General features: G+C 48.4%; 58 protein-coding genes (2 of these 58 only partly in view). 35 read left to right on the plus strand and 23 right to left on the minus strand.

Going from position 1 to position 57190, the window contains the following annotated elements:
- Together ACO0LN_RS20930 and ACO0LN_RS20935 are read right to left on the minus strand one after the other, a co-directional pair.
- Positions 1-289: the start of a DUF4214 domain-containing protein gene (locus ACO0LN_RS20930; protein WP_422977095.1), read on the minus strand. The gene continues 491 nt to the left of window position 1, outside the view; the window shows 289 of its 780 coding nt (coding positions 1-289); the start codon lies at positions 287-289; the stop codon falls past the left edge of the window.
- 291 nt (positions 290-580) lie between these two features.
- Entirely contained in the window at positions 581-1441 is an 861-nt protein-coding gene (locus ACO0LN_RS20935) for an MBL fold metallo-hydrolase (RefSeq protein WP_422977222.1), read from the minus strand.
- 358 nt (positions 1442-1799) lie between these two features.
- On the opposite strand from ACO0LN_RS20935, the gene ACO0LN_RS20940 reads away from it, so the two are divergent.
- Positions 1800-2612 (plus strand): sulfite exporter TauE/SafE family protein, encoded by an 813-nt coding sequence (locus ACO0LN_RS20940; RefSeq protein ID WP_422977097.1) that lies wholly within the window; start codon positions 1800-1802, stop codon positions 2610-2612.
- On the opposite strand, the gene ACO0LN_RS20945 is transcribed toward ACO0LN_RS20940, so the two are convergent.
- Positions 2609-2965, minus strand: a complete 357-nt coding sequence (locus ACO0LN_RS20945) for an ArsR/SmtB family transcription factor (RefSeq protein WP_162039498.1) — start codon at positions 2963-2965, stop codon at positions 2609-2611. The two genes, ACO0LN_RS20940 and ACO0LN_RS20945, sit on opposite strands and share 4 nt — an antisense overlap.
- Positions 2966-3132: 167 nt before the next feature.
- Here ACO0LN_RS20945 and ACO0LN_RS20950 point away from each other — a divergent pair, with 167 nt between their 5' ends.
- Genes ACO0LN_RS20950 through ACO0LN_RS20960 form a run of 3 tightly spaced genes read left to right on the plus strand, consistent with a single transcriptional unit; the run spans position 3133 to position 7622 of the window.
- Positions 3133-4200: an efflux RND transporter periplasmic adaptor subunit gene (locus ACO0LN_RS20950; protein ID WP_422977099.1), complete on the plus strand. Its 1068-nt coding sequence runs from the start codon at positions 3133-3135 to the stop codon at positions 4198-4200.
- 9 nt (positions 4201-4209) lie between these two features.
- The gene (locus ACO0LN_RS20955; protein WP_422977101.1) at positions 4210-7416 is read left to right on the plus strand and encodes an efflux RND transporter permease subunit; all 3207 of its coding nucleotides are present in this window, start codon (positions 4210-4212) and stop codon (positions 7414-7416) included.
- The gene (locus tag ACO0LN_RS20960) at positions 7413-7622 is read left to right on the plus strand and encodes a YgaP family membrane protein (protein ID WP_422977103.1); all 210 of its coding nucleotides are present in this window, start codon (positions 7413-7415) and stop codon (positions 7620-7622) included. The genes ACO0LN_RS20955 and ACO0LN_RS20960 overlap by 4 nt, the downstream gene beginning before the upstream one ends.
- A gap of 12 nt (positions 7623-7634) precedes the next feature.
- On the opposite strand, the gene ACO0LN_RS20965 is transcribed toward ACO0LN_RS20960, so the two are convergent.
- Complete coding sequence (locus ACO0LN_RS20965; protein WP_422977105.1) at positions 7635-7943, minus strand: hypothetical protein; 309 nt, start codon at positions 7941-7943, stop codon at positions 7635-7637.
- Positions 7944-8092: 149 nt separating this feature from the next.
- On the minus strand, positions 8093-8803 hold the full coding sequence (locus tag ACO0LN_RS20970) for a queuosine precursor transporter (RefSeq protein WP_422977107.1): 711 nt from the start codon (positions 8801-8803) through the stop codon (positions 8093-8095).
- A gap of 236 nt (positions 8804-9039) precedes the next feature.
- On the opposite strand from ACO0LN_RS20970, the gene ACO0LN_RS20975 reads away from it, so the two are divergent.
- Complete coding sequence (locus ACO0LN_RS20975) at positions 9040-10332, plus strand: HD-GYP domain-containing protein (RefSeq protein WP_422977109.1); 1293 nt, start codon at positions 9040-9042, stop codon at positions 10330-10332.
- A gap of 11 nt (positions 10333-10343) precedes the next feature.
- Here the strand turns inward: ACO0LN_RS20975 and ACO0LN_RS20980 are convergent, their stop codons facing one another.
- Positions 10344-10997 carry a GntR family transcriptional regulator gene (locus tag ACO0LN_RS20980; RefSeq protein ID WP_370529069.1) on the minus strand — a complete coding sequence of 218 codons (654 nt, stop codon included), beginning with the start codon at positions 10995-10997 and terminating at the stop codon, positions 10344-10346.
- A 196-nt stretch (positions 10998-11193) separates the two neighbouring features.
- Here ACO0LN_RS20980 and dctP point away from each other — a divergent pair, with 196 nt between their 5' ends.
- From dctP to ACO0LN_RS21035, 11 genes are read left to right on the plus strand one after another with little or no spacing between them, the layout of a single operon-like run.
- Complete coding sequence (gene dctP / locus ACO0LN_RS20985; RefSeq protein WP_422977111.1) at positions 11194-12222, plus strand: TRAP transporter substrate-binding protein DctP; 1029 nt, start codon at positions 11194-11196, stop codon at positions 12220-12222.
- On the plus strand, positions 12219-12782 hold the full coding sequence (locus ACO0LN_RS20990) for a TRAP transporter small permease (protein WP_422977113.1): 564 nt from the start codon (positions 12219-12221) through the stop codon (positions 12780-12782). The genes dctP and ACO0LN_RS20990 overlap by 4 nt, the downstream gene beginning before the upstream one ends.
- On the plus strand, positions 12779-14128 hold the full coding sequence (locus ACO0LN_RS20995; protein WP_422977115.1) for a TRAP transporter large permease: 1350 nt from the start codon (positions 12779-12781) through the stop codon (positions 14126-14128). The genes ACO0LN_RS20990 and ACO0LN_RS20995 overlap by 4 nt, the downstream gene beginning before the upstream one ends.
- Positions 14128-15792, plus strand: coding sequence for a malonate decarboxylase subunit alpha (gene mdcA / locus ACO0LN_RS21000; protein ID WP_422977117.1), 1665 nt, complete (start codon positions 14128-14130; stop codon positions 15790-15792). The genes ACO0LN_RS20995 and mdcA overlap by 1 nt, the downstream gene beginning before the upstream one ends.
- A gap of 11 nt (positions 15793-15803) precedes the next feature.
- Positions 15804-16118 carry a malonate decarboxylase acyl carrier protein gene (gene mdcC, locus ACO0LN_RS21005; RefSeq protein WP_422977119.1) on the plus strand — a complete coding sequence of 105 codons (315 nt, stop codon included), beginning with the start codon at positions 15804-15806 and terminating at the stop codon, positions 16116-16118.
- Positions 16115-17014, plus strand: a complete 900-nt coding sequence (locus ACO0LN_RS21010; protein WP_422977121.1) for a biotin-independent malonate decarboxylase subunit beta — start codon at positions 16115-16117, stop codon at positions 17012-17014. Before mdcC ends, ACO0LN_RS21010 begins: the two co-directional genes overlap by 4 nt.
- Positions 17007-17720, plus strand: coding sequence for a biotin-independent malonate decarboxylase subunit gamma (mdcE, locus tag ACO0LN_RS21015; RefSeq protein ID WP_422977123.1), 714 nt, complete (start codon positions 17007-17009; stop codon positions 17718-17720). Before ACO0LN_RS21010 ends, mdcE begins: the two co-directional genes overlap by 8 nt.
- A 3-nt stretch (positions 17721-17723) precedes the next feature.
- On the plus strand, positions 17724-18416 hold the full coding sequence (gene mdcG / locus ACO0LN_RS21020) for a malonate decarboxylase holo-[acyl-carrier-protein] synthase (protein WP_422977125.1): 693 nt from the start codon (positions 17724-17726) through the stop codon (positions 18414-18416).
- Positions 18410-19333: a triphosphoribosyl-dephospho-CoA synthase MdcB gene (gene mdcB / locus ACO0LN_RS21025; RefSeq protein WP_422977127.1), complete on the plus strand. Its 924-nt coding sequence runs from the start codon at positions 18410-18412 to the stop codon at positions 19331-19333. Before mdcG ends, mdcB begins: the two co-directional genes overlap by 7 nt.
- On the plus strand, positions 19326-20261 hold the full coding sequence (locus ACO0LN_RS21030) for an ACP S-malonyltransferase (RefSeq protein ID WP_422977129.1): 936 nt from the start codon (positions 19326-19328) through the stop codon (positions 20259-20261). Before mdcB ends, ACO0LN_RS21030 begins: the two co-directional genes overlap by 8 nt.
- Positions 20262-20303: 42 nt before the next feature.
- Positions 20304-20936, plus strand: coding sequence for a carboxymuconolactone decarboxylase family protein (locus ACO0LN_RS21035; protein ID WP_422977131.1), 633 nt, complete (start codon positions 20304-20306; stop codon positions 20934-20936).
- 292 nt (positions 20937-21228) lie between these two features.
- On the opposite strand, the gene infA is transcribed toward ACO0LN_RS21035, so the two are convergent.
- Complete coding sequence (infA, locus tag ACO0LN_RS21040; RefSeq protein WP_162039515.1) at positions 21229-21492, minus strand: translation initiation factor IF-1; 264 nt, start codon at positions 21490-21492, stop codon at positions 21229-21231.
- A gap of 570 nt (positions 21493-22062) precedes the next feature.
- Between infA and ACO0LN_RS21045 the strand changes: the two genes are divergently transcribed.
- On the plus strand, positions 22063-22704 hold the full coding sequence (locus ACO0LN_RS21045; RefSeq protein ID WP_422977133.1) for a c-type cytochrome: 642 nt from the start codon (positions 22063-22065) through the stop codon (positions 22702-22704).
- A gap of 10 nt (positions 22705-22714) precedes the next feature.
- On the opposite strand, the gene ACO0LN_RS21050 is transcribed toward ACO0LN_RS21045, so the two are convergent.
- Positions 22715-23515, minus strand: coding sequence for an alpha/beta hydrolase (locus tag ACO0LN_RS21050; RefSeq protein ID WP_422977135.1), 801 nt, complete (start codon positions 23513-23515; stop codon positions 22715-22717).
- Between the two features lie 248 nt (positions 23516-23763).
- Here ACO0LN_RS21050 and ACO0LN_RS21055 point away from each other — a divergent pair, with 248 nt between their 5' ends.
- Positions 23764-25380 (plus strand): hypothetical protein, encoded by a 1617-nt coding sequence (locus ACO0LN_RS21055; protein WP_422977137.1) that lies wholly within the window; start codon positions 23764-23766, stop codon positions 25378-25380.
- A gap of 275 nt (positions 25381-25655) precedes the next feature.
- On the plus strand, positions 25656-26630 hold the full coding sequence (locus tag ACO0LN_RS21060) for an MBL fold metallo-hydrolase (RefSeq protein ID WP_422977139.1): 975 nt from the start codon (positions 25656-25658) through the stop codon (positions 26628-26630).
- Between the two features lie 382 nt (positions 26631-27012).
- Here the strand turns inward: ACO0LN_RS21060 and ACO0LN_RS21065 are convergent, their stop codons facing one another.
- On the minus strand, positions 27013-27141 hold the full coding sequence (locus tag ACO0LN_RS21065) for a hypothetical protein (protein WP_422977141.1): 129 nt from the start codon (positions 27139-27141) through the stop codon (positions 27013-27015).
- A 370-nt stretch (positions 27142-27511) separates the two neighbouring features.
- Between ACO0LN_RS21065 and ACO0LN_RS21070 the strand changes: the two genes are divergently transcribed.
- The 10 genes from ACO0LN_RS21070 (at position 27512) to ACO0LN_RS21115 (ending at position 38439) form a co-directional block, all read left to right on the plus strand.
- Entirely contained in the window at positions 27512-27964 is a 453-nt protein-coding gene (locus ACO0LN_RS21070) for a hypothetical protein (RefSeq protein WP_422977143.1), read from the plus strand.
- A gap of 76 nt (positions 27965-28040) precedes the next feature.
- The gene (locus ACO0LN_RS21075; RefSeq protein WP_422977145.1) at positions 28041-29519 is read left to right on the plus strand and encodes a serine hydrolase; all 1479 of its coding nucleotides are present in this window, start codon (positions 28041-28043) and stop codon (positions 29517-29519) included.
- A gap of 420 nt (positions 29520-29939) precedes the next feature.
- Entirely contained in the window at positions 29940-30362 is a 423-nt protein-coding gene (locus ACO0LN_RS21080) for a hypothetical protein (protein WP_422977147.1), read from the plus strand.
- Between the two features lie 125 nt (positions 30363-30487).
- Positions 30488-32059 carry a recombinase family protein gene (locus tag ACO0LN_RS21085; RefSeq protein ID WP_422977149.1) on the plus strand — a complete coding sequence of 524 codons (1572 nt, stop codon included), beginning with the start codon at positions 30488-30490 and terminating at the stop codon, positions 32057-32059.
- Positions 32056-32943: a ParB/RepB/Spo0J family partition protein gene (locus ACO0LN_RS21090; RefSeq protein WP_422977151.1), complete on the plus strand. Its 888-nt coding sequence runs from the start codon at positions 32056-32058 to the stop codon at positions 32941-32943. Before ACO0LN_RS21085 ends, ACO0LN_RS21090 begins: the two co-directional genes overlap by 4 nt.
- Positions 32940-33824, plus strand: coding sequence for a plasmid partitioning protein RepB C-terminal domain-containing protein (locus ACO0LN_RS21095; RefSeq protein ID WP_162057398.1), 885 nt, complete (start codon positions 32940-32942; stop codon positions 33822-33824). The genes ACO0LN_RS21090 and ACO0LN_RS21095 overlap by 4 nt, the downstream gene beginning before the upstream one ends.
- 130 nt (positions 33825-33954) lie before the next feature.
- Positions 33955-34611: a TnsA endonuclease N-terminal domain-containing protein gene (locus ACO0LN_RS21100; protein ID WP_422977153.1), complete on the plus strand. Its 657-nt coding sequence runs from the start codon at positions 33955-33957 to the stop codon at positions 34609-34611.
- Complete coding sequence (locus ACO0LN_RS21105; protein ID WP_422977155.1) at positions 34611-36518, plus strand: Mu transposase C-terminal domain-containing protein; 1908 nt, start codon at positions 34611-34613, stop codon at positions 36516-36518. Before ACO0LN_RS21100 ends, ACO0LN_RS21105 begins: the two co-directional genes overlap by 1 nt.
- Complete coding sequence (locus tag ACO0LN_RS21110) at positions 36518-37426, plus strand: TniB family NTP-binding protein (RefSeq protein WP_422977157.1); 909 nt, start codon at positions 36518-36520, stop codon at positions 37424-37426. Before ACO0LN_RS21105 ends, ACO0LN_RS21110 begins: the two co-directional genes overlap by 1 nt.
- Positions 37423-38439, plus strand: a complete 1017-nt coding sequence (locus ACO0LN_RS21115) for a TniQ family protein (RefSeq protein ID WP_422977159.1) — start codon at positions 37423-37425, stop codon at positions 38437-38439. The genes ACO0LN_RS21110 and ACO0LN_RS21115 overlap by 4 nt, the downstream gene beginning before the upstream one ends.
- Before the next feature lie 72 nt (positions 38440-38511).
- On the opposite strand, the gene ACO0LN_RS21120 is transcribed toward ACO0LN_RS21115, so the two are convergent.
- The 3 genes from ACO0LN_RS21120 to ACO0LN_RS21130 all read right to left on the minus strand — a co-directional run bounded on the left by ACO0LN_RS21120 (position 38512) and on the right by ACO0LN_RS21130 (position 41626).
- A complete protein-coding gene (locus ACO0LN_RS21120) occupies positions 38512-39576 on the minus strand; it encodes a DNA cytosine methyltransferase (protein WP_422977161.1) in 1065 nt (354 codons plus the stop codon).
- Between the two features lie 140 nt (positions 39577-39716).
- Positions 39717-40445, minus strand: a complete 729-nt coding sequence (locus tag ACO0LN_RS21125) for an MAE_28990/MAE_18760 family HEPN-like nuclease (RefSeq protein WP_422977163.1) — start codon at positions 40443-40445, stop codon at positions 39717-39719.
- 2 nt (positions 40446-40447) lie between these two features.
- Complete coding sequence (locus tag ACO0LN_RS21130) at positions 40448-41626, minus strand: DUF262 domain-containing protein (RefSeq protein WP_422977165.1); 1179 nt, start codon at positions 41624-41626, stop codon at positions 40448-40450.
- A 307-nt stretch (positions 41627-41933) separates the two neighbouring features.
- On the opposite strand from ACO0LN_RS21130, the gene ACO0LN_RS21135 reads away from it, so the two are divergent.
- From ACO0LN_RS21135 to ACO0LN_RS21145, 3 genes are read left to right on the plus strand one after another with little or no spacing between them, the layout of a single operon-like run.
- The gene (locus ACO0LN_RS21135) at positions 41934-44177 is read left to right on the plus strand and encodes an ATP-binding protein (RefSeq protein ID WP_422977167.1); all 2244 of its coding nucleotides are present in this window, start codon (positions 41934-41936) and stop codon (positions 44175-44177) included.
- The gene (locus ACO0LN_RS21140) at positions 44164-45396 is read left to right on the plus strand and encodes a hypothetical protein (RefSeq protein WP_422977169.1); all 1233 of its coding nucleotides are present in this window, start codon (positions 44164-44166) and stop codon (positions 45394-45396) included. Before ACO0LN_RS21135 ends, ACO0LN_RS21140 begins: the two co-directional genes overlap by 14 nt.
- Positions 45397-45400: 4 nt before the next feature.
- On the plus strand, positions 45401-46069 hold the full coding sequence (locus ACO0LN_RS21145; RefSeq protein WP_422977171.1) for a hypothetical protein: 669 nt from the start codon (positions 45401-45403) through the stop codon (positions 46067-46069).
- Positions 46070-46337: 268 nt separating this feature from the next.
- On the opposite strand, the gene ACO0LN_RS21150 is transcribed toward ACO0LN_RS21145, so the two are convergent.
- The 4 genes from ACO0LN_RS21150 to ACO0LN_RS21165 all read right to left on the minus strand — a co-directional run bounded on the left by ACO0LN_RS21150 (position 46338) and on the right by ACO0LN_RS21165 (position 48843).
- Entirely contained in the window at positions 46338-46655 is a 318-nt protein-coding gene (locus ACO0LN_RS21150; RefSeq protein ID WP_422977173.1) for a hypothetical protein, read from the minus strand.
- Between the two features lie 198 nt (positions 46656-46853).
- Positions 46854-47072 (minus strand): hypothetical protein, encoded by a 219-nt coding sequence (locus ACO0LN_RS21155; RefSeq protein ID WP_422977175.1) that lies wholly within the window; start codon positions 47070-47072, stop codon positions 46854-46856.
- Positions 47073-47216: 144 nt separating this feature from the next.
- On the minus strand, positions 47217-47846 hold the full coding sequence (locus ACO0LN_RS21160) for an HAD family hydrolase (RefSeq protein ID WP_422977177.1): 630 nt from the start codon (positions 47844-47846) through the stop codon (positions 47217-47219).
- A 382-nt stretch (positions 47847-48228) separates the two neighbouring features.
- Positions 48229-48843 carry a hypothetical protein gene (locus ACO0LN_RS21165; RefSeq protein WP_422977179.1) on the minus strand — a complete coding sequence of 205 codons (615 nt, stop codon included), beginning with the start codon at positions 48841-48843 and terminating at the stop codon, positions 48229-48231.
- 186 nt (positions 48844-49029) lie between these two features.
- Between ACO0LN_RS21165 and ACO0LN_RS21170 the strand changes: the two genes are divergently transcribed.
- Both ACO0LN_RS21170 and ACO0LN_RS21175 read left to right on the plus strand, forming a co-directional pair.
- A complete protein-coding gene (locus tag ACO0LN_RS21170; protein ID WP_162057409.1) occupies positions 49030-49383 on the plus strand; it encodes a helix-turn-helix domain-containing protein in 354 nt (117 codons plus the stop codon).
- A gap of 228 nt (positions 49384-49611) precedes the next feature.
- A complete protein-coding gene (locus ACO0LN_RS21175) occupies positions 49612-50304 on the plus strand; it encodes a hypothetical protein (RefSeq protein WP_422977181.1) in 693 nt (230 codons plus the stop codon).
- Between the two features lie 107 nt (positions 50305-50411).
- Here ACO0LN_RS21175 and ACO0LN_RS21180 read toward each other — a convergent pair whose 3' ends face one another.
- From ACO0LN_RS21180 to ACO0LN_RS21205, 6 genes are all read right to left on the minus strand, one after another.
- Entirely contained in the window at positions 50412-51824 is a 1413-nt protein-coding gene (locus tag ACO0LN_RS21180; protein WP_422977183.1) for a hypothetical protein, read from the minus strand.
- 325 nt (positions 51825-52149) lie between these two features.
- Complete coding sequence (gene lipA, locus ACO0LN_RS21185) at positions 52150-53133, minus strand: lipoyl synthase (protein ID WP_422977185.1); 984 nt, start codon at positions 53131-53133, stop codon at positions 52150-52152.
- A 22-nt stretch (positions 53134-53155) separates the two neighbouring features.
- Positions 53156-53821, minus strand: a complete 666-nt coding sequence (gene lipB, locus ACO0LN_RS21190) for a lipoyl(octanoyl) transferase LipB (RefSeq protein ID WP_422977187.1) — start codon at positions 53819-53821, stop codon at positions 53156-53158.
- A 237-nt stretch (positions 53822-54058) separates the two neighbouring features.
- Positions 54059-54958: a PhzF family phenazine biosynthesis protein gene (locus ACO0LN_RS21195; protein ID WP_422977189.1), complete on the minus strand. Its 900-nt coding sequence runs from the start codon at positions 54956-54958 to the stop codon at positions 54059-54061.
- A gap of 76 nt (positions 54959-55034) precedes the next feature.
- A complete protein-coding gene (locus ACO0LN_RS21200; RefSeq protein WP_422977191.1) occupies positions 55035-55589 on the minus strand; it encodes a cysteine hydrolase family protein in 555 nt (184 codons plus the stop codon).
- Between the two features lie 26 nt (positions 55590-55615).
- Positions 55616-55933, minus strand: coding sequence for a DUF2917 domain-containing protein (locus ACO0LN_RS21205; RefSeq protein WP_422977193.1), 318 nt, complete (start codon positions 55931-55933; stop codon positions 55616-55618).
- Between the two features lie 213 nt (positions 55934-56146).
- Between ACO0LN_RS21205 and gcvA the strand changes: the two genes are divergently transcribed.
- Positions 56147-57064, plus strand: coding sequence for a transcriptional regulator GcvA (gene gcvA / locus ACO0LN_RS21210; RefSeq protein ID WP_422977195.1), 918 nt, complete (start codon positions 56147-56149; stop codon positions 57062-57064).
- 41 nt (positions 57065-57105) lie between these two features.
- Here gcvA and ACO0LN_RS21215 read toward each other — a convergent pair whose 3' ends face one another.
- Positions 57106-57190: the 3' end of a DUF493 family protein gene (locus tag ACO0LN_RS21215; protein ID WP_422977197.1), read on the minus strand. Its footprint extends 197 nt past the window's final position; the window shows 85 of its 282 coding nt (coding positions 198-282); the start codon falls outside the window, past its right edge — the gene reads right to left on this strand; its stop codon occupies positions 57106-57108.

A 57190-nucleotide genomic window follows, 5' to 3' on the forward strand; every position in this document is an offset into this window, starting at 1 on the left:
CGGTTTTTGTCAGATTGACGCTGAAGTAGCCGGACGCAATATTCATCAATACCGTATCTGTCCCCGCACCTCCGTCATAAGTATCTGAACCAGAACCAAGAGCAAACAGATCATTGATAGCCGAACCTGTCCAGTTATCGTTGCCTGATACCATGTTGATGAGTACCTGATCCAGTTTGTTCCAGTCATCGGACGATGACAACAAATAGTTCAGATTGCTGATGCTGAATTGTTCCTGACCAAGCCCATTCTTTACGGTGACGGAAGTAATGGTGCCTGCCGTTGGCATGCTCACTCGTGTTGTGTAACTCAGTCCTGTACCCGTCCAGCTGGCTTGCACCAGATGGGTAATGAAAAAGCCCGATGTCAGAGTTTGTGCACTGGAGGTAACAGCCGCATTCTAGCCACTAAAGAACAGACTCTTGCCGTTGATTCTGATGTTCGCCAAGAATTTCCTTGAAAGTGCAGGTAAAGTTCAAATTGAAATGCCGGAATAAAAAAATGTCCTCAAGTGCAAAATTTTTAGCATTTTATTATTGTGTGTTTGATAATTATTTACTCATCTGGGCTGGCTGCTGTTTTAAAGACTGTTCAATGGTATTTTCAAATAGCGTATGCCGTTGTTTTCAGCATTCGGCAAGGCTCCTGCGCGGATGTTGATCTGTATTGCCGGTATCAGCAGATACGGCATTTCCAGCCCGCTGTCACGCTTCTGGCGCAAGGCGACAAAGTCAGCCTCACTGACCCCATCACGCACATGGATATTGTCTGCCTTTTGTCTGGCTACACTGGTATGTGTGCAGACTTCGCGCCCGGCAGGTGGATAATCGTGGCACAGAAATAGCCGCGTTTCAGGCGGGTAGGACAAGAGTTTTTGTATCGAGTGATATAACTGAGCAGCATCCCCACCAGGAAAATCACAACGTGCAGTACCAACATCTGGCATGAACAAGGTGTCACCGACAAAAATACTGTCACCAATGACATACGCCATGTCTGCCGGGGTATGCCCAGGCACGTTGATCGCCCTGGCTTGCAATTGACCAATGGAGAATTCTTCCTGATCTACGAACAGCACATCAAACTGCTCACCATTCACCGGGAAGTCTGACCCCAGATTAAACATGACCTTGAATACTTTTTGCACCGCGCTGATATTCTTGCCTATGGCAATTTTGCCGCCGGCTTTTTTCTTGAGGTACTGCGCTCCTGACAAATGATCGGCGTGGGCATGGGTTTCCAGCAGCCATTGCAGGGTCAGCTTGTTTGCCGCAAGAAATTCCAGCACCTGGTCGGCAGATTTGTTCGTGGTATGCCCCGATTTGGGTTCGTAATTCAGTACCGGATCTATCACCGCTGCATGACCACCAGGCGCATCGAATACCACATGGGTGGCGGTACAGGTCTGTGTATCGAAGAAACTGTGTACATGTGGCTTGATGTCTGGATTCATGATGAACTCGCGCATGGCGATGAAATGAGTTCTCGAATAATAACAAAAATGTTGCAGATTTTGACATTTAGCATGCTTGTGCGGGATCAAACCAGGTTCAAGACTCGACGCATGAACATGACAGGAATACTATAGTGAACATTTTGTAATGTGGGGTTTTGTAGTTGAGACAGAGTGCCTTTCGCTTGCGCGACGATGATGGCTGCGTTGCAATGCCCGCAATAGCACCACTATCGCGCCACTATTGCTGTGCTTTGCATCTTGCCCTGGTCGCCGGGTAAGCGTCTTTCACTTCTGTTTTAACTACAATAGTCCATTAGCATATTTTTTAATCCAGACTCTCGATATGTTCATCTCTGCAGCAGAACTTGTGGTGGCGTTCATTGGTGCCATGGTTGGTCTCGTCATGGGCCTGACCGGGGCTGGTGGCGGCATACTGGCAGTACCAGCGCTGGTGTATACCCAGGGCTTCAGCATGCAGCAAGCCATGCCGGTGGCCTTGCTGGCCGTCAGTAGCGCAGCCCTGATAGGTGCAATAGAAGGCCTTATGCGCAAGCTGGTGCGTTATCGTGCTGCCATCCTGATGGCAGTTGCTAGCAGCCTGCCTACCCTGCTCGGCGTGCAGGTCGCTCACCGCATGTCGCAGCAATGGCTGATGCTGGTGTTCGCCCTGATACTGGGTGTGGTGGCGGTGAGGTTGATAGTGCAATTGCGTTCGCCTGAATGTGATGATGCGCAGCGTGCCGCCATGGCGCGTATCAATGCCAGTACTGGCCGCTTTGAATGGTCATTCAAGACCGGTGCCGTGATCGCTGGCATAGGCGCAGTATCCGGTTTCATGACAGGCTTGCTGGGTGTGGGTGGTGGCTTTGTCATCGTCCCCATGCTCAGGCATTACACCAATGCCAGCATGCATGTGGCGGTGGCGACTTCACTGCTGGTCGTCAGCATAGTCGGTACCATGGGAGTAGGGTCTGCCTTGCTGAGTGGTACCCACTTGCCAGCTTTGCTGTCAGCCATGTTTGTTGCGACTACGGTAGGTGGCATGTTGCTGGCAAGACGCATCGCCTTGCAGTTGCCAGCAAAAAAAGTACAGATGATTTTCGTTGCTTTGCTTTTGTGTGTTGCAGCGAGCCTGGTTTATCGTGCTGTGGCCTAGTTGAGGTTGCGGCTGGCATTCGTCATGTTCGCACCATTCAGTATCGCTGCCTGTGATTCCAGTTGCCGTGCAACATTGCCGCAGACCAGGTCGCACAGTGCATAGATAGACTCATCAGCGATATGGTAATACACCGAAGTGCCACGGCCTTCGCGAGCTACCAGGCCATGCTTGGCCAAGGTGGACAGATGGCGTGAGACATTGGCCTGCGAGCAGGAGCAACGCTCGGCCAGTTCACCCACATTGTGTTCTTTTTCGCGCAGGCAATTCAAGATGCGCAAGCGGGTGGGCTCAGCCAGCGCCGAAAAATAATGGGCAATCTGTATCAAAGCCTGATCAGATAATCCGTCCATGACAGTCAATGTGGTAGTGGGAATATTTCTATCATACCCCGAGTTTGCAAGATTGCCCACGCTTAATTTACTATTTGCGTAATTGCGCAAATAAGCATATTATATTTCTGCTGCACATGCGAAAGACATCTGCAAAAAACCTGCTAAGGCGCTACATCTACTGAACCATGGCCACCCAAATCCTTCATTTTCATCATCTCAAGCAAGCACTTGCTGTTTTTCTTGCACTATTTTTTCTGGCTGACGTCATGGCGGCTGAACTGGTGGTGGCAGAGGTCAGGGCTGGCAACACTGGCGGCATGATCACCACCGATGGTGTAGTAGAAGCGGTCAGGCAGACGGTGATCGCCGCCCAGATATCAGGTGCCATTACAGAATTGCCTGCAAAAGCTGCCGACAGCATGAAGGCCGGGCAAGTGCTGGCCCGTATCGATGGCCGCGCTGCCAGCCAGCAGGCCAATGCCAGCCAGGCCCAGGTCGAAGCGGCGCGGGCAGAACTGCAACTGGCCAGCAAAGACTTCGAGCGCCAAAAGCAGCTGTTTGCCCGGCAATACATCAGCCAGGCGCAACTCGACAGGGCAGAGGCGCAGTTCAAATCTTCCAGCGCTGCTGCCCATGCGCAAATTGCCGGGGCTGGCGCGGTACAGACGCAGGCGGGCTTCTATGCATTGACGGCCCCTTATGCTGGACGCATCGCTGATGTCTATGTCAGTCAGGGAGATATGGTCACACCGGGCAAAGCCCTGATGACAGTGTTTGACCCAGCCGCGTTGCGTGTGACGGCAAGCTTGCCGGAGGCCAGCATCGCTCGCCTGCGACAGGGCCAAACGGTCACGATAGAGATACCTGCTTTGCCAGCTACGCAACGCATAGTCAGGCTCGATAAATTCACTGTCTTGCCAGTGACTGACGCCAGCACCCATACCGTGCAATTGCGCTTTGAGCTTCCCGCCATCAATAATATAAGTGGGCTTGCACCCGGCATGTTTGCGCGTTTGCAATTGCCTGTTTATACACAGGACAAGGGCGATGCTGCCCGCCTGTATGTACCAGCCAGTGCCATCATCCGGCGTGCAGAATTGTGGGCTGTTTATGTCGTCGGTCCGCAGGGCAAGCCCCTGCTCAGGCAAATCAAGCCCGGCCCGGTTATGGGTAATGAGCAGGAGGTGCTCGCAGGTGTCACGGCGGGTGAGAAAGTACTGCTCCACCCTTTGACGACAATGGCGGCACGCTGAGGACCGGCCATGAACACATTGGGACATTCTGGCCGCATCGCCCGGTTTTTTCAGACTGCACAAATCACGCCCTTGCTGGCACTGGTCGCCTTTTTGCTTGGCATCTTTGCCATCTTCTTCACTCCCCGTGAAGAGGAGCCGCAAATCAATGTGACCATGGCGAATGTGCTGATCCCTTTTCCAGGTGCCTCGGTCAGGCAGGTAGAACAGCAAGTGGCGATACCGGCAGAACAACTGCTGAGTCAGATCGCCAACGTAGAACATGTGATCTCGGTATCGCGCCCCGGCATGGCCATCATGACAGTGCAATTTCAGGTGGGAGTTCCACGTACGGAGGCACTGGTGCGCCTGTATGACCTGGTGCACAGCAAGCGCGACTGGTTGCCTGCCAGCCTGGGCGTGCAGGAAGCCATTGTCAAACCCAAGGGCATAGAGGATGTGCCCATCATCGCACTTACCTTATGGAGCAAGAATCCGCAAAGCGCAGCCTATGATCTGGAAAGGGTTGCCCATGGCATGGAGGCTGAACTCAAACGTGTCAAAGGCACGCGTGACATCAGCACTATCGGAGGCCCCGGACGCGCCATCAATATTGAGCTCGATCCTGCCAGGCTGGCAGCGAATGGCCTGACCGTGGCAGATCTGCAAAGCAGCCTGCAAGCGGTAAACCTGGGTTTGCCTGCCGGCGAGTTGACACGGGCTAACCAGAGCATTGCCATCGATGCCGGGCCCTTCCTGCAGGATGCACGCGCGGTATCAGAGGTGGTGGTCGGTGTCAGGGCTGGCAAGCCTGTCTTCATGGAGGATGTGGCAAAAGTAAGCGATGGCGCCTTGCCAGCCAGCGCATATGTCTGGCATGGTCAGACGGGCAAAGGCGCGGCTGAATATCCGGCTGTCACCATCGCCATCAGCAAGCAGAATGGCCAGAATGCAGTCGCCGTTGCCGATGCAGTGAAACAGCGGGTAGCAGAATTGCGCAATACCCTGATACCCGCCGATGTGGAAGTCAGCATGACGCGCAATTATGGCCAGACTGCAGATGACAAGGCCAAAAAACTCATACAGAAATTATTGTTTGCTACCGCCTCGGTTGTGGCCCTGGTCTTCATTGCACTGGGGCGGCGCGAAGCAGCCATCGTTGGTACGGCTGTGATACTGACCCTGACAGTGACACTGTTTGCTTCCTGGGCGTGGGGGTTTACGCTGAACCGGGTATCGCTGTTCGCCCTGATTTTTTCCATAGGCATACTCGTCGATGATGCCATCGTCGTCGTTGAAAACATACACAGGCACCAGACACTGTTCCCGGATCAATCCCTGACAGACATCATACCTGCTGCCGTCGATGAGGTCGGTGGCCCCACCATACTCGCGACCCTGACGGTGATTGCAGCGCTCTTGCCCATGGCTTTTGTCAGCGGCCTGATGGGGCCTTATATGAGCCCGATACCCATCAATGCCAGCATGGGCATGCTGTTGTCGCTGGCGATTGCCTTCATCGTCACACCCTGGCTGGCACGCATCTGGATGAAACCGGGCCATGGCAAGCACGAGAGCAAAGTGCAGAAAAAAATAGCTAACATTTTTGCCCGGATATTTCGTCCCTTCCTTGACGAACGTAAAGGCCGGGTGAATGGCTGGAAGCTGACGCTGGCTATCTTTGCATTGATCGCCATGTCCATTGTTTTGCCAGTGCTCGGTTGGGTGCAGTTGAAGATGCTGCCGTTTGATAACAAGTCAGAATTCCAGGTTGTTGTCGATATGCCTGCAGGTAGCCCGGTAGAAAAAACAGCAGCAGTCTTGCGCGAACTCGGTGCTTATTTGTCGCAAGTGCCGGAGGTGGCTGACTACCAGGCCTACGCAGGAACTGCCGCGCCCATCAATTTCAATGGCCTGGTGCGTCAATACTATTTACGTACTGGTGGTGAGGTCGGTGACTTGCAGGTCAACCTGGTTGACAAGCATCACCGCAGCGACCAAAGCCATGCCATCGCCAGCCGCTTGCGTCCGGCACTCCAGCAAATCGGCCAGCGGTTTTCAGCCAATGTCAAAATAGTGGAAGTGCCACCCGGCCCGCCGGTGCAGGCAGCCATCGTCGCAGAAATTTATGGCCCAACAGAAGAAGGCAGGCAGCAGGTGGCGAAAGAAGTACGTGCCATTTTCAACAAGACCGGCAGCGTAGTCGATGTCGATGACAGCAGTATCGTCAATGCGCCACGCAAGGTCTTGCTGGTCGATCAGCGCAAGGCTGCAAATCTGGGCATCAGCCAGGCCGCTATCGTCACTACCCTGCGTGCCGGCTTGCACGGTGACGCTGCGAGCTATCTGCATGATGAGAGCAGGTATGCGACTGCGATACAGCTACAATTGCCAGTCAGCGAACAAGGCAGTCTCGACAGTTTGCTGAACCTGAATGTCAGGTCGGCACAGGGCAAGCTGGTGCCCCTGCGTGAACTGGTGACTATCTCGGACACTGTGCGTGAACAGCCGGTGTTTCATAAGGACGGTCTGGCTGTTAATTATGTGACTGCCGACATGGCCGGTGCGACCGACAGCCCGCTGTACGGCATGTTTGCCATGCGAGGCGAACTGGCAAAAATCATTGCCCCTGATGGCGGCAAGCTCCAGGAATTTTTTATCCAGGCCCCATCTGATCCCTACCGCGGATACAGCCTGAAATGGGATGGCGAATGGCAGATCACGTATGAAACTTTTCGTGACATGGGCGCAGCTTATGCCGTGGGTCTGGTGCTTATTTATCTGCTGGTTGTGGCGCAGTTTGGCTCTTACCTGACGCCGTTGATCATCATGGCACCGATACCGCTGACCATCATAGGCGTCATGCCTGGTCACGCTTTGCTGGGGGCGCAATACACCGCGACGAGCATGATAGGCATGATCGCCCTGGCTGGCATCATCGTCAGGAATTCTATCTTGCTGGTAGATTTTATCCGGGTGCAATTGTCGGCAGGCATGACATTCAAGGACGCGGTAGTCAGTTCTGCCATCACCAGGGCGCAACCGATAGTCCTGACAGGTTTTGCTGCCATGCTCGGTGCCTTCTTTATTCTCGACGATCCCATCTTCAACGGCCTGGCGATCTCGCTGATTTTTGGCATCCTGGTATCAAGCTTACTGACTCTGGTAGTGATACCGCTGTTGTATTACCGCGCTTATAAAAATCACCCTGATTTTCAACAAGGAGCTTCATCATGACTAGCTGGCAAATTGTCCGTATCCTTGCAGGATGCTTTATTCTACTTAGCCTGGCGTTGGGCATGCCCGGTAGCCCTTTGTTTGTTGATCAATGGTGGCTGGCTTTCACCGCTTTTGTCGGCGCAAACCTGTTGCAAAGCGGCATCACTAAATGGTGCTTGATGGAAAGTATATTGCGCAAACTGGGTGTGCGGGCGGGCAACTAAAAGATATTCTGCCTAACCCTTGATGAAAAAATTAATGCGTGAATGGGGCGACGTCAACAAGTCGCTCTGACGCCGCCCGGCGTTCTTGCGCCTGCCCTGCAATTTGCGGGTATTCAACAAGATGGCCTGCTGCTTTTCACGACGGTCTGCACTGCGCCGGTCGTCGGTCTGGCGACGATCAATTTCTGGCCAGGCGGCTTCTTCACCGGCACCTTTGCCATCTTGTAGTTGCCCCTGTGTAACAGGGCGGCGCTGCTGGCTGCTGGCGTGCGGCATTTCTGCGGCTTGTTCAAAGATGCGGAATACTTTTAAGGGGAACATGACATAAGTGCGAAAAATAAGGCTGTTCGCACTTAGAACGGTAAAATTGCCTAAAACTTTAGCAAGCCCGTTTTTGCAGGCTCGCCGAATTGGAAGATAATTTCAGGTGGGAAATGTTTATTGCTGCTCGCACTTAATTCAATCTTAGCTCACACCTTTAACTGGAATGGCGTGAAATTAGTATCCTTGTCATAGTAATCTTCATTTTCCTTGCGCTTGAGGAAAGCAACTACCTTATAAGTCACCGGCGTCATGACAACTTCCCAGCTGGTTTTCAGCACATATTGCGCGACCATAACGGTGATCAACTGACTGTCTGACCAGATGCCATAAAAGGCAATCACATAAAACAGGCTGGAATCAACAAACTCGCCACATATCGTCGAGCCTATGGTGCGCATCCACAAATGCCGGCCTTCCATCGCGACTTTCATCTTGGCCAGCACATAGCTGTTCACAAAGCTGCCACACCAGAATGCTGTGACCGAACCCAGGATAATTCTTGGAGTATTACCAAATACTGCCGCCAGATGGGTCTGGTATTCGGTATTGAATGGGTCCGCTGCCGGTGTCAGCGCCAGCACAACCACCGACATGATGGCTGCAAACAGTACTGCACCAAAGCCTGCCCAGATCACGCGGCGGTCGCGTCCATAACCATAAACTTCGGTGAGCACATCGCCAAAAATATACGAGATAGGGAAAAACAAGACGCCAGCGCCAAACGTCACCGTTCCCAGGACAGGCAAAGTCACCTGTGCAGCCTTGGCCGCGCCTATCAGGTTAGAGCACAGTAAGACCGTGACAAAGGCTGCCATCACAAAATCGTAATATTTATAACTGCCAAGTGGTCGTGTCATGTGATTGATCCTGGAATATTGCTAGAGTTTTTCTATCCGCAAGTATGTCATGGGCATCAGGCATATTCGACATCCGGGGCAAGCTTGTCAACCTTGAATCAGATTTTTGTTGAAAAAAACTTTGATTTGCACAGACTCGTGCATGAAAAGATCTGCAACAAAGTTCAGCGCCTTTTGCTGCGTTTTGCAAATCGGCATTTGCTACAATGAATCTATCTCAGTTTTAAAGTGTTTCCATGTGCGCAGCCCCGATCACCGTTGATGTACCCGTAGAACAGTTATGCATAGGCTTGTATGTACATCTTGATATCTCCTGGCTGGAGCACTCGTTTGCGCTCAACAGTTTCAAGATCAAGAGTCAGGACGAGATCACGGCAATCAGGCACCTGGGTTTGAAAACCATCCGGGTCAGCCCGGCCAAATCAGATAATCGCCCCTTACCACCGCCAGTAAAAACAGCGGAGCCTGTCGAGCCTGAGCCAGTCATGACACTGAGTCCTGAAGAACTGGCCCTGATAGCAGAAAAAAAATCACGCATAGAAAGACTGATCAGGGAACGAAATGCCATCGCTCAGTGCGAAAAGCAATTGCTCAAAGCTGCCAATACGCTCAAGAATATTACCCGTAACCTGTTTTCACGCCCGCAGGAATCGGTGCGCGAAGCTGAGCAACTGGTGCAGCAAATGCTGGATTCTTTACTCGTTGATAAAGACATTGCCATTCATCTCATGAATGACAAGATAGTCGGTGAAGAAGCCTATTATCATTCGCTCAATGTCGCCGTACTGACCATGATGCTGGCAAAGGAATTGGCCTTTTCCGAGGACGACATCCGGCAACTCGGCATGGGTTGCATGTTCCACGACATAGGCAAGATAGAAATCCCTGACCGCATCGTCAACAAAAGCTTTGCGCTGACCAAGGCAGAGCAAAACCTCTTGCAGATGCACAGCCATTATGGTCAGCAGATAGGCGAGAAACTGAACTTGTCAAAAGGCGTCATCGACATCATCGCGCAACATCATGAAATGGCCGATGGCAGCGGTTATCCGCAACAACTGAAGGCAGAACGCATCTCACCGCTGGCCAGTATCGTCGCCATCACCAATACCTATGACAACCTGTGCAATAAACCCAACCCGGCTGATTCCCTGAGCCCGTATGAAGCCATGTCCTATATGTTTGCCAACCAGCGCAAGCAATTCGACGCTGCAGCCCTGAACCTATTCATACGCTGCATGGGTGTCTATCCGCCAGGTACCATCGTCAAGCTTAGCGATGGCACCCTGGGCATGGTGGTGGCGGTCAATTCCAGCAAGCCGCTGCGTCCCAGCGTGTTGATTTACGACCCCAGCGTTCCCAAGTCCGAGGCCATCATCCTCGACCTGATACACGAACCCATACTCGACATCACCGCCAGCCTCAAGCCCGGCCAACTGGCACCAGAAGTGTATGACTACCTGAGCCCGCGCAAGCGCATGACTTATTTCTTTGATACCGAGAAGGCAGAAAAGCAGAAACACCCGTAAATATATAGGGCTTAACTGGCTTGTCGCGGCAAGGATGCAATCAGATCGGCAAAGCGCTGCCCCTGTATCATGATATGACCGCGCAATAAATTTGCGGTCAGTTCAGCTTCCCCTTGCAAGATGGCTTGCACTACCTGGTCATGCTCATTATAAGAATTGGCAACACGGTCACGCACACGCAATTGCAAACGGCGGTAAGGGCGCAGGCGGCGGTGCAAATTCATTGCCTGCTTCTCCAGAAAGTCATTATGGCTGCCGCGATAAATCAGGTAGTGAAACACTTCATTCTTGTAAAAATATTCGTCCGGGTCTTCGGCATCACGCGCCTCTTTGCAGGCTTCATGGGCAGTTTGTAAATCTGCCTGTTCCTGTTTCGACATGCGGCGTGCGGCCATGCGGCCACACATGGCTTCAAACTCTGCCATCACTTCAAACATTTCCACCAATTGCTGAGGGCTGATGGTGGCTACCTGGGCACCACGCCTGGGCCGCATTTCTATGATACCCATCGATGCCAGTTGTATTAATGCCTCACGTATCGGCGTGCGCGATACGCCAAAGCGTTCTGCCAGTTCGGTTTCATCGAGATGATGGCCAGGCTGCAGTTGCCCTGTTGCTATCAATTCTTCTATTTCTTCCCGCAGGCTTGCTGATCGGTTTTTCATTTTTCTTATGCATCTGAATAATTTGTAAGTCTAGTATATATTCAAGTTGACTTTGAATGCAAAATAGTCGATCTTGTATACAAGAATTTTAATAAAGCATACAAAGCAGTGTTTTTCGCGGGATATGCAAAGATCATAGGCAGGGCAAAACCTTGTCAAAAAGAGATGTCTCATCTATAAAACCTTAGGAGCAATCATGTCGCAACTGAAGAGAAGAACAGTCTTGCAAGCTTTAAGTCTGGCACCGTTGGCGGCGGCATGGTCGCCATTGACTGCATGGGCACAAAATGCAACGTTGAAAATTTCGCATCAATTTCCTGGCGGCACGCTGGAAGAGGGCGACTTTCGCGACCGTCTGTGCCGCATGTTTGCAGCAGAAGTACAAAAGCGCAGCAATGGCAGCCTGAAGTTTGAAATCTATCCCGGCTCTTCACTGATGAAAACCAATGCGCAATTCTCATCCATGCGCAAGGGGGCGTTGGATCTGTCCCTGGTACCTTTGTCGTATGCCGGTGGTGAAGTGCCAGAAGTGAATATCGGCCTCATGCCCGGCCTGGTGCCATCTTATGAAGTTGGAGCCGCATGGAAGAATGCCGAAGTCGGCAAGGAACTCAATAAGCTCCTGCTCGACAAGGGCATCGTGGTGGTCAGCTGGATCTGGCAGGCTGGCGGCGTGGCATCGCGTACCAAGGCGGTGGTTGATCCTGATGATGTCAAGGGCATGAAGATACGCGGCGGTTCACGTGAAGTCGATCTGGTATTGAAAGCCGCTGGTGCTGCCGTAGTATCGCTGCCGTCAAACGAAATCTATGCCGCCATGCAGACGGGGGCGATGGAAGCCGCCATGACTTCATCGACTTCGCTGATTTCTTTCCGCCTCGAAGAAGTGTCCAAATTCCTGACCAGTGGCCGTGGTCAAAGTTACTGGTATATGTTTGAACCCCTGATGATGTCAAAAGCGATTTTTGACAAGCTGAGCAAAGACCAGCAAAACACCATCATGACCGTGGGTGCAGAACTCGAAGCTTTCGCCATCAAGGCTGCGAAACAAGATGATATTGCTGTTGCCACTGTCTATGAAAAGAAAGGTGCCAAGGTCGTTGACCTGAACGCTACCACCGTCAAGAAGTGGCAGGCAATCGCCCGCACCACGGCCTGGAAAGATTATGCCGACAAAAGTGAAAACTGCGCCAAATTGCTGAAACTGGCGGAGAAATTATTATGAGCCATGGCTTTGAAATAGCCGCTCCTAAAGGGCCGCCTGTTCCAGACCATCCCTTCGTTGCGCGGCTGGCAAAAGTACTGGAATGGGTGAACAAAGTTATCGTGCGCATCTCCATGTTTGCCATGTTGCTGACGGCCTTCATCCTCACTTATTCTGTCGTCACACGTTATCTGTTCAAGATACCAACCGACTGGCAGGATGAAGCCTCAGTCTTCATGCTGATAGGAGTGACTTTCTTTTCTGCGGCTTACGTGCAGTCTTATCGTGGTCACATAGGCATAGAGGTCTTGTCATCCATCTTGCCACCGGCAGTCAATCGCTTTCGCCTGTTGCTGGTGGATATCATCAGTGCGACGTTTTGCCTTTTCTTTTCCTGGAAATCGTGGACGCTGTTCCATGAAGCCTGGGTTGATGGCCAAACGACTTCTTCGACATTCGCACCGCCCTTGTGGATACCCTATGCCATGATGGCAACAGGCATGACCCTGTTGTCACTGCAAATACTGGTACAGATACTGGCTGCCGCCACCAATACAAGCAGCAAAGGGAGGCCAGCATGAGTCCGCTTACCCTTGGTGTTTTATATGGCATCGTGACCCTGGTCGTGATGTTTTCCGGCATGCCCATCGCCTTTGCTCTGGGCGTAGTGGCCACTGGCTTCATGTACTTTTTCATGCCCGCCGCTTCACTCGATACCATTACCCAGAACGTCTATGAAGAAATGGCATCGATCACCTTGCTGTCGATACCGCTGTTCATTTTAAAGGGCGCAGCGATAGGCAAATCACCTGCCGGGCGTGACCTGTATTCTGCCATCCATGCGTGGTTGCACAAGGTGCCGGGTGGCCTGGGTATCGCCAATGTCTTCGCCTGCGCCATGTTTGCGGCAATGGCAGGTTCGTCACCTGCGACCTGTTCCGCGATCGGCTCGGCTGGCATACCAGAAATGCGCAGGCGTGGTTATTCGCCTGGCTTTGCAGCAGGCATCATCGCTGCTGGTGGTACATTAGGAATCTTGCTGCCGCCATCGATTACCATGATCCTGTACGCAGTTGCGGCAGAACAGTCATTGGGACGTTTGTTTCTGGCTGGCATAGGCCCGGGTGTTTTGCTGGTGATTTTGTTTTCCGGCTATGCTGTCTACAGGGCGCGCCGTGAGTATGCAGTTGCTTACAAAGCGTATGAACAGAGCGGTGCCAAATCAGCCTATCTGGAAGAAGAACATTTCACACTCGCGCAAAAAGTAGAAATGCTGCCGCGTGTGCTGCCCTTCGTTATCCTGCTCATCGGTGTCATGGTGGCCCTGTATGGCGGGTATGCCACGCCTTCAGAAACAGCAGGCCTGGGTGCCTTGCTGGCGATGGTATTGATTGCGATTGTGTATGGCGTATGGCGGCCAAAAGATATCTCACCCTTCATCACCTCGACGATTAAAGAATCAACGATGCTGCTGTTCATCATCGGTATGTCGCTGCTGTATTCTTATGTCATGAGTTACCTGCATATCAGCCAGTCGGCCGCGCAATGGGTGGTCGATTTGCACCTGAGTAAATGGATGCTGCTGACAGTGATCTTACTGATGGTGGTGGTATTTGGATTCTTCCTGCCACCAGTCTCGATTATCCTGATGATGTGCCCCATCATTCTGCCGCCATTGAAGGTAGCAGGCTTTGATCTGATCTGGTTTGGCGTGGTCATGACCATCGTCATGGAGATGGGTCTGATCCATCCACCGGTGGGCTTGAATATTTTTGTTATCAAGAATATCGCGCCGGATATACCCTTGAAGGATATCGTCTGGGGTGTCATGCCTTTTCTGTTACTGATGCTGGTGGCCGTGATTTTACTGTGCGTATTCCCGCACATCGCCACCGCATTTCCTGACGCCTTGATGGGAGCAAAATAATGACCGCAGCAGGTCGCTGGAATACCCTGCAAACCAACCGCCAGCAGCGCCTGCAAAGGGCAGCTGCAGTGTTGGGCAATGATTTGCAGGGCAAACTATTTCCGCAGCAGCGCATAGGCGACTGCCTGCATGCGGTACTGGAAACAGGCGACCGGGTTTGCCTGGAAGGGAATAACCAGAAGCAGGCAGATTTTTTGGCCAAGGCACTGACCAGACTGGATGCGGCACGCGTGCATGATTTGCACATGCTGCTTTCCGTGTTGGCCCTGCCTGAACATCTGGATGTATTTGACAAGGGCATCGCCAGCAAGCTGGATTTTTCTTTCTCCGGCCCGCAGGCAGCACGCCTGGCCAAGCTGGCCTCGGCAGGAAAATTGAATATCGGTGCCATCCATACCTACCTGGAGTTGTATGCACGCTATTTCGTTGACCTGACACCGCGTGTCGCCCTGGTGGCTGCGCAATCGGCAGACCGCGCAGGCAATTTATATACCGGCCCCAATACTGAAGATACGCCAACGATAGTCGAAGCTACGGCATTTAAATCCGGCATTGTGATTGCCCAGGTCAACGAGATCGTCGATGTCTTGCCGCGTGTTGATATCCCCGCTGGCTGGGTAGATTTTGTCGTGCAGGCACCGACGCCGCATTACTTAGAACCGCTGTTCACCCGTGACCCGGCCTTGATCTCCGAGATACAGGTCTTGATGGCGATGATGGCCATCAAGGGCATCTATGCAGAATATGAAGTCAAGCGTCTCAACCACGGTATAGGCTTTGATACTGCCGCCATAGAATTGCTCTTGCCCACCTATGCAGCATCGCTGGGCCTGAAAGGCAAGATCGCCAGCCACTGGGCGTTGAACCCGCATCCGGCCCTGATCCCCGCGATAGAAGCGGGCTTTGTTGAGTCTGTGCATTCTTTCGGTTCTGAACTGGGCATGGAAGACTATATCCGTGCACGGCCAGATGTCTTCTTTGTCGGTGCTGACGGCAGCATGCGCAGCAACCGCGCACTCTCGCAAGCTGCAGGGCATTATGCCTGCGACATGTTCATAGGCTCCACCCTGCAAATCGATTTGCAGGGTAATTCATCGACCGCCACCCTGGGCCGCATCGCCGGTTTCGGTGGTGCACCGAATATGGGGGCAGATGCACGTGGCCGTCGTCATGCCAGTCCGGCTTGGCTAAAAGCAGGGCGCGAAGCACGTGCAGGTAGCAACCAGATACCGCGCGGGCAAAAACTGGTGGTGCAGATGGTAGAGACTTTCCGCGAGCACATGCAACCCGCCTTTGTCGAAAAACTCGATGCCTGGCAACTGGCAGAACAAGCGAAGATGGCGATACCACCGGTCATGATTTATGGTGATGATGTCACCCATATACTGACTGAAGAAGGTATCGCCAATCTTCTTTTATGTCGCAGTGAAGAAGAGCGCGAACAAGCGATACGCGGTGTCGCAGGTTACACGCCAGTCGGCCTGGCACGCGACAAACGCATGGTAGAAAACCTGCGTGACCGTGGCATCATCAAACGCGCAGAAGACCTGGGTATAGACAAGCGCATGGCCACACGTGATTTGCTGGCCGCAAAGAATATGAAAGACCTGGTACGCGCATCGGGTGGTTTATATCAACCGCCCAAGCGCTTCAGGAACTGGTAAGGATCTACATCATGGAAACTTTGGTATATCGTTTTGAGCAAGGGCAACGCAAGCTGGGATCTGCGGCGCAACTGGTAGGCGTGGTCAGCTCGGGTAATCTGGAAGTGCTGGTGCAGTCGCTGGATTTGCAGTCAGCCTGCGAGATAGAAATCAGCACGGCTGCCACTGGCTTTGGTGCGATCTGGCAAGCAGTCATGCATGACTTTAACCAGCGCTGGCAACTGGCCGATTGCCGCATTGCCATCAACGACATGGGCGCTACTCCCGCCGTTGTCAGTCTGCGCATGGATCAGGCCATAGAAGCCTGTCTGGAGCAAGCCAAATGAGCAGCTATCTGGAAGCAACAGCCAGGCAAAGATTGGCCGCATTGATCAGCGATTTCACAGAATTCCTGCCACCTGCAAAAGAGTGGACCAGCCCGCATCTGCCGCAACTCAATGCACCTGTGTCATTTGATGATGGCGTCGTCATCGGTCGCGGCACTATCGATGGCAGGCAAGCCTATGTCGCAGTGCAGGAAGGCGGCTTCATGGGCGGCGCAGTGGGTGAAGTGCATGGAGCCAAGCTGGTGGGCCTCATGCGCGCTGCTGTCATCCACAAACCACAGGCACTGATCCTGCTGGCAGAGTCCGGCGGCGTGCGTCTGCATGAGGCCAATGCAGGCCTGATTGCCGTGTCTGAAGTCATGCGCGCCTTGCTGGCTGTACGTGCGGCAGGCATACCCGTCATCGTCGTCATCGGTGGCAGCAATGGCTGTTTTGGTGGCATGGGCATCGTTTCACGCTGCGCGAATGTCATCATCATGTCGGAAGAGGCAAGATTGGCCATGTCCGGCCCTGAAGTCATAGAAACCGCAAACGGTGTAGAAGAGTTTGATTCACGCGACAGAGCGCTGGTATGGCGCACCACTGGCGGCAAGCACCGTTACCTGCTCGGTGATTGCCAAATGCTGGTGGCCGATGATGATGCCGCATTCAAGGCAGCGATAGTGCAAGCCATGCAGGATAGCGCACAAAATGAAGTAGCTCTCAGTCTTGCTGCACTGGAAGAAGAGCAAAAAATGCTGACAGCACGCCTGCAAGATTTTGGTGGCATGACTGAACCCATGGACATCTGGGCTGCCATGGGTGTAGAACATCCTGAGGATATTGCCATGCTCGATACACAGGCATTCTTGCAACTGAGCGCCAGCATCAGGCAGACGGAGCGCCAACATGGATAGCATGCAATTGCTTGCACAATTATTCCCGCAAGGTCATGAAGTCACTATCGTTGATGATTTTATTTGTGGCACAGCCGCTATCGACGGACAGAGCATCAGCGTCATCGGCACCAGCGGCCACACACCCATAGGCGTGGAGATTGCGCTGGCACAGGCCAGGGCAGTGCTGGCGACAGTGCGTGATTATCCGCAAAGGCCGATATTGCTGCTGGTCGATACCCAAGGACAGCGCCTGCGCCACAGAGATGAAATGCTGGGCATTAACAGCTATATGGCACATCTGGGTAAATGCCTGGAGTTGGCCAGACAGTCTGGCCACAAGATCATTGCGTTGGTCTATGACCAGGCTTTGTCCGGTGGCTTCATCACCAGTGGCATGATGGCCGATGCCTGTTATGCCTTGCCAGAAGCGACCATACGCGTCATGGGCTTGCCAGCGATGGCACGCATTACCAAGGTAGCAGAAGAAAAGCTGACTGCACTGGCGCTGCATAATCCCGTATTCGCCCCCGGCCCTAAAAACTATGAACGCATGGGTGGGGTGCAGGCGATATGGGAGGGCGATCTGGCACAGTGCTTGCGCGATGCCCTGTTGCAGGCCGATGCAACTGACAGACGCAGTGAACTGGGTCAACAGCGTGGCGGTCGCCGCAAGTCACAGCAGGTGGTAGAAGCTGTTCTATCTCAGGCAGCACAAGTACAATAAGGTATGGATAGTATCGCGCAATATCAAAGACATGATCTGGTCTGGCTTGCTGACGAAGCATGGCTGGCTGTCTTGCAGTCTTTTGGCGCACCAGACCTGCTCAGGCAATGGCAGCAAGAAGAATGGCCCGCAGTAGTCACACGCCGTCATCCTGATGCTGCAGACGATGAAGTTTGCATAGGTTTCCCGCTCCCACCTGTGAATGGCAACAAGCCGCGCTATGCCGCGATAGTAAAAGCTGAGCATATCGCCATTCATCAGTCTGCCCTGTCCTTGCATACTGTCATCGCTGTTGTGCCGCATACATGGCAGGCAGGCTTGCAAAGCCTGCATCAACAAGCCCTGATGGCGGGTATCAAGCTACGTGTGTATGGCTCGGTCGCCATGCAGTTTTTGACGGGGCAAGATTATCTGAGCGCGACTTCAGATATCGACATCCTGTTCCGCCCTTATCACCAGTCGCAATTGCGTGCTGGGCTGGCTTTGCTGCAAGAGTGTCTGCAAACATTACCAATGGATGGGGAGATTGTTTTTCCTGGAGAGGCCGCGGTGGCTTGGAAAGAATGGATACAGCCCGCTCATCCCGGGCAGGATTTTAATCAGCAGCGCGTGATGGTGAAATGCATGCGTGGCGTCAGCCTGCGCACGCGGCAAAACCTGCTTGAACTGTTGGCTGAGGGTGAATTGCCATGCTAGCGCAAGCGCATGTTCATACTGAACTGTGTTCAGTTCAGTCGCCGACAGCTTCACCTCAAAGAAAACATAGTGCGCAGCAAATCGCCATACTCGCAGTGCGCAGTCTGTATGCAGAACTGGTCTTGTATCCCAAACCTGGTCTGGTTTCCCTGCGTGACAATGGCAGTCATGTTGATATGGATGCTGCCTGCTTCATGCGCAGCCTGTTTTCTCTGCGCCATTATTTCAGAGACATTGCACTTGCTGGTGCCGCTGGTGCTGAATTCCACATATTAAAAAATTTAGGTATCGCAGCAGAACAGCGCATGTTGAAAGCGACCAGAGGCATCAATACACATAGAGGTGCCATCTTTGCCCTGGGCATGCTCAGTGCAGCGGCTGGATATTGTTTGTCGCGTGACGGCGTAATGACGGCTGTGACTTTACGGCAGGCTCTCATCGCGCAATGGGGGCAGACATTGACTGCGCATAGTGCTCCAGAAGATACACAGCATCTGAGTCATGGCTTGCAGGCTGCAAAACGATATGCTGCCAGCGGTGCCAGGGAAGAGGCGGCCTTGGGTTTCCCTTCCATCTTTGAACTTGCACTGCCACGTTTGCAGCAAAGCCTGCGAGAGGTCCGCAGTCTGCATCTGGCACAAGTCGATTGCTTCTTTACTCTGATGGCACATATCAGTGACACCAATCTCTATCATCGCGGCGGCATAGCAGGAATAGCTTATGCCAAAGATACGGCACAAAAATTTCTGGATCAGGGTGGCACAGCTAATCCGCAATGGTTGATCATTGCAGAAAACTGTCATCGAGAATTCATCTCACGCAGGCTGTCGCCAGGAGGCGCAGCAGATATGCTGGCAGCAACTTGCTTTGTGCATCACTGCCTGGAAAAATTTTTAGTAATGAGGCTACATGAATAAGTTCGCCCTGCTATGTCCAGGGCAGGGTGCGCAGTCTGCGGATATGTTTGTGCTGGCCAGGCAAGATACAAAGGCGGCGAGTTTTGTGCAAGATGTGTTGAGCCATAAGATAGAACAACACACGCTCGCAGAAGCACTTTCATCACATGATCTGCTATTTAAAAACCGCTATGCCCAGCCTTTGATCGTCGCTTCCACACTGGCCAACTGGCTGGCGCTACGCGATAATTTACCCACGCCAGACCTGGTCGCCGGATACAGCATAGGTGAAATTTCTGCGCATGCAGTCAGTGGCAGCATGGATGTGCAAGCTGTCCTGCAACTCGCTACTACCCGTGCGGCTTTGATGCAAGCTTGCGTGTATACACCGCAAGGTATGCTGGCTGTATCTGGTGTCGCCATCACCGACATACAGCAATTCGTTGCCAGCCATGAGCTGCACGTCGCCATCATCACGGCTGACAACAAGGCCATCATCGCTGGTCTGGCAGACCAGATCAGCGCGGTCATTCCAGAAATTGCCAAGCTACCTGGACAGGATATTACATACACAGAAATAGCTGTGCATATCGCTTCGCATACTCCACTGATGCAGGCTGCTGTACCTGGCTTTGCGCAAGCGCTGAATGACACTCCCGCGCATGAAACTGAGATTCCTGTATTGGCAGGTTTCAACGCCGAAAAAGTCACGGAACCAGCGACCATACGCAGCAGCCTCCTGGCACAACTGACCCAGACCATACAATGGCATGCCTGTATGGATGCAATGGCTGAAAGCGGTATCAGCCATGCGCTGGAACTGGGCCCAGGCTCGGCCTTATCCAAAATGCTGCAGACCCGTCATCCACAAATAGCTTGCCGCTCCATCGCAGATTTCCGAAGCCTCGAAGGTGTAGTCCATTGGGTGCGACGCCAGAACGAGAGTTGATTTTCACTAACCCAAACCAGAGCAACACATACAGGAGACATCATGAAACGTATTACACTGAGCAATATTCTCATTCCTTTCGTACTCACCATGACCATCAACACCCTGGCCCAGGCTGCCGAACGCCTTCCCACGATACCTCCATCTCAATACACAGAAGAGCAGAAGAAAGCGGCTGAAGAATTCCTGACTACGCGCAAGGTGCCTGTCTTTGGACCCTTCGAGCCCTTGATGCATAGCCCGCAAGTCATGAGTCAGGCGCGTGCCATGGGTGATTATCTGCGTTATCAGTCTGCACTCGGCACCACACTCAGTGAACTGGTGATATTGATCACCGCAAGAGAATGGTCGCAGGATTATGAATGGTATGTACATCATCCAATCGCTCTCAAGGCCGGCATCAAAGCAGAAGTGACCGCCGCGATTGCCGATGGCAGACGCCCGACTGGCATGACAGACGATGAAGAAATCGTCTATGACTTTTCCATGGAATTACACAAGAACAAGCGCGTGTCCGACCGCACCTATGAACGTGCTGAGAAGCGTTTTGGTAAAAAGGGAATCGTAGATCTGACAGGCATCAATGCCTATTACACTTTGTTGGCCATGCAGATGAATGTAGCGCAGTATCAGATACCCAAGGATGGCAAGAAGCTGGTACGCTTTCCTGAGTGATTTGGTATTGTCTTCAGGCCTGGCAAGGCTTCACAAGTCTTGTCAGCGTTTGAAAAAATCAGAGACGCGGCCTGCATCTGGTGGGGTGCGCCATGCGCACCATTTTTCTCAGACAGACTTTAACGCATGAATACGCGCATGAATACATGTATGAATACACGCATTTTTTGAGATTTTTGATAAGGAGATGGTGCGCACGGCGCACTCTACGACTTTTCTCCAGACAAAAAAAAGGGGCCAATGCCCCATTTTTTTACATCTGCTGTATTTGCTGCAGCTACGATAGCCGCGATCAGTAACGACGACGCTGCTGACCACCACCTGATGGTCCGCGTGTTTCAATATGGCGGAATGTGATTCTGCCCTTGCTCAAATCATAAGGAGACAATTCCAGTGTCACCTTGTCACCGGCCAGTATGCGTATGTGATGCTGACGCATTTTGCCGGACGTGTAAGCGATCAGTTTGTGGCCGTTTTCCAGGTTCACACGGAAACGTGAATCGGGCAGCACTTCTTCAACTTGACCATTCATTTCCAACAGTTCTTCTTTTGCCATGGTTTTATCATCTTTATAGTAGGTCGTGACACCTGTACACAGACTGCGTCACTGATGGCAGACAATCACATAATCATCTGCAAGGGATTACGGTGAACTCACTGTTGATCGTCTGATGCCGTGAGACGAAAAGGGTGTGAGTGTTGAAAGAGGCTGTGCACAGATGGCTTTGCCATCACATCAACACAGTACTTGGATAACAGCCAGAAGATTGCGCTCAAGGCCAGTGAGCTTAAAAACTAAAGCACGTCTGTAGCAGACTGCCTGAAACGCTAGTTTCAGCGCTCTTGTCAGAAAAACTTCGATTTATCGGAAGTAAGAATTCTCTTGCAATAGGATTATACCCTGAATGCCATACTTCTCCCGCGATTTGTCGATAAATTACCAGTCAGATTCAAGATTTAGCCTCATTTTAATGACAAATTGCTCTCAAAGCCAGATTCGCCCGGCCATTGATGCAAATCAATTTCACATGTGTTTGTCATTTTCAACACAAACAGGCTTATAAAATATTTATATGGGGCTTGCCAGACTTGGCAAAGCCGCTCCCACTTCATGTCTCCGGAGGCAATGTTGGCCTTTAGCATACGCTCAGTCTGCCGCTTGTTTTTTGCATTATTCACATTGTCGGTGATGGTGCCGGCCTGGTCCCAGGTATCGCCGCTGGACGCACGCATGAAGAAAGTGCTTGCAGATAATGCAGCGACCAGTGCCTCGATCAACGCCGCAAAGAGAGTCACTTTCTTTTGCGAAGTCTGTCATGGTGTCAATGGCAGCAGCGTCAAGGGTGACGTACCTAACCTGGCAGGACAAAATTCCAGCTATCTTTTGACGCAGATAGATAAATTTTCACGCGGCCAGCGCCAGGAAAAATTCATGGAAGGCCTGATGAAGCTGTTGACCGAAGAAGAGCGCATCAATGTCGCCCTGTTCTATTCGAGCAAGGCAGTCGAGCCTGCAGGCAAAGAAACTTCATTGACCGGACAGGCGATTTATACTGCACGCTGCAGCATGTGTCATGCCGAACATGCGCATGGCAATGAAACCACGCCAAGACTGGCAGGCCAGCAAATTGACTACCTCAAAAAATCCATCAAGCGCTATAGAGACAGAACAGGTGAACGTATCTATGAACCCATGAGCGCCAGCACCGCAGGCCTGAAAGAGGTTGAGATACAGGCACTGGCCGCTTATTTATCGAGTTTGAAATAAATATCCGGTTTTACAAACTCACTTGCTGCATGTATTCGCAATAGGCTTTTTGGACTTCGCTACGCCGCAACAACCCGGTGTGCCCTGCATCCTTGATGTACAACTGGCGCTTGGCTTTGGACGGAATTGCCTCGTACACCTTCTGCCCAAGTTCTGCCGGGGTCTGCTTGTCTTTTTCTGCCGTCAGTACCAGTGTTGGCCCCTGGTAGTGTGACATCGCCCTGATGTTATCTACCTGTTGCAAACTGTCCTGGATATTCACGCTGACAAAAGGCTTGGCATACCACGGCGTCGAGAGCGATACCATATCCCTGACATTGCTGGCCGTGGTTTCCAGGACGATGCCATCAGGCTGGCGCTGCTCCGCAATAAAGCCAGTCGCAAAGCTGCCCATGGAATGCCCATGCACCACCAGCTTGCCTGTGGTGCTGGCACGCACGGCATCGTAAATTTTCAAGGCATCTGCCTGTAGGTTCTGTATGTCGGGCACGCCTGTTGTACGACCATACCCGCGATAATCAAAGCTCACCAGGTTGACATTGCAGGCACCTATGTTTTTCAACATGTAAGGCAAGGAGTCTTCAACATGTGAGAGGTTGCCACCAAAATACAGCACCGTGACTTTACTGCCATCTTGCCGGAACGCGGCACCTTCCAGCCTGGTCTGGTCAGTGGCGATCACAGTTTCATCCCTGAGCTGTGCTGCCGGATTGATTTTCTGTATATCGTCCTGCGTCAATTTTTGTTTGAGCTTGTAACCCGTTGAACTATCCGGGCGGATGTATTGCTTGTCGGTTATATCGATATGCATGCACGCTGCGAGTTGAGTGCTGGCACCAATGATAAGCGCGGTCAAGAACCAGTTTGATTTTCTCGCATGCATGTTGTCTCCAGTATAAAATTTAGAGAATCTTATCATGGAAAATTGTTAAGTTAATATACTGTGAGTGTGCCCCTTTTTTTCTAAAAAAATGAGTGCATCAAATTTTGAACGATTTTTCAAGGCAATAGTCTGCCCATATTTTTTCGGGAGTTGTAGTGCGCATCCAGATTTTTTCCATGAACAAGAAACTTGCTTATTTGATTCTTATAGCTGCTTTGAGTTGTCACATTGTTTCACCTGCACACGCTGTTGAGACTGATGCACAACTTATCCTCAAAGCGCGTCAAGCCTTGCGTTATGCCGATGAAGAAATTGCGCTGGATATTCTGAAGCCGTTGGCTGAGAAAGGGAATTCTGAGGCCATGATGATGCTGGCCACGACATTGGCCCACCCAAAAAATCAGACCTTACGCGATGAAGTTCTTGCAAATCGGATATTTGAAAGAGCTTTTAATAATCACTATCCTCCCGCAATCGCAGAAAAAGCGCGTCGATATTTATACGGAGATGCAATTTCTGGTGTAGATCGAGATGCGGTCAAGGGAATCACCCTGTTTGAAGAGGCGTCCAGTCGTGGACATGCATCGTCGTCAATAAGGTTAGCCGGCTTGTTTTCAGATGAAAAATATATACCTGTCGATAACTCTAAAGCCTTCACCTATGCGATGCTAGCTTTTGAGCAAATGAGTGGTTCCGAGGTATATACACTGGCTAAGTTTTATCGTGAAGGTATAGGAACAGAACCAGATTTGGTGAGGTCCTATGGCCTTTATTCAATTTCATGCCATAGTTTTCTCAGTAGCAGTTGTGACGAAGCGGAAAAGATCGCGGTGAAGCTGGATAAAGAACAAAAAAATGCCGTTAAGCTTTATATAGAAGATGCACTCAAGAAGCGTACTGATTTGCGAGTGATACCTCTATTGGAATTCGACCCCGCTTTGGCAAACGCAACCCGTGCAAATCTATTGCGTGAATACAAGTTGAATAGTCCTTTTTTTTTAATGGCGCAGTATAGCAATAAGGAAAAATATTCCGCTACAAATCGACAGGCTTTAGCGTATGTGTTGTTGCTTTCTCAACCATTGTCTATGCCTAGTGATCAAAGAAATGTAGCGAATAAAACGTGGAAAAAACGTTTTCAAAAAGTATTGTCTCAGCTCACCAATATGGATCGCGAACGCCTTCAGGCTATGGTAAAGCTCTTCGATGATTCTGAATCCTTGTTAAAAAAAATTGACAAAGAGTTGTCCAATGATGAGCTTAAGTATCTGGTTGCGCTTTATCGTTCAGAGAAAAGTAAAAATATACGCAATGCATTTGAGTTGATCAGAGACCTGGAAGAGGACGGCAATACACGCGTGTGGGAAAAGTTGGCGAATAGTGGAAAAGACATTAATGGCATGAACACTATCGCGCGAAGCTATTTCACTGAGTATGAGAATACGGTGCCAGAGCACAAGCGTGAACTTGACCGTGAATGCAACTTGCATTTTTTAGAATTGAGAGACCAGGTCAGTGTATCCCGGGATTATTTATCGAAAGGTGCTTCTGCTGGTTTTCTTGAATTAGCTCAGTTGCACATCATGATGGCTAAGCAAAGAAAAGAATGGATTACATTTTGCGTGGGTGATGGGTATGCACAACTTAATCAGGTACTTAATTGGAAGCCTGTTCAACACGAGAGAGATATCATTTACGCTTGGAAAGCTGAATCAATGGAAATGGCACAAGTGAAAGAAATAAATGCACATTTTGATGAGGCAATGCAACAGATTTTGAAGGGAAATAAATAGTGATGATGGAATCAGGAGTACCTAATTTCAGTATTTTATTTTATTTTTTTGTCTGTTCAAATGCGTTATGCGGGTGCGCGATAAGCATCGCGACCTGACGGCATATACCTCAAAAAAACAGCATTGCGATAACTATGGCATGCTTGCAATAATTTGCGAAATACGCAAAGATGGTTTGCAGTGAAGGTAATTGTATCGATTTTTGCAAAGCAATAAAATCTCTTCCACCAACAAGGTATTAACAACAAATGGCGAATAGCCTGGAGGAAGAGAACATGATCAAGAACACTTTACACACCCTGGCCCGCGCAGCTTTATATCTGTCCATTGCTGGCGCTTTTGGCATGAGCAGCGGCGCTGCTTATTCTGCTGCACCGATGGTAAAAACATCCGCCCCTGCGTATTACCGCACCATGCTGGGCGCATTTGAAGTGACAGCACTCAGTGACGGCACCGTCAAACTTCCGGTAGAAAAAATATTGATGGAGCCTGAGCAAAAAACCAAAGATGCACTGGCAAAATCATTTTTGCAGGCACCGCTGGAAACTTCAGTGAATGCCTACCTCGTCAATACCGGTAGCAGGCTCATATTGATCGATGCCGGTACCAGCAACCTGTTTGGCCCCAGCCTTGGCAAGCTGATTGCCAACCTCAGGGCATCAGGTTATGAGCCATCACAGATAGATGACATCTACCTCACCCATTTGCACCCCGATCATGTCGGTGGTTTGATGGTTAATGGTGCCATGGCTTTTGGTAACGCGATTATCCACGTACATCAGGCTGAGGCAGATTACTGGTTGAGCCAGAAAAACATGGAGCAGGCACCGGCAGATGCGAAGTCTTTTTTTGAAGGAGCGATGGCTTCGCTCAATCCCTATAAAGCAGCCAACAAGCTGCAAACATTTAGTGCTGACGGTGAATTATTGCCCGGCCTTACTGCGCACTCCACACAAGGCCACACCGCCGGCCACACCTCTTATCTGCTGGAAAGCAATGGTGAAAAAATGCTGGTAGTGGGTGATTTGATCCACGTCGCCTCGGTGCAACTCGACAAGCCTGAGGTGACAGTGACTTTTGACAGCCATGCCAAAGCAGCTTCAGCCACGCGTCAGAAAGTATTCACACAGGCAGCAAAAGATGGTGTCATCGTAGCTGCATCACACATGCAGTTCCCTGGCATGGGACGATTGAAAAAAGCTGGCAATGGCTATCAATGGGTGCCAGTCAATTTCACCTTGATGCCTTAAGTAATGAATGGCCTGCGCGGGCAGGCCATCATCCGATTATTTGCAATAGGCAAGGCTGACATTGGTGAGTGTTTAAACTGTAATTGGCAGTCTAAGCCCAGTTCTCCAGGGATGCCACGCACCAATCAGCCGCAAAGAATTCTGCACAGAAATCAAACGCCCCATCTCTTCTTTGGCAATACCCCGTATCACCTCTTGCCAGTTACGCACCCACAGTACACCTCAGGCACCTGCGGCCCACCCAGCAAATAAGCCGCATACAGGTATTGCACCTACAGGCAATGCTCAATCTCCGCATCGATGGACGAGATAAAAGTCAGATAATCACGCGGAGAAGATTCCAGGTTAAGCGGCGGCTTCTGGTTCTGTGATTGGGATCAGGCTAAGGGCTGATAGATTCAGCCGACAACAAATTCACCCCACCCACCAAGCCCTTCTGAGTCGCCGTCACTGGTAAAGCCTTAGGCTGATGCATCACACCAAGATGACGCCTGATTTGTGCAGCACGCATTTCCTTGTCCTTCTGGGTTGAGGGATGGAGGCAAAGGCAAACGTTCCCTTCAGGGAAATTAGGGAATGATTTATGAAGTAATTGTAAAAAAATAAAGCAATAAAATTAATAATAAATTAATGCCAATATAATCACAATAGAAGACTCAGCTTGATCAACTAGTTTTGGTGAATGGAGTGTGCTTATTTTGCAACAAGTTTAGTGATGGTAAATATTCGTATTGAATTAGCCAGATTTGCACAGATCCCAGATGCCAATGAAGACAAAACATTTCTGAGTACAATAAGAATTTGCGGTGTGTTGCATCTGAATTCGTAATAAGCCTGAGACCGAGAGCTTCGGTTATGCGAACGGATATTACGAGTTGATGGTGCAGGTTGCAGACTATTGTGTTGCGAAATCATCCAGCAAGATTAGTTTGACAGCAATTGTAAGTCTAAGTGATTTGGTTGTGACAGATCGCCCTCTTCAAATAGCAAGCATACTTTCTCGTGCCATAACTGATTCCATTTATTTAGTTTTTGTTAGTGATACTGAACCACGTAGAGAGCTTTCAGACATAGAAGAACTGAAAGGAGCGATGAAATTGATTCGAGCTCTCTCTGATGCGGGTATGCAAGTCATCATTGGCTTTTGCGCAGCAGATTTGATTTTGTGGAAATTTGCTGGCGCGGTGAATTTTGCGACAGGTAAGTTCTTTAATTTGCGCCGATTTACAGCAACGAGGTTTGATGAACCAAAGGGAGGCGGTGGTCAAACACATAGAACTATTTCATGTTCTGCAAGTCTCATCATCGTGATCCTTGAAATGCTTGCGAAGTGATCCGCGTCCTTTGATTTATTAAATCCCATAATTACAAATCAAAGTGCCAGTTAGGCATTTTTGAAAACAAATTTACATGACAAAATTGATTGCCTCACTTTGCGTAGTTTTTAGTCTGATGGGAACAACAGCAGCCAGTTATGCTGCAACCACCAACGACACTTCCACAAAAGCCCAACCCTCAGACACAGAAATCAAACAGCAAATCGACCGCTACATAAAAAGCGAAATGCAGGAACGCCGCATCCCTGGCATGCAATTGGCCGTAGTCAGGGGTGGCAAGATTGTTTTGTTGAAGTCGTATGGCCTGGCTGAGATACCCAATGCGGTGGCTGTGAATGACCAGAATGTGTTTTCCATTAACTCTGCGACCAAGTCGTTTACTGGCGTTGCCATCATGCAGTTGGTGGAAGAGGGCAAGCTGGATTTGGCGGCTCCCGTGTCGCGTTATCTGGATGGCTTGCCTGTTGCCTGGCAGGCGGTGACTGTGCGGCAGCTTCTTACGCATACCTCGGGCATCCCCGACATTATCAGCAGCAAGATACCTTCGCTGGCAACGCCGCAAGAGGTGGATGCGGCTTGGGCTGCGATACAGACCTGGCCTATGGAGTTCAAGACGGGTGAACGCTACCGCTACAACCAGACCAATTATATTTTGCTGGGCAAGATCATCGATCGTCTGAGCGGTATGCCGTTTATTGAGTTTTTCCAGAAGCGGCAGTTTGCCGTGGCGGGTATGCGCAGCGTGGGTTTTGGTGAGTCGCGTGATGTGATACCGCACAAGGCGGTGTCGTACAGGTATGAGGAGCCGGGCGGTAACCTCAAGCATATCGTTGAGACCTATCCGACATTCTTGCGCACGGGTGCAGGCATGAATAGCAGTGCCGAGGATGTGGCTAACTGGCTCATCGCGCTGCAACAGGGCAAGCTGATTTCTGCTGCGGGTTTAAAGCAGCTCTGGACGCCGGGTACTTTCAATAATGGGAAACCGACTGTGTGGGCGCTGGGCTGGCCTGTGATGCGTCAGGGTGAGTACGCTGCGGTGGCTGGCGTGGGTGGTGCGCGTTCGGCGTTTTATGTATATCCCGACCATGATCTTGCCATCGTCACGCTGACCAATCTGGCGGGTGCTGATCCGCAGGGCATGATCGATGATATCGCCGGTTTTTATTTACCAGGTTTGAGAAAAGCGCATGGCGGTGCTTATGCGGCGCATCTTTTGCGTGAGCAGATTGCGCAGGATGGTTATACGGGCTTGGCGGCGAAATTGAACAAGATCAAAATCGATAAGGGATTGCATGATCCTTCTGAAGATGATTTCAACTCATGGGGTTATCGTTTGTTGAGCAAGAAGATGGCTGAGCAAGCGGTGACGGTGTTTGGCCTTGGGGTGCAGGTTTATCCCAATAGTGCAAACCTGCATGACAGCCTGGCAGAGGTATATGAGTTTCAGGCGGACAAGGTGGCGGCTTTGAAGCACTATCGTTTGTCACTGGGGCTGGATGCGCAGAATACGCATGCGGCGGAGCGTATCGCGGCCTTGAGTGGGAAGTGAGTAAGCTGGTTGTTTGAATTTCTTATAGATTAATTTGGGCTTTGTTAATTTCGTAGGTTGGGCTGGGCCTCGTCAGGCTACGCTTTATCAGCTCAATACTGTGCCTCAACCAGGGTATACGTTATTTAAATGCCGAGTGTTGGGCTGATGAAGCGTAGCCCAACCTACGCACAAAAAAACGGCTCATGATCTTGAAAATAATGAGCCGTTTTTTTTGCACTTCTATTCTTAAACTTTTACATCCGTTGTAAATAATCAGCAGATATTGAGAAATAATGTTTAAACCAGGCAATATACTTCAGAAGTAAATGAGAAAAAAGTCAGCAATTAATGGGAATATTTAGCTGCATCTAAAATCCCTCTCAAAAAACTATTTACAATTCCCCTGTAGATGACATGCATGCTCCAGGGGAGGTGAACGTGAACAGTAAAATCTGTTTAGCTTGTGGCGAATTATTTCTGACCCGCCCCCAAAATCCCACACAAACATACTGTTCAAAAAAGGCTTGCCAGTTGAAGCGCCGCGGTGCTTGGCAAAAGCTCAAACTCCAGACAGATACTGACTACCGTGACAACCAGATGCGGGCTCAAAAAGCATGGATGAAGCGAAATCCTGACTATTGGCAGAAATATCGTGACACCCATCCATCAAATGTAGAAAAAGATCGTGTTCTACAGCAGCACACGAATAATACTGATGGAAACGATGAAATTGCAAAGATGGACGTGTCAACTTGCAGTAGTTGCCCCTCTGCGGGCATATATTTTTTGATGCCGTGCAGCAAGAAAAAGATTGCAAAGATGGACGTGTGGACTGTAGAACTCACTCTGATAGGAACCTAAAACTGGGTCTCTTGATTGCAAAGAGATGACTCGTGCTAACGGCCTGATCTTTATGTTAATTTATTCTTTGCAATTGTGGATAACAAAAAGCAACGTAACTATCATCTCCTTGGGTGGAGCTAGCCATGTATTTATCGCCAAAAAATGAATACAACCAATCCTTGGCAGATACTTCCCATTTCCGAGGAGCAGAATACGTTCGGATGTCGACTGAGCACCAACAGTATTCAACTGACAATCAACGTCAGCGCATCCTGGAATACGCCTCGCGACGACAGATAGAGATCGTCAAGACTTATGCAGATGAAGGCAAAAGCGGACTACGCATAGATGGACGGCATGCGCTCCAGCAATTGATTAAGGACGTAGAAAGCGGTGCGGCAGATTTCAATATCATACTGGTCTACGATGTCAGCCGCTGGGGACGTTTTCAAGATGCAGATGAAAGTGCGTATTACGAATACATTTGCAAGCGCGCCGGTATCCAAGTCGCATACTGCGCAGAGCAATTTGAAAATGACGGCTCTCCTGTCTCCACGATCGTGAAGGGTGTCAAGCGCGCAATGGCCGGAGAGTACAGTAGGGAATTATCCGCCAAAGTATTTGCCGGACAATGCCGGTTGATTGAACTCGGCTTCCGTCAGGGAGGCCCTGCAGGATACGGACTTAGACGAGTATTGATTGATCAATTTGGTCAAATTAAAACCGAACTAAAGCATGGCGAACAGAAGAGCTTGCAAACAGACCGCGTCATCCTGATGCCAGGCCCTGAGGCTGAGATTCTTCAGGTAAATCAGATTTATCAATGGTTCATTGAGGATGGCTTATATGAATCAGAAATCGCTAGTAGGCTCAATGCCATGCAAGTTGTCACCGACCTGAACCGTGCGTGGACCAGGTCTACCGTACATGAGGTATTGACGAATGAGAAATACATTGGCAATAACGTGTACAACCGCATCTCTTACAAATTGAAAAAGATGCGTGTGATCAATCAAAGCAACATGTGGATCAAGAAGGAAGGTGCTTTCCAGCCTATCGTTGCCTCAGAAGTATTTTTTACTGCCCAAGGTATATTACGTGCGCGTGCCAGAAAATATACCGACGAGGAATTAATAGAGCGTCTACGCTTACTCTATAAGAGTCGTGGCGTTTTGTCTGGTCTCATTATTGATGAAATGGAAGATATGCCTACCTCTTCTGTTTACGCCTATCGCTTTGGCAGCCTGATTCGTGCCTATCAAATGGTAGGTTTTACACCAGATCGTGACTATCAGTATCTGGAAGTGAACCGTTTCATCCGGCGCTTACATCCCGAAATTATTGTACAAACGGAAGCCAGGATTGCCGAATTGGGTGGGCAAATCAGTCGCGATCCCGGCACCGATTTGCTCCATATTAATAGCGAGTTCACTGTCTCTATTGTTCTGGCACGTTGCCAGCAAAGAGCATTGGGTCTTCATCGTTGGAAAATCAGGTTTGATACTGGCCTCTTACCAGATATTACGGTAGCAGTCAGGCTTAATCAAAACAATAACACTGCATTGGATTATTTTCTGTTGCCGAGGATAGATTTTGCAACGCATCATTTAAGTCTGGCAGATCAAAATTCTATCGAGTTCGACAGCTATCGCTTTGACACCCTGGACTATCTGTATGGGATGGCAGAAAGAGCGCGATTGCGGAGAGTCGCATGAGCGCCGCACCTGACGAGCTGCGCATGATACCGTTGGCATGTATAGATGTGCTAAACCCAAGGGAGCGCAATAGCCAAGTATTCAGTGAAATTGTCGAGAATATCCGGGCCATAGGATTGAAGAAACCCATCAAAGTCACACCACGCCCTGGTGACGAAGGTGAACAACGGTATTTGTTGGTCTGTGGTGAAGGTCGGATGAAGGCATTTAGAGAGTTGGGCCAGACCCACATCCCGGCGCTTGTCGTCTCAGTCAGCGACGAAGATGCTTTGATTATGAGCCTCGCTGAAAATATCGCCCGCCGCCAATACCGACCTTTAGAGTTGCTGACGGCCATTGAAATGTTGCGAGACCGTGGCTATGACAAGAAGATGATCGCTTCCAAGACTGGTCTCACGATGGAAAGGGTCAACGGCATACTAGTGTTATTGGAGCGCGGTGAAGAGCGACTCCTGGTTGCAGTCGAAAAAGGGAAAATTCCACTGACTGCCGCCTTGGCCATTGTCAGTGGAAATCGTGACGATAAAGCCATACAGCAGGCATTGCAGGAGGCGTACGAGTCTGGGCAGTTGCGTGGTAAACAATTATTTGAAGCAAAACGCGTCATAGAAAGCCGCCAGACATTGGGCCGAACACTGGGCTGCAGTATGCCCCGAAAAAGGGCGAACGTAACGACCACAAGTCTAGTCAGAACCTACCAAAAAGAAGTCAGTCGACAACAATTGTTGGTGAAGAAAGCCACCACTGCCCAGCACCGTCTGTTGTTCGTCACCAATGCACTTCGTCAACTATTCTTGGATGAAAATTTTTCTAATCTCCTGCGTGCAGAAGGTATCGATACCTTGCCAGCTTATTTAGAACAAAGGATATGGGAGACGGTATGACAGAAACTATAGACTTAGGCTTTTGCATGGAACCGGTGTCTGTCCCCTGTGCCAATATTCTACCCTCCCGCTCATTACCTGAAAACTTAGCAACCTCCAGAAAATACATGCAGATTCGTTCTTCAATCAAAGAAATTGGATTGATTGAACCCTTGTCGATTACTCCGCTGATCAAAAAATCCACACAGCATATGCTACTGGACGGTCATATGCGCCTGACGGCATTACGTGAATTGGGGTATGAAGAGGTGCTATGTCTGATTGCCAAAGATGATGAAAGCTATACCTACAATAGCAGAATTAACCGGCTTTCGACTATACAAGAACATTTCATGATCCGGCGTGCGATAGAGAGAGGTGTATCTGCGACCCGATTGGCAGAAGTACTGAGTATGGATTCAACGCAGATCTATAAAAAAATGACTTTGCTCAATGGAATATGTCCAGAAGCAGCAGAGCTGCTCAAGGACAGGCAGTTTTCTGCTGACGTGTCCAGAGTGCTGCGTAAGATGAAACCAACGCGTCAAATAGAATGCGTTGAACTCATGACCTCGGCAAATAATGTGACTGTCTCCTATGCGGAAGCAATGCTGGTAGCTACGCCTGCAGAATTATTGGTTGATGGTAAGAAACCTGTGAAACTGGCTGGTGTATCGTCAGAACAGATGGGCAAGATGGAGCGCGAGATGACCAGCTTGCAGAGTCAGTATAAGGTTGTCGAACAAACCTACGGTCAAGATGTGCTAAACCTGGTTCTTGCTCGTGGTTACCTGGTTAAGTTATTGGATAATCCTGCAACTTGCCGCTATCTTGAAAAGAAATTTCCGGAAATTTTAGTGGAATTTAGAGCAGTTATCAAAATGGTGGCATTGGATCAATGATGCTTTTGAGTCCACCAGCCTCATTGATAAAAGTGGGTAGAAAACGCTGGGGATTAGCAATTTGTACAATTGTTGTGTTATAAATATCAAGGACTGGAGTTGTCGGGTACATATTTTCTGGGAGCATATAGTGGCACGCAAAATACCTAAAAATTATTTGTCCGTCACAGGCAGCTTTGCCAGTCAAAAAAATGACCAAATGGCTGGATTTGAGTCCATCCTGGAAAAGGAGTTTCTCCTGCTCCTTGATTTTGACGAAACCGTTGAGCGCTTTGAGGTGCAGGAAGTCACAATACCAGTGCCTGGCGTACCCAAGGGTTACACACCAGATGTGCTGATTTATTACAAACCCAACCCTCTAACGGGCGAAATTCCCGTCTCAGTACTTACTGAAGTGAAGCATACCGACGATTTGGAACGCAACCGCGAAAAATATAAAACCAAATTTGCACTTGCAGATGAGTATGCACGTAAGCATGGATGGGAATTTCGAATAACAACGCAAGTCAATATTCGAACAAAGCGCCTTCAAAATATCAAATTCTTGAGAGAGTATCGAAACATTCAGCCAGACGGGAGTGATCGTCACCAACTCCTCAGTATAGCTACTTCATATAACGGCGAATTCCGTTTCAAAGACATCCTTCAACGGCTTGCATCAAATGACGATGCTCAATTGCACTGGCTCCCTGTCATATGGCACGCGATATTAAAAAAAGACTTAATTGCTGACTGGGATCAGTTGATTGACTACCAAACCTTATTACGTCTATCTCCGGGGGCGTGATGCGAAAGCAAGAGCGTGCAGTGCTGTGGATAAATAAAGGGGCAATGATTTCAAGTCACGGACGGGACTATGTGGTCCTGTCTCTTGCAGATGTGAATCTGGTTCTTGCCAAAGAAGTAGGCTCGGGCGAAAAGGTGTTGCTGAAAATTGGGGATGTGGAACCGCCAAGGGCGATAAAAAGTCGTGATGCTGAACCCATTGTTGAACGTGATCTATCTACAGTTTCAACGGCGGATTGGACCGTCGCCGAAGAGCGTAAGCGCTTGATTGAGCCGATGCTCAATAAGGACTATCGACGTAATGACGCACTTGGCGTCCGGATTGCGAATGAGGCAGGCGTCAGCCTGGCGACTATTTACAGGTGGGTTTCGGCATATAGGCATACTGAGTTGGTATCATCTTTGCTGCCGAACTATGCAGAGCGCGGCGGAAAAGGGAAAGCAAGGCTTTCCGCCGAAGTTGAGACCATCATCGCCAGGACGATTGACACTTTCTACGATGTAGAGCAAAAAAATACCATTGCGTCCACCATACAAGAAATCCGACGCCTTTGTTTCAATGCCAATTTGCCGTTACCTGCGGCCAACACGATACGCATTCGCCTGGGAAAAACCAACGGTCGCGAACGTGTCAAGAAACGTGAAGGCGAGGCAAAAGCACACGATCAATTCGATCCAATTAAGGGGACAATTCCCGACGCTGATTGGCCACTGTCACTGGTACAAATTGACCATACAGTGTTGCCCGTCATTATTGTTGACGACATTTGCCGTAAATCCATTCGCCGTGCTTGGATTACCTTAGCCATTGATGTCCATACTCGCGTTTGTCTAGGAATGTATTTATCATTGGATGCGCCGTCGGCAATGTCAGCAGGGATGTGTATATCTCATGCGATCTTAATGAAGGACAAGTGGTTGAATCGTTTAGGTATCACGACCACAGATTGGCCATGCTGGGGCACCATGGGAATCTTGCACATGGATAACGCAAGGGAATTCCGTGGTGATATGTTGAAATTTGCATGCAATGAGTACGATATAGATTTGCATTTACGCCCCGTAAAGAAGCCTCGTTATGGTGGGCATATCGAGCGTCTCATGGGGACGGTTTCTGAGGGACTGAAAACACTCAAAGGTTCGACCTTCTCCGGCCCGGATGAAAAAGGCACTTACGATTCCGAAGGAAACGCTTGCATGACCTTCAGCGAATTGGAGAAGTGGCTGGTGCTATTTTTTGCCAGATACCACCGCAATATACATAAAGGGATCGGTACAACACCATTAACCAAATGGCGAGAGGGATTGCTAGGTACTAAGGATAAGCCAGGACGTGGATATCCCGCGAGGCGGCTGGATGAAGAGAGCTTGCGAATACACTTCATGCCTTTCATTGAGCGGACAGTGCAAAATTATGGCGTGTTGATTGACGATGTTCATTATTATCATGATGTGCTTCGCCCTTGGATCAATGCTGAGCACCCTGAGTTTGAAAAGCATAAAAGAAAATTTCGGTTTCATCAAGACCCAAGAGACATTAGTACACTATATTTTTTTGATGAGATTGCCCAAAGATTTTTCGCCATTCCTTACCGTGATGTCAGCCTTCCGCCAGCAAGTATTTGGGAACTACGAGAAGCACACAGAAAAGCAGACGAAAGAGGCATTGCTCGCGACAATGAAAAAGCCACTTTTGCTTTACTGAATGAGCAACGTGAATTGGAGAAAGATGCAGCTGAAAAAACAAAATCAGCCAGGCGCGCTGTTCAAAGATTGACCCAGCACGAATTGGCGAGACAGCAGAAGAAAGAAGATTTACCGACAGTTACCCAAACAGCACCTTCTGAATTTCCACCTGCAATTCGTGGCTACGATCCGGACGCTGTGAAACCCTTGGATGACGACTGATGGCGCAAGAGAATCCTTATCCGCATTTAAATGAGAATGCGCGGGCGCTAATCCAGCAAAGTGACGAGCAACGTATTTATGCGATACGCAAAGGTTCATGGCTGGGATATGCCGGTGCCAAGCAGGTTTTAGCAAGGATGGAAGATTTGTTGGCGTATCCACGCATCACGCGCATGCCGAACATGCTTTTGGTTGCACCTTCGTACAACGGTAAGACATCTATTCTTGAACGATTCATGGAGTTGCATCAGCCTGATTTAGATCCAACAGGTGAAGTGACTATTTGTCCAGTAGTGATGGTTGACGCTCCAAGCAAACCTGACATCGCTGATTTTTATGCACGCATCCTGGATAAGTTGATGGCGCCGTACAAACCCACAGCATCTCCTTCAGAGAAGTACTCTCAGATCAAGCGACTCTTTCGCCAGATGGATGTACGCATGCTAATTATTGATGAGATCCACAATCTGATTGCTGGTAGCACCAATAAGCAAAGAGAGTTTCGTAATACCTTAAAGAGTATCGGCAATGAAACCAAGGTTGTCATGGTCGCCGCGGGCACAGAGGATGCCTACAATGCGTTTAATACCGATCCTCAAATGTCCAGTCGGTTCACACCAGAGGAATTACCACTTTGGAAGGCAAACAATGAATTTGGGGGCGTGCTCGCGACCCTGGAATTAAGGACACCGCTGAAGAAGCCTTCGAATTTGAAAGATCCCGCCGCGATGTTGTCGATCTATAATAGAAGTGAAGGAACACTGGGCGACGCTTGCGATCTGGTGAAGGAACTTGCGATTGATGCTATCCGTAAGAAGACGGAACAAATCACAATGGCTAGCATAAATAGTCTAAGCTGGGTGCCGCCATCTAAGCGCAAGCAGTATAAACGCCCAAATCCGTCATGAAAGGAATCACTGAATCTTTATGGCCGATTCACTATAAGCCTCTGCCGGACGAATTGTTGTCTTGCTGGCTGGTGCGACTAGCTCACGGTCACGGCTTGAAGGTTCAGACTTTCTGTAATTTAATATTTGGCAATCAACGCCAAATCTGGAACCGGGACATGGACCGCCTGGCTCCAACATGGTTGATTGACGAATTAAGCCAGCGGACAGCGACCCCGTCACAGATCACATGGAATACGACACTGCGTTCCTATGAAGGATTGCTTTACCGAAAATTTAAAGTGTCGGGTGGATTGCAATGGATACTCGCTCTCAAGTTGTACCATCGCAAGCGGGAGGGGTACGGATTGCAATGCTGTCCCACCTGTCTAGCTGAGGATAGCATTCCTTATTTCAGGAAGCGATGGCGCATCGCTTTTTATACAGTTTGCACTAAGCACCAAACAATGATGCTGGACCGTTGTCCACAGTGTGCTGCTGCTATAGCCTTTCACCGGATCGATATCATGAACGTCGATGCACTTGATGCTGGTAGGCTTGCATATTGCCATGAGTGCGGATTTGATCTGAGGGCTGCTCCTGCAGTAGAACCATTGTTCTATGATCGCGATGCTACTGTTTTATTGCTGAACGCATGCGACGTGCTTGACCCAGGTCATGCAGGTGATGACAAGTGGGACCTGGGACGATATTCTGTATTACATCAGTTGAGCATGATTTTAACTTCAAAATATCGGCATGTGTCCTTGCGGGATTTTGTGCTGGATCAGATTGGATGCTCTGATATTCGCTTAGCCACTGGACGCATTTCTTTGGAAATGCGTTCAATTGAAGAGAGGCACCATTTGCTTCAGCTTGCTATGTGGTTGATGGTGTTACCGGATGTGAGATTGGAGCATGCCTGGCGTAGCGGTGCGGTTCGATATAATGTTTTGTTGAAAGATTTTACCGAGCCGCCTGATTGGTATCAGCGAGTGACGGAAAAATTTGTCAATTGGCGGAATCGGTTTTAGATTAATAGTCAATGCTTGTATCTCTTGTATCTGCCAGTCTGAATTAATGCGTCCAATACTACCTGGAAAAAATTAAGATTGAATCGCAAATTTATTACAGTGCTCAACAATACTTTTTCCAATAACTTGTCCTAACCGAACAGGGACAGCATTCCCTATCAGGCGCCCGATCGTTTTTGTTGACATCTTTTGATCCGGGTCCAAAAATTTATAATTTTTAGGGAATGTTTGGAAAATTGCAGCTTCTCTTAATGAAATTGCTCTGTCTTGCTCAGGGTGTCCAAATCGCCCATTCCCAATACCATAACATAATGTTGTCATTGTCGGCGCAGGACTATCCCAAACCATACGACCATAAACACTAGAATATGATTTCCCCGAATCTTTCTTATGGCATGCTAACAATAAATCTTCATCCCAATCTTTCCAAGTACCTCCAGGTTTCGACTGTTGAATTCTTCGAATATTCAAAGAGTTTAGTCTACTGGAAACATGTAAAGCATCGTTCTCATTTCGCTCTCCCGCTTTAATAGCTGGTAGATGTCCAATGGCTTTTTTAACAGTTTTATATTTCTTTGGTGTATGCGTTTTGGATATTAATTTTATATCGCCCAATTTTGAGCCTAGTAGGACAAGCCTCTTACGGTTCTGAGGGATTCCATATTCAACACAATTGACAATTTCAAATGATACTTTGTATTTTAGCTTCTTTAACTTACGTAAAAAATCTTCAAAAACCTTGTGTCCTTGGAGTTCAGGGACATTTTCCATTGTAACGATCTCTGGAGAGATGTCAGAAATAAGACGTGAAAATTCATATAGCAACTTCCACTTTTTATCCACGCTAGTATCTTCACCTTGACGGTATTTTGAAAATGGTTGGCATGGCGCGCATCCAGCAAGAACTCTTATATTGGCTTTTGACGTAAACAACTTTGCAAGTGTTTCACTTTCCACAAGGGAAATGTCAGATTCAATGAATTTTGCTTTATTGTTCTGTTCGAATGGATATTTGCAACTTGCATCAAAATCAATGCCAGCCAAAACTGTTAATCCTGATTTTTTCAAGCCAAAGGACAGACCTCCGGCACCGCAGAATAAATCAATGGCTTCAATTTGTATTTTTTGCTTTTCCATAGGGATGGATTGTATCAATTATCACAAAAAAACTCGAGTCCTTAATTGATTCTCCCCGCGTCATCCTCGTAATGTTGAATAATAATCTGTGGTTTCGTTCTTAATCAGGCCGAAACTCAATCTAAAGCTTTGAAATCATATCAAATGACAGTGTTATTAATGACACTTACATTTTTCTCCAAGTATTTCTTGCTATTTAAGTACTCTTCAATATTATCCAAAATTTCCTCTAAGTAAGAAATTACTTCATTTCTAATTTCTAATATCTCCTCAATCGGAGTGATTTTACCGCATGCTAGAAATGACATATTTCCATGTGCCAATTCATTACGTCGATTTTTAACATTTGTTAAACGCTTTCCGCCGCGCGTTTTTTCTCCGTCAGTATCAACCGAGAATCCAATTTTATCGGCAAATTCCTTAAGTGTCTTATGATGTATGTTTCCACTAAAAAGCCTACTAGCTTCGAAACCTGCCCGAATAATACTTTTACTAATTGGATGAGTGCTTTCTATTATCCGCTTATATGAATCATCGTCTCTTCTGAAAGTAGAAGCTATATGCTTCCTCAAAAGAGGATGAAGTTCATCAAAATGGTGATCATGTTTTTCAATGTCCATATATATTGCTTGAACGGCTCTTGTTATCGTCGCCTCAACAATATTGTAAAGTAACAAAAAACCATTCGCCTTGAGCGTGTCAATCACGTCACTTGGAATATGTTTTAAATCTCTTAACTCTGGATTAGCCGTAGAAAATGGTGGCGTTAGCGACAGCATTGCGCGCCGATCTATAATTTCATAAATAAAATTAAAATAAAGTGCTATTTCTTCCGCTCGTTCCTCAAAAACTTCTCGGGTTTTTAACATATTCAGAATAACTCCAAACTCTTCCAATCATCATCTTTTGCATTTTTGCGCTCAACGATCTCCGGCTCTCTACCTATTAAACTGTCCCGTACAAACCAAAGACGTTCAAGTAATTTCGGTTTCGAATTCGTGGCATCAGATCGAGTATGTTTCTTAAATTGGGGAGAGTTAATCCACACACTGGTATCCTGCGGTATCAAATTAGGTTTTTCCCTAAGTGCAAGAGCGACCCCTACTGCGATAGCTTCGAAACGTACTCGCGGAACAGTGCTGTGCTGAGGTTCCTTCCTAAATCCACCATCGAAATTTGATTTGACGAAAGTGACCATCTGATTAAATTCAGCTCTATAAGAATCTAATAAGTTTGAGTCTTTTGTTACCTCATCATTTTTATCTTTTAAATATTCTGTCAAAAACGGATCAACTTCATGAACAAACTTTTCGTGTCGATCTAGGTAGGCAAAAAAACGTAGCAGCATTTCTTCATATTCGCGAAGATTGATTTTCTTCTTCGGCAATGGACAGATATCTCTAAAATTTTCGTCACTGGCGAGTTCCTCAATGAAAGTTAAGAAGGCCCCATCGCTATGTCCTCTACGTTGTTCCATGGGTTGCAGCTTTGTACCGCCTGAGTTCAATCGATCAAACATTTCCCTCCTGGACTCTTCATCTAACTTGACCGTAAGTACGGCAATACGAATAGCCTTGGACTTAAATCTCCGTTGCCAGTGACGAGGTAAGCTGGAATACTTAAAGCCGTTCAGTGCCTGGATCTTTTTAAGGTCACATAAAGTTAGCTGATCATTCATGAAATAATATAACGTTCTCAACCGTTGAGTTCCGTCAATAACTTCTAATGCCCCCCTGTGGCTTTCTTCATCAGTATCACCAAGAAATAGTGGTGGAATAGGTAAATTCAAAAAAAGTGACTCAATAAAACGACTTTGCTGTTTGGGAAGCCAAATAAATTCTCTCTGATAATCGGGAATAAAAATTTCGGCCTCGTCCGTCTCAAGGCCATCTGCATATTTATGAACCAAAACCTCAATAGGGTACTCTCTCAGTTGTAGATCATGCTGTTCTGCTATTTCGGATATTTCTTTATCTAACTGTGCCTGTTGAGCCTCGGTGATACCGTGGTTAATTCCATCTAATAAGTCGACATTTTTATTATTCAACATATTTGTATATTGGTTAATTTAATTGGATTTTAAATATTAGTCGAAAAAATGCATATTTGTCATGCAAAATATGTAATTTGATTTATGTTGTATTTTAAGCGGATATGCCCTCCATTAGGACTTCGATGCTGCTTAAATAGTAAAAGTGAGGTCTGCGTAAGCTAGTTTTTTCGCAAAATATTGTTAATTGATTAAATTTTTCACCGCCAACTTATGTGAAATTTGCAATATTCCATATAATTAGTGTTTGCGTATTCAAATCAATAACTGATATTGGATTTGTAGGATTATTAACCATAGGAACTCTATGCAACGCGCCGCATCTCCACCTAATTCTCGGCCCGAGTCAAATTTTGTTGAATTCAGTGTTGATGCCGCACTCCTGAGGGAATTGGGTGAGAGACTTGTTGGCAAACCACATGTCGCATTAGCTGAACTTGTGAAAAATGCATACGACGCGGATGCAAACAAAGTAATCATACGCTTCGGCAAAGGCACTATTGATGTTATAGATGACGGTCATGGCATGACCGAAGACGATTTCAAACGTTACTGGATGCGAATCGGTACAACACACAAGCAGAAGGCTCAAGTATCTCCCAAGTTAAAACGTGCCGTTACTGGTTCTAAAGGCATTGGACGACTATCAGCCCAGTTCCTGGGAACATCAGTTGCCTTGTGGAGTAAGACTATTAAACAGGCAGTTGGCGTACATGCGACTGTTGACTGGGCCAAGGCACGCCAATCGGGAGATCTGATTAAAGCCGGAGCATTCGTTAGCAAATTTAATTTTGATCTGGACGTTCCAAAAGACAAGTTACCTGTTGGGATACTTAAACAAGGTACAAGGGTTCGAATTACTGGATTGCATCAAACTTGGGAGGAAGAAGATCTTCGAGAATTGGCTCGTGAACTCTGGTTCCTTAAACCTCCTCTGCGTGTTTTAAAAGATCTTCGAAAGCGTGACAGGTTCGATGTTTTGCTTGAGGGTGTGGATGAAAAGGAAAAGGCGACCTTTCAAGAGCTAATGACGGCTGCATTCAGAAATTGGATTGCAGAAATCCATGGTCAATTGACTGATGGTTTAAAGACTGGTATGGCGACCGTAACCGTCCGATTCAACGACCGCGAGAGTCAGACTCAGGAATTTATCATTCCCGATTGCAAATTAAATGAAGCTTCCTTCCGTATTCGCATATATAAACTGAGCGGTAAGCAAGCACATGGGATCGAAGTTCAAACAGCCAGAGAGTACTTTAATCGTTTTGGCGGTGTCCATATCTATGATGACGATTTCAGATTGCCTTTTTATGGTGGGGCAGAGCAAGATTGGTTGCGGCTTGAAATAGAGCATTCACACCGACTAATGACATCTAAAATGCTGCCGGAGAATCTTCTGGTTCAAGGTGGATTACAGGATTTACCGACTTTAGGGCGGGTCTTTGGCATTGTGAACGTGTCGACTTCCCGAGAGCGAAATGTCGCTGATAAACGATCGATAGAAAACGGCCAATACCTCAATATTCAGTTAACCCGTGATAGGTTAATTACCAATCGCTCTTATGATAGTCTAGTTTACATGGTCCGTTGGGCATTCCATTACTATGCAAATCTTTCTTATCTCAAACGGCAAAAAAGAATAAAGGTTCCTGATTACGTCCCCCCGGTAGCAGAAATTTTTGGCGGTGTTAAGAGTCAACTGCAGGTTCTATACGAAACGGTCCCGAAGGCAGCACAGGCCAGAGTTCAGACTGTCCTGAAGAGTCTCGTCAAGGCAGAGGACTTTGAAAGAAAACGTGAAGAGTCACTTGCGAATGAAAAAATCCTTCTCGGAGCGCTGGCGACAGCTGGAATGAGTGCGCTAGCTCTTGAGCATGAACTTGGAAAGGAACTGGTTGCATTGCGTGAAAAATTAGACGAGTTGGTAATGCGAACAGGAAAAATTGACGCGAAGGATCTGCAACCTACAATCAAAAGTATCCAAGATTGGATAAATCGAGCGTCAAATACTCAAAGTCTGTTTTCGCCATTAATGAACGAAACAGATAGGGAAATGCGATCAAGCATGTTTGCCAAAAAAGTGGTCAAACAAATCGCGAGTAATTCTTCAGTGCTGCTACGGGAGGTGAAGGTAAGTTATGAAAAAATCGATGCAGGATTAAGATTACCGTCAGCCACGCTTGCAGCTTGGAACGCGATATTACAAAACGTTTTTGTTAACGCAATAAATGCAATGATTGCATCGCCTGAGAAGAGAATCGTGTGTGAATCTGAAATAGATATTTCCAATCGAAAGGCATCTCTTTTCATTTCAGACACTGGGGTAGGTGTTGATTTAGTGGGTTCTAAAGATTTGTTTAATCCCTTTGTGCGTCGCCTTGAACTTCCGCCAGAACGTGAAGGATTGGGTCTGGGAGGTGTAGGGCTTGGGCTCACAATTGTTAAGACAGTTTCTGAATCAGTAGGCTGTACTGTAGGTTTTGTACGTCCTAGAAAAAATATGAATACAACGTTCGAATTAACTTGGAGTTTACCTGATGACCGGAAGTAAACTAAATGTTCTTCTGCTGGACGACGATACAGATAGAGCACAAGCATGGGCAAAAAAAATTAATGAAATTACGGGATGTGCGGCAAATGCACCTGACAAAAAAGGTGTATTGGATATCATCTCCATACTATTTCAGCGTCGCAGAATGGGAAGGGCTCAAGGAGATGCGTTTTGGGATATAGAGTGTCCAACTCTTGATGGCGCTGATTTATTAATCATTGATTATGATCTCCAAAACCTCGACGATAATGGCGAGTGGACAACTGGCAGTGAAATAGCCTACGCAGTGCGGTTAGTGTCTAAGGCAAAAGAAGTAATCGTGATTAATCAAAGAGGTGCAAACAGATTCGATTTGACGATGGTGAAGGCTGCGGATTCACGTGCAGACCTGGATATTGGGGGAGTACAGCTTACAAATCCAGGACTTTGGCAATCCTCTGCCTTTAATGGGTACCGACCATGGCATTGGCCGAATTTGATTCAAGAGCCACAGCGTGTTGAACAAAGCGTGACGTTTGTAGCCAAGAATCTGGATATACCCATATTAAAATGCTTGGGATTCTCTGATGACTTTGAGAGTGGTTGTGCGCTTCGACCAGAAGTGTGGGGCAAGTTATGCGCTAATCAAGCAACAACATTCCGGCAGCTTGTAGTGGCTGCAAGGGAAGAAGATTCTATACATGTCCTTTTCGCCGACGTTCCTATTTTCAAAGAAAACGACCATTTAATCGCGTCAATCGCAGCATCAATTACCCGACGCTGGCTGGAGAAATGGGTTTTACCGAATCAAGATATTTTATGCGACGTCCCTCATTTAGCACTTAAGTATCCCTGGATCATTAAAGAATATGACAATGAAGCCTCCTGGCACGCCCTTGAAACCTTAGACCAACCAAGTAACTTAATCGACAGAATTTGCGAATTTCAATTCCGTCCTCTTTGCCTGTTTTCAAAACCGGTATTTTGGGGAGAAAAAATTGACGTATGTGGGCAAGAGTTACTTCCGCAGGATTTCGATTATTCTGCTGTCCCGCAATTGGTTTTTCGGGAAGATGTTTCTAATTTTGGATCGCCCGATGATTCTCGAGATTATCCGAGCCAAGTATTGAGCATAGATAATAGACGATGGGTTACTGAACCAGAAAAGCAACAAGTAAATGAAGGGCCTGCAGATGTACGTGCAGTCGTTTTTGAACCACAATCATTGCTGCTTTCATAAAAAAATGGATGAGACAATTCAAAAAGCAATTACTGCTCTGCTCGGAGACGCAGCAGAAAAAGGATATCGTTGGCTAAATTCAACAGGTGACTGGCGTAAAGAATTAGTAGGCAAATTACGCAATGAACAATTTGCGCTGATGAGTACAACTCAAATTAAAGGCCTACCTCAGGGGTTCATAAAAAAAATAGCAGGAAATGAAGAAAGTGCTCCGCAACATTTTTTTGTTGTACAGCCTTTTGGACCTGCCAATAGTGAAAAATGGGCGCCTACTATTGGTATAGAGCATCGAAAGAATTTCGACAACGTAGTGCAAGTTTGTTTTTATGTGGCATTTTTTGGCAATCAGCCGACGAACATGCAAACATACAAATTAACATCTTTCGGCCATCGATTTGATGCGCCAGAAGGGAAAAAGAGTGTTCATAATTATTATCATGTACAACCATTGAAAAAATTTAAAGCAGGCTATAACCTCCCAGGGGCTTTCCAAATACACCCTGATACCTTTCCGACGATTCCGATAGAGGCAAATGACACCCTGGACTTATTGCTTCATACATTGCACGTAGCATGTGGTGCAAAGTATATAGAACAGCTCGCCACGACAAAAATTAATAAAGTAGTCGCGGAACGTGCAGCCGGTCTACATAAAAAACTCAATTTGGCGTAAGCGTTCAACCGTCCCATCTATGAATTGATGCGTAGCCTGGAGATACTTCAGTTTTTTTAAGCTGAGGGAATCAGAATGACACGAGAAGAATGCAGAGGACTGTAGCTAGCCCTTTTCAAAATTTAATATCCGGGCTGTTTTACCACGTTCGGACGAAAGCGTTGAACGCGGCAAGATGAAGTACAAATTGGCGCTGGACGTGGAGGTTCCAGTCCAGATGCGTGTAAAATTGATGCGTAAAGAATGCTGTTCGTGATTGGACTCAATATCAAAAAACTTCATCTCGTCTCAGCCTAGACTCGATTTGAGCACGGTCCGAGAACAAACCTTCATCATAAATAACATAGACATACTCGCCAAGAGTACGGCAAAATGCTGTCGAATTAACCGCAATGCTGCTCAATTTCCCATTGAAGTGAATCTTGTGAATTAGATCAAAATGACGTTGTGAAACGCGCTCAAATATGCAACGAGACACGCCAAAGCTTTCGTCCGTTGTATATCCTTTCGAGTTCAATTCCTCAACCAACTCACGGAAACGATTTTCACTTTCCGTGAAGAAATCAACAAAGTTTGTAGCTATCACACGAGATCCTATCTATCTGGAAATAGGATGAATTTTAGCCCAACATCATGGTGAGTGATATAACGCTCTTGTCAGAATCTGAAAAGGTAAAAAATTGGTCCGAAGAGTGTCGCAATATCTAATTGCAGGTGTTGTTGGTAGAGAAAATCTGCGCCGCGAGAGATGACAGACTAAGCGATCAGTTTATGACTAGGGCAGTCAAACGTGCAATATGCCGTGGCCATACTCGCGCGTCAGTTGATCAATCAAATCACGCTCATGTGGAAGCAGAGCTTTTTCATCTATAAAACGCCAATTTCGCTCGTAGAGATCGAACGCATCCTCACCGGTGATTGCATCAAGGGGATCACGATTCCATGCTATCAGTCGGAGCTGAGGAAAATCGCCGATGATAAAGGTATCGATAGCAGTGCACATGCAACAACTTTCCCTAAATGATATACAATTCCGCCGTGTGCTTTGGGACTCGCGGGCGTAAGCTTCCCCCTGAAGACGTTGGAGTAAGAATGGCTCACTGATGTGGGCCATTTGCATTTTGTCTTCAAGTTCAATACAAACAATTTACTTTATGTCTGGTGGACAATGTACCCACCATTTTGCGAATTCCAGCAAATCAGAATGTGATGAAGATACATTGTCCAGTTCGTCTCCGATATTTGGAGTTCCATTGGGTTCCCTGGTGATGAGTGCCATGTGTATACTGGTTGGCACGCCACGGAAGTAGGGCAGATAGTCATCAACAAAGGCAACAGGTTTTAAGTCGCTGAGCGCCTTAGCTTTTGGGCTGGTGCCTGCATCACTGTGTTCAGTCGCGATCACGTCGTCGATAGGAAATCCATGGTCAAGGATGTTCTTTAACCTAGAGAGACGGTACGCCTGTTTCAATGCGCTTACACACACTAGGCGATAGCCTGCATCCTTGAGCAGGATGCAGGCTTCCAGCGCACCTGGCAGCGCTGGGATGGAGGACCAGAATTCTTCATCAAAGCACTGGCGGAACCGCTCCATTTCGTTCCCAGTCACTCTTTGAACACTCCATCGATCTATGGGCCAGTAGGCAAGCGGGTCTTTGGCTGCTGGCAAGACTCCGAACGCCTTCTGCCATGCCATCGCATAGGAAGCATGATAGTCAAGAAGCACACCATCTGCATCCAAAGCAATAATTCCTTTTGTCTTGTTGATGTTGTTCATTGTAGAGATGGATTGTTCGTGCAGATCAGATCACCAGTGCAGGACTGCTCAATGCGGTTCCATGATTTTATCACCGAACAGAAGTACGGCTTCTTGCAGTGACGACAGCAGATGATGCGTATGCTCCTGTCCTAGTTGTGAGACGGAGAATTGAATGAGTAACTCACCCAGGCCAATGGCAACGGCCTGGGCTGGGATGCCTGGATTATCTGAAGCGAACTGAGTGACAGTGTCTAAACATTGTGTGCGCACCATAATTGCGCCAAGCTGTAGTTCTTGAACAGAATGCATAATTTTTGTAAGTTGTATCCCAGTCTTAAAACTGCTGGGTAGATATGGAAATTAATCTGCTATAGAGTGCCGTGGCTACACACCAGGAGCGTTAGCCGTTGACGATGGCATTTAGTTTTGCGCACCACTGCTTTGCTTCTCGTTCGCTCATATAGAACTTCATAAGTGGATTGATTTCGTCAGCAAGTTCGATAACCAATTCGAAAAACACACGCTTGTGACCGCGTTCAAACGACGGCGCGGTCATTGCGGTATTTCCCACCCGATGGAATTGACCAGTGAATTCCATGGTTTCCCTATTTTTCCATTCGTAATGCCAGGCGAGCAAATAAGAAAGGTCATGGACCTGGAAAGTACCGGTACTGCTGTTGCAAACGGCCAGTTTTTTGTTTCGCTTATCGAAGACCAGGAATATGGGGCTCGGGTGCCCTAATAAATTCTCCACGTTGAAATTCAGGTTTGCCTGCCTGTTGATGCTTTCCACCAGATTCCTGGATTTTTTGTAGATCCCTTGCAGCAGTCGTATCGAAAGGAAGCAAGTAATGGATGCGATCACAAAGAAGATGAAAACGCCGCTTGTTCTGTAATCATGTGCGAAAAGCAGCACGAGTAAAGCGCCGATAGAGCCGAGTCCAGAAAACCCAATGACAGGAATTGCAAGTGTCCCAAGCGCAGCCGTGACTGCCGTTTTGAAGGTGCCAGCCATTACAGTTCCTGTTTAGTTCAGATCCGCCATGAGCACTTAAGCAGCAAGCAACATGCTTTTCTCAGCATAGTCGTCATATTTAGTCATTGGATAGTTAAATTATGTGGATTAACCACATTCTATGATGTTACCAGAAAAACCAAGAAATACCACTATTCATGTGGTTATAAGACATGGAATGTGGAAATGGTTACCGCGAGACAAGAAAATCAATTCGCCAAGCGAATCGGCACTGCTTTGGCCAAACAGCGGTTGAACAAAGGTTTAACGCAGGAGCAGGTGGCGGAACTTATTGGTGTGGAACAAGAAACGATTTCCAGATTTGAGCGCGGGGCAACAATACCGCCGTTGCTCCGCCTAATTGACTTGGCTGAGCTTTTCAAGGTGCCACTGGATACTTTGGTGCGAGCAGGGTCTTCACGTCCACTGGATCAGGCAATTGACATTGCATCCTCACTAAACAGCCTCAATGAGGAAGACAGAGAATGGGTTCGCAATTGGACTGTAGATATGTGCAAAAAACTTTCCAGTGGCACTTAAATCTATTGCTCTTTGATACCGACAATGAATAAGACCAGGTCACGCCACATAAAGGAATGTTGAAAAGTGTAGCGATAGTTGAAATCACGGACTGGCAAAATTGGAAGCAGAAATACCTGAAGGGCAGGTCAAGATTAATTTTTTGACTATCTGGCTAATTTGTGAAAATTAAAGCGACTAAACAGAATTATTGCTTGGCATTCTAATGCTTAATAAAGGCGATGCGTGATGTCTATATTATTTCGAATCTTTCAATGGCACGAATATCGGTATGGCCTACTTCCAAAGATCATTGATTCATATTTGGCTGAGGGAAAAATTGAGGAAGCAAGTCAACTGAAGGCACAACTTGAATATCACAAGAAAAATCCCGCTCGCAGCCCAGCTGAAGCTGCAGCTGGCGCAATTAAAGTGTTCCATGAAATTCAGCGTGAGAAAATTTCAGATTCTGCTCGAGGGGTGCTAGGTTACGAAGACGCTGCAGAAATCGCAAGTGTCCTTGAGTATTCAACTCTCAACATGATGTCAGAGAACATGAGGAAGGACTTACAGCTTCAATTGAGAGAGCATACTGAACAGCGGTTTTCTAATGTGGTCTTCGCATTTAATCAAATATCGCAAAATTTACGGGTTTTTCAGAATGAGCATGCTGCCACAAATTATTGTTCAAGTACGGACATTGAATGTGGAACATGGATTTTTTGGAATGAGTCAGGTGCACCGTTGGAGATCGATTTCCTTCAACGTGCAAAAAAGGGGATATTCGTAACAATTAAGGGGAAGTATCGATTGATTCCTTGCAGGCAACCACGACCATGTTTAAGTAAAATGTTGCAGGAAGTAAAAACAATCCAAGGGCCCCCTCCATTAAATAACTTAACCCAGATTCGGATGCATCTTGATTATCGGGAAAACATCTGAGCTGGAATCCAATTTGATTTACCGATTGATTGAAGAACTTGTTTTTCAAGATAAAATTGAGACATATGCTTGTCTTGCTTATTGTCTACATAAATGGCGATTTGTAATTAGGAATCGAAGACCCAATTGACGAGATCTGCAATGTTGATTTCCTCTAACTCAGGGCGAGCAAGATAATCATTTGCCACGCACGACAATGTATCAAGAATTTCTTCGACATTTTGACCATTCGTTGCGTACAGCTTTGTGTGTAACGGAACAGACTCAACAATTGCTAGGCTGATGTGCTCAGTTTGATTCTTTATGGCGAAGACAGCGACCCGGCGAGGGCGTGAAATGTTTATGCCATTTTCAATAAATAATTTTGGATCGATAACACCATCTTCATCAGACAGCATGAGGATAGGTACTGTCCAGCCGTCTTCCTCGCTTTCCGTCAACAGTTCAATGTTCAACTGATTCAATTCAGAAAGCTGCACAATGACTGGCTTTAAAAAATTGGGAACTGGCCAGCGTTGTGATGGATCTCTATTGATGAGCACAGAAAAATCCACCGATCGGATTCTTTGTTCTGACCCTGGTTGACCGACTGCAGTCGCTTGAACAGGAGGCGCTGCACCAGCGTACTTATTGCCGGTGCCGTCAGCACCGACCAGCGTTTTATTCTTCCAGATGGATTTCTTTGTGAGGTCTGGAAAGCGTGGCTCCATGCGGATGGATTTTACCTTGCTTGCCAGATTATTTGATCCGTCGCGTTCTTCGAGACTTTGATTTTGTACTTCCTTCGCAGATTTGAGGGTGCGCTCTTTGGCGCTGCCAGAACCCGGTTTGCCAATCTCACCTTTGTCGGTACTCGACTTGTGCTTCTCGTAGCGCAGTGATCTGAATGGAAATGCGTGAGAACAGGAGCGTAAGCTGTAGACTATGAATGTTGCACGGGCTGCATCTGCAAATGAAAGCCATTTGCCAGCTGCGATTAATGTCGTTGTCCCTTCAAAAGGAAATAAGCCTTGAGGATAGATCGATTGTCGCATGCCAGAACTGGCAAGCATGGAGGTTCCTATCATTAGTGCTGCTTGCCAAGCTGTGGCGTCCAGGTGTAAGCGTCCTATATCAGCTGCGGATGCCCCAGAAATGTGTTCCGCAAGTTGTAATGACAAGCGTCCGTTAATTTTGTTCAGTGAGGCTTTGGTATAGAGGGATGTTCGATTCAGCGGTGGCAGGAACAACGCTGTGATCAGATTACTGGATGAGCCGAAATAAAATCGGATCAATTCCATGCAGGGAATGATCAGCCGACGATTGCCTGGAAGATTGAGCATCACGCAGTAGGACTGGGTGCAATTCATGTGCCACGGGTGCTCAGACATCGGTAGTAGAAAACCCTTGTCATCGAGATTTAACCCGGCTTTGATCAGATGCGCTGAATCCCTGCCAATTTCGATATCCTGAAATTCTTCCAGCTCGTAGTCAGGCTGCACTTTCAACTGACCATTTAGCCAAAGATCACCAATACGCAAAAGCGGTAAGGTGCCAATAGACAGCCAGACTTTCTTTTGAAACCTGGCAGGCGAAGTTGATTGAGGGGAGAGCTGAATTGCCAGATCGTCGGAAAAACGATCATCTAGGACTCTCGAAAGGTGAACCAGGACAGAAGGCTGTTTTCGGCGAAGTAAGCGGTTCGGGAAGCTTACTTCGCCGAACCAATCAATTCGCCAAATTTTTTCATCCTTGGGAAAGGCTGAAATTGTAGGTAAGTTATTGATATTTATAATGTTATTGTGAAAAAAGTGGCTGTTACACTACTGATTTTTCTCACTAACTGTTAAACTTTCTCATTATCTTCTAACTTTTCACATCCGTCCCTACCCCATGCGCCTGCTGATCTGCATGGTAGCTGGAGCGTACCATTGCGCCAACGGCGGCATGGGCGAAGCCCATTTTGTAGGCTTCTTCTTCGTACATCTTGAACACATCCGGGTGGACATAGCGGCGTACTGGCAAGTGGTGACCGCTAGGTGCCAGGTATTGGCCTATGGTCAGCATATCGACGTTGTGGGCGCGCATGTCGCGCATGACTTGCAGGACTTCTTCATCGGTTTCACCGAGGCCAACCATGATGCCGGATTTGGTTGGGGTATTCGGGTGTTGTTCCTTGAAGCGTTTCAGCAGGTTCAGGGAGTATTCATAATCAGAACCTGGGCGCGCTTCCTTGTACAGACGTGGCGCGGTTTCGAGGTTGTGGTTCATGACATCCGGTGGTGCCATGTTGAGAATTTCCAGCGCGCGGTCCATGCGGCCACGGAAATCCGGTGTCAGGATTTCTATGCGTGTCATCGGTGACAGTTCGCGCACGCGGGTAATGCATTCGGCAAAGTGGGCGGCACCGCCGTCACGCAAATCATCGCGATCTACTGAAGTGATAACGACGTAGCTGAGTTTCAGCGCAGCGATGGTTTTTGCCAGGTTGGCTGGTTCATCGACATCGAGCGGGTCAGGGCGGCCATGGCCGACGTCGCAGAAGGGGCAGCGGCGGGTGCATTTGTCGCCCATGATCATGAAGGTGGCCGTGCCTTTGCCAAAGCATTCGCCTATGTTGGGGCAGGAGGCTTCTTCGCAGACTGTCACCAGTTTGTTGGCGCGCAGAATGTCCTTGATTTCATAAAAGCGGGTGGTCGGTGAACCGGCCTTGACGCGTATCCAGTCTGGCTTGGGCAATCTTTCCATCGGCACGATCTTGATAGGGATGCGTGCAGTCTTGTTTGCCCCTTTTTGTTTCTCGGTGGGATCGTAAGCGGCGGTGGCGACGGGTGTGTTTTCGGTTGTCATGGTATGAAGCGATGTCGAAAAATCAGGGGGCAGTCAAAAGATCTTGCAAATTCTGTGCGAGTGCATTCTGGACTTGGCTTAGCGGCACGGTCACGCCCAGGGTTTTCATGTCCACCGTGGCAAGGCCAGCATAGCCGCAGGGATTAATCCAGGAAAATGGTGTCAAATCCATATCTACATTCAGTGATACGCCATGATAGGTGCAGCCGTTGCCGCGCACTTTCAAGCCCAGGGCGGCGACTTTGGCGCCTTGCCATTGGCCGTCGCTGACATAGATGCCGGGCGCGCCTTCTTTGCGTTCACCAGCGAGATTATACGCTGCCAGGGTGTTGATGACTGCCTGTTCTATCTTGTTGACGAATTCGCGGGCGAATAATCTTGCCTTGGGGTGGCTGCGGCGCAAGTCTATTAGCAGGTAGATCACAACCTGGCCAGGGCCGTGGTAGGTGACTTCACCGCCACGGTCGGTCTGTACTACCGGGATGTCATGGGCAGCCAGCACATGTGACTGGTCGGCGCCCAGGCCCAGGGTATACACGGGCGGGTGTTCGACGATCCAGAATTCATTTTGTGTATGCTGATCACGGGCATCAGTAAACGCGCGCATGGCGTCGAAAGTGAGCTGATAGGGCTCAATGCCGCGGTGGATGATGCGGGGTATTACGTTGGGGGCGAGGGCAGCTTGCATAGGCCTCTAGTGTAACATTATGTGGGGGCGAGGTCTTTGCTTGTGTAAATGCTATGTTAGAGAGATAAGTGATAAGTTTATGGTGGGGGAGGGGGATTGAGGTTGGGACATAACGTAGGTTGGGCTACGCTTCACCCGCCCAACACTCGGCCTATCAATGACGTATTCGTTTATTAAAGGCCCAGTGTTGGGCTGATAACCCGTAGCCCAACCTACAAGAAATGACGACCTCGCTTATCAAATCCTGACTGCCATGGTCTTCTCGACCCTGGCTCTGCCACCCACCATGAGACTGGGTATCTGCCCCTTTTGTATCTCCAGCTCGACCTTGATCAGGCTGGGGGAGGCTGGTTCCATGAGTACGCCTTGTTCTATCTGCAAGGTCGGGCCTTGGATGTTGTATTGGCTGTAGAGCAGGCATGCCAGCGGCCCGGCGGCTGTGCCCGTAGCCGCTTCTTCGCCTATGCCGTAGCGTGGGGCGAACATGCGGGTGCTGGCGGCGTGGCTGCTGTTTTGTACGTCAAGCGTAAAGGGGTAAAAGCCGACGAGGTCCAGCTCTTCGCTGATATTGCCGATTTCTTCGTGGTCGGGCTGGATATTGGCCAGGCATTCGCGGCCTATGATGGGGATGGCAAGAAAGGCATTGCCGGTATTGACGATGGTAGGCAGGCGCTCGCGCAGCAAGTCATGTTCGGTCAGGCCCATGCTTTGCAAGATACGGGCATACAGGCTGGCGAAGCCATCACTATCATCGGCAGAAATGGTTTGGTAGCGCGGCGTGCTTTGTTGCATGAAGGCCAGCTCACCCTTGATGAGGATGTCGCGGTTGCCGTCTATGGTTTGCTTGCTGCACAGGCCTTCGCTGACTTTGCCCAGTTCGCGCAAGAGTGAAAACGTAGCAACCGTGGCATGGCCACAATGGGCAATCTGGCGGTTTGGGGTGAAAAATTCCAGCTTGTAGGTGGCGCAGTCCGAGTTTGAGACAAAGGCAGTTTCTGACAAGCCTACGGCGCGGGCGATCTGTAGCTTTTGTTCTGTCGTGTAGCTATCGGCATTTAATACTACTCCAGCCGGGTTGCCACCTTCATTTTCTTGGGTAAATGCGTGAACGATATGTACTTCTATCGGCTTGCCCATGTCCATTCCTGAATTTATTGGAATGGACATTATAGGTGGCTAGACCATGGATATGCCAGCCAGATTTCTGGAGCACTTATTTGGTATGCGCAGCAAGCACGTCAGAAGTATTTTTGACTACGCAAAATTCATTGTGCAGGCTGGCGAGGTGGATGCGGTGGATTTCTTCTGCTGGTATCAGCTCACCATTGACACCAGGGCGGTCAAAAGTGGCGCAGGCATCTGCCACCAGCTCTACGCTAAAGCCGAGGTTGCCTGCCATGCGGGTGGTAGTTGATACGCAGTGGTCTGTAGTCAGACCTGCAATAACAAGTTGCTTGATACCCTTGGCTTGCAACCAGGCTTCGAGCTCAGTGCCAATGAAGCCGCTGTTCACTTTCTTGGTGAAGATGGTTTCACCTGGCAATGGGCGTGCCAGTGCTTTGAATTCAAAACCCTCTTGCCCGGCACGCAAAGGCGAATCTGGCTCTTGTGACTGATGCCGTACATGGATAACAGGCAACTCTTGCTCACGCCAGTGTTGCAGTAGGGCAGCCATATATTGCTCAGCCGCCGGATTATTGCGCTGTCCCCACTTTGGATGATCAAAGCCTTGCTGTACGTCAATCAAGATCAATGCAGTCTGTGCCATATTCGCCCCGGTGCTGCTTTTAGTGTTCAGGCAAATGCCTGGCCCAATTTACGTGTCAGTTTTTGCAGGTAGCTGCCTGCCATGGCTGATTTGATATCAATGACGCTTGATACTGCCGACAACTCGATGACACTGGCCTGATTTTCTGCTTCGATGACGACGAATTGATTAGCTGGGATGACCATGGATTCGCCAGTGCTGAGCCAGTAATCATCCACCTGGCCAGCAACTGTCAACCAAACGCGGCCGCATGCCACTTCAATTTTACGGGCGTGTTCTGCTGTGCCAGACAATGTGCCACCGGCGGCGATCATGTATGATGGGTTTGCGAAATTATTTGTCATTTCCTTACTCCTGGTATTTTACTGCTAAAGTGGCAATGCATTTACTAAACAGAGAGGGAACCCACTTTGTTGCACTGCGATGAAAGCATTGTAGTCTTGCATCACAAGAAAATAAAACGAGTAATTTTTGAATGCCTTGCTAAAATAATTCACAGTAAAACTGTAGTAAGCTTATAACAAATTCACCCTCAGCTGACATTCCGTTTACATACTATGGATTTTCGACGACTCCCCAATCTAGCTGCTCTGCGCGCGTTTGAAGCGGCGGCACGTCATCAGAATTTTTCCAAGGCTGCGCTAGAAATCCACCTGACCCATGGGGCGATCAGCCATCAGGTCAGGGCATTGGAAGAAGAGCTGGGCGTACCCCTGTTCATCCGCCATGGCAAACGCATCAGCATCACACCTGATGGTGAACAGTTTGCTGCGACCATCCGAAAAGCATTGATGGATCTGGGCGACGCTGCTGATTTGCTCAAGAAGCGCAACAAGCAAAAGCGTCTGGGCATTACCTCGCTGCCATCATTTGCCGCACGCTGGCTGTCACCACGCCTGGGGCGGTTTATCGAACATCATCCTGACCTGGAAGTCAGCCTGCAGTCGAGTAATCACCTGGCTGATTACAATATGGAATCGATAGATGTGGGCATACGCTTTGGCCTGGGCAATTATCCCGGCATGATCAGTGAATTATTGATGGGGGATTATTATTACCCTGTTGCCAGCCCGCATTATCATGGCGGGCAGTTGCCACAAACACCAGCCGAACTGGCCAGCATGCAGCTTTTGCGCTGCGATGGTGAGCCTTGGGAGCCGTGGTTTCGCGCAGCGGGCCTGGATAATGAGGAGCCTACGGGTGGCCTGGTATTCCAGGATTCATCAATGCTGGCACGTGCCGCCGTAGATGGCCAGGGAATAGCACTGGGCAGGCATATTATTGTGCAGCCGGATATCAAGGCTGGCCTGTTGCAGCGCCTGTTTAATATCGATATACCTTGTGAAGTTGCTTATTACCTGGTCTACCCACCAGAGGCACTGGCCAAACCACAGGTCAAGGCATTCAGGGAATGGTTGCTGGCAGAAGTTGCCGAAGAGAAAAAGCAAATGGACATGTCAGGGGCGCTGACATAAGGGGGGTGTCTGACTGGCTGTGACCAGTCAGACAAAATTGCTTACAGTACGAATTTCACCATAGGGTGAGACGACAGCGCGCGGTACAGATTATCCAGTTGCTCGCGGCTGGTGGCCAATACGGTC

The organism is Undibacterium sp. TC9W (genome assembly GCF_049339865.1).
Classification (GTDB): domain Bacteria; phylum Pseudomonadota; class Gammaproteobacteria; order Burkholderiales; family Burkholderiaceae_D; genus Undibacterium.

Bases quoted from the DNA above. Each gene is read 5' to 3' on its own strand.
- ACO0LN_RS20940 (WP_422977097.1), top strand. From the start codon at position 1,800: ATGTTCATCTCTGCAGCAGAACTTGTGGTGGCGTTCATTGGTGCCATG.
- ACO0LN_RS20945 (WP_162039498.1), bottom strand. From the start codon at position 2,965: ATGGACGGATTATCTGATCAGGCTTTGATACAGATTGCCCATTATTTT.
- ACO0LN_RS20950 (WP_422977099.1), top strand. From the start codon at position 3,133: ATGGCCACCCAAATCCTTCATTTTCATCATCTCAAGCAAGCACTTGCT.
- ACO0LN_RS20955 (WP_422977101.1), top strand. From the start codon at position 4,210: ATGAACACATTGGGACATTCTGGCCGCATCGCCCGGTTTTTTCAGACT.
- ACO0LN_RS20960 (WP_422977103.1), top strand. From the start codon at position 7,413: ATGACTAGCTGGCAAATTGTCCGTATCCTTGCAGGATGCTTTATTCTA.
- ACO0LN_RS20965 (WP_422977105.1), bottom strand. From the start codon at position 7,943: ATGTTCCCCTTAAAAGTATTCCGCATCTTTGAACAAGCCGCAGAAATG.
- ACO0LN_RS20970 (WP_422977107.1), bottom strand. From the start codon at position 8,803: ATGACACGACCACTTGGCAGTTATAAATATTACGATTTTGTGATGGCA.
- ACO0LN_RS20975 (WP_422977109.1), top strand. From the start codon at position 9,040: ATGTGCGCAGCCCCGATCACCGTTGATGTACCCGTAGAACAGTTATGC.
- ACO0LN_RS20980 (WP_370529069.1), bottom strand. From the start codon at position 10,997: ATGAAAAACCGATCAGCAAGCCTGCGGGAAGAAATAGAAGAATTGATA.
- dctP (WP_422977111.1), top strand. From the start codon at position 11,194: ATGTCGCAACTGAAGAGAAGAACAGTCTTGCAAGCTTTAAGTCTGGCA.
- ACO0LN_RS20990 (WP_422977113.1), top strand. From the start codon at position 12,219: ATGAGCCATGGCTTTGAAATAGCCGCTCCTAAAGGGCCGCCTGTTCCA.
- ACO0LN_RS20995 (WP_422977115.1), top strand. From the start codon at position 12,779: ATGAGTCCGCTTACCCTTGGTGTTTTATATGGCATCGTGACCCTGGTC.
- mdcA (WP_422977117.1), top strand. From the start codon at position 14,128: ATGACCGCAGCAGGTCGCTGGAATACCCTGCAAACCAACCGCCAGCAG.
- mdcC (WP_422977119.1), top strand. From the start codon at position 15,804: ATGGAAACTTTGGTATATCGTTTTGAGCAAGGGCAACGCAAGCTGGGA.
- ACO0LN_RS21010 (WP_422977121.1), top strand. From the start codon at position 16,115: ATGAGCAGCTATCTGGAAGCAACAGCCAGGCAAAGATTGGCCGCATTG.
- mdcE (WP_422977123.1), top strand. From the start codon at position 17,007: ATGGATAGCATGCAATTGCTTGCACAATTATTCCCGCAAGGTCATGAA.
- mdcG (WP_422977125.1), top strand. From the start codon at position 17,724: ATGGATAGTATCGCGCAATATCAAAGACATGATCTGGTCTGGCTTGCT.
- mdcB (WP_422977127.1), top strand. From the start codon at position 18,410: ATGCTAGCGCAAGCGCATGTTCATACTGAACTGTGTTCAGTTCAGTCG.
- ACO0LN_RS21030 (WP_422977129.1), top strand. From the start codon at position 19,326: ATGAATAAGTTCGCCCTGCTATGTCCAGGGCAGGGTGCGCAGTCTGCG.
- ACO0LN_RS21035 (WP_422977131.1), top strand. From the start codon at position 20,304: ATGAAACGTATTACACTGAGCAATATTCTCATTCCTTTCGTACTCACC.
- infA (WP_162039515.1), bottom strand. From the start codon at position 21,492: ATGGCAAAAGAAGAACTGTTGGAAATGAATGGTCAAGTTGAAGAAGTG.
- ACO0LN_RS21045 (WP_422977133.1), top strand. From the start codon at position 22,063: ATGTTGGCCTTTAGCATACGCTCAGTCTGCCGCTTGTTTTTTGCATTA.
- ACO0LN_RS21050 (WP_422977135.1), bottom strand. From the start codon at position 23,515: ATGCATATCGATATAACCGACAAGCAATACATCCGCCCGGATAGTTCA.
- ACO0LN_RS21055 (WP_422977137.1), top strand. From the start codon at position 23,764: ATGAACAAGAAACTTGCTTATTTGATTCTTATAGCTGCTTTGAGTTGT.
- ACO0LN_RS21060 (WP_422977139.1), top strand. From the start codon at position 25,656: ATGATCAAGAACACTTTACACACCCTGGCCCGCGCAGCTTTATATCTG.
- ACO0LN_RS21065 (WP_422977141.1), bottom strand. From the start codon at position 27,141: ATGCGTGCTGCACAAATCAGGCGTCATCTTGGTGTGATGCATCAGCCT.
- ACO0LN_RS21075 (WP_422977145.1), top strand. From the start codon at position 28,041: ATGACAAAATTGATTGCCTCACTTTGCGTAGTTTTTAGTCTGATGGGA.
- ACO0LN_RS21085 (WP_422977149.1), top strand. From the start codon at position 30,488: ATGTATTTATCGCCAAAAAATGAATACAACCAATCCTTGGCAGATACT.
- ACO0LN_RS21090 (WP_422977151.1), top strand. From the start codon at position 32,056: ATGAGCGCCGCACCTGACGAGCTGCGCATGATACCGTTGGCATGTATA.
- ACO0LN_RS21095 (WP_162057398.1), top strand. From the start codon at position 32,940: ATGACAGAAACTATAGACTTAGGCTTTTGCATGGAACCGGTGTCTGTC.
- ACO0LN_RS21105 (WP_422977155.1), top strand. From the start codon at position 34,611: ATGCGAAAGCAAGAGCGTGCAGTGCTGTGGATAAATAAAGGGGCAATG.
- ACO0LN_RS21110 (WP_422977157.1), top strand. From the start codon at position 36,518: ATGGCGCAAGAGAATCCTTATCCGCATTTAAATGAGAATGCGCGGGCG.
- ACO0LN_RS21115 (WP_422977159.1), top strand. From the start codon at position 37,423: ATGAAAGGAATCACTGAATCTTTATGGCCGATTCACTATAAGCCTCTG.
- ACO0LN_RS21120 (WP_422977161.1), bottom strand. From the start codon at position 39,576: ATGGAAAAGCAAAAAATACAAATTGAAGCCATTGATTTATTCTGCGGT.
- ACO0LN_RS21125 (WP_422977163.1), bottom strand. From the start codon at position 40,445: ATGTTAAAAACCCGAGAAGTTTTTGAGGAACGAGCGGAAGAAATAGCA.
- ACO0LN_RS21130 (WP_422977165.1), bottom strand. From the start codon at position 41,626: ATGTTGAATAATAAAAATGTCGACTTATTAGATGGAATTAACCACGGT.
- ACO0LN_RS21135 (WP_422977167.1), top strand. From the start codon at position 41,934: ATGCAACGCGCCGCATCTCCACCTAATTCTCGGCCCGAGTCAAATTTT.
- ACO0LN_RS21140 (WP_422977169.1), top strand. From the start codon at position 44,164: ATGACCGGAAGTAAACTAAATGTTCTTCTGCTGGACGACGATACAGAT.
- ACO0LN_RS21145 (WP_422977171.1), top strand. From the start codon at position 45,401: ATGGATGAGACAATTCAAAAAGCAATTACTGCTCTGCTCGGAGACGCA.
- ACO0LN_RS21155 (WP_422977175.1), bottom strand. From the start codon at position 47,072: ATGTGCACTGCTATCGATACCTTTATCATCGGCGATTTTCCTCAGCTC.
- ACO0LN_RS21160 (WP_422977177.1), bottom strand. From the start codon at position 47,846: ATGAACAACATCAACAAGACAAAAGGAATTATTGCTTTGGATGCAGAT.
- ACO0LN_RS21165 (WP_422977179.1), bottom strand. From the start codon at position 48,843: ATGGCTGGCACCTTCAAAACGGCAGTCACGGCTGCGCTTGGGACACTT.
- ACO0LN_RS21170 (WP_162057409.1), top strand. From the start codon at position 49,030: ATGGTTACCGCGAGACAAGAAAATCAATTCGCCAAGCGAATCGGCACT.
- ACO0LN_RS21175 (WP_422977181.1), top strand. From the start codon at position 49,612: ATGTCTATATTATTTCGAATCTTTCAATGGCACGAATATCGGTATGGC.
- lipA (WP_422977185.1), bottom strand. From the start codon at position 53,133: ATGACAACCGAAAACACACCCGTCGCCACCGCCGCTTACGATCCCACC.
- lipB (WP_422977187.1), bottom strand. From the start codon at position 53,821: ATGCAAGCTGCCCTCGCCCCCAACGTAATACCCCGCATCATCCACCGC.
- ACO0LN_RS21195 (WP_422977189.1), bottom strand. From the start codon at position 54,958: ATGGGCAAGCCGATAGAAGTACATATCGTTCACGCATTTACCCAAGAA.
- ACO0LN_RS21200 (WP_422977191.1), bottom strand. From the start codon at position 55,589: ATGGCACAGACTGCATTGATCTTGATTGACGTACAGCAAGGCTTTGAT.
- ACO0LN_RS21205 (WP_422977193.1), bottom strand. From the start codon at position 55,933: ATGACAAATAATTTCGCAAACCCATCATACATGATCGCCGCCGGTGGC.
- gcvA (WP_422977195.1), top strand. From the start codon at position 56,147: ATGGATTTTCGACGACTCCCCAATCTAGCTGCTCTGCGCGCGTTTGAA.